Origin of the sequence: Streptomyces sp. NPDC051567 (assembly GCF_044454165.1) — a bacterium.
GTDB lineage: Bacteria > Actinomycetota > Actinomycetes > Streptomycetales > Streptomycetaceae > Streptomyces.
Map to the genome: position 1 here is coordinate 1 of NZ_JBITDK010000028.1, position 56,991 is coordinate 56,991.

The 56,991-nt window shown below is 71.7% G+C and carries 48 protein-coding genes, 1 tRNA gene and 1 riboswitch (1 of these 50 only partly in view); of the genes, 20 read left to right on the forward strand and 29 right to left on the reverse strand.

The features are described 5' to 3' along the window. Positions 1-123: 123 nt before the first annotated feature. Together ACIA5F_RS24985 and ACIA5F_RS24990 are read right to left on the reverse strand one after the other, a co-directional pair. Entirely contained in the window at positions 124-339 is a 216-nt protein-coding gene (locus ACIA5F_RS24985) for a DUF397 domain-containing protein (RefSeq protein WP_399356586.1), read from the reverse strand. After that, entirely contained in the window at positions 336-1,199 is an 864-nt protein-coding gene (locus tag ACIA5F_RS24990; RefSeq protein WP_399356588.1) for a DUF5753 domain-containing protein, read from the reverse strand. Before ACIA5F_RS24990 ends, ACIA5F_RS24985 begins: the two co-directional genes overlap by 4 nt. A 249-nt stretch (positions 1,200-1,448) precedes the next feature. Here ACIA5F_RS24990 and ACIA5F_RS24995 point away from each other — a divergent pair, with 249 nt between their 5' ends. Beyond that, positions 1,449-1,889 (forward strand): ATP-binding protein, encoded by a 441-nt coding sequence (locus ACIA5F_RS24995; protein ID WP_399356709.1) that lies wholly within the window; start codon positions 1,449-1,451, stop codon positions 1,887-1,889. 115 nt (positions 1,890-2,004) lie between these two features. Here the strand turns inward: ACIA5F_RS24995 and ACIA5F_RS25000 are convergent, their stop codons facing one another. From ACIA5F_RS25000 to ACIA5F_RS25010, 3 genes are read right to left on the reverse strand one after another with little or no spacing between them, the layout of a single operon-like run. Continuing rightward, a complete protein-coding gene (locus tag ACIA5F_RS25000; protein WP_399356590.1) occupies positions 2,005-2,847 on the reverse strand; it encodes a helix-turn-helix domain-containing protein in 843 nt (280 codons plus the stop codon). A gap of 7 nt (positions 2,848-2,854) precedes the next feature. Continuing rightward, positions 2,855-3,379: a DUF6879 family protein gene (locus tag ACIA5F_RS25005; RefSeq protein ID WP_399356592.1), complete on the reverse strand. Its 525-nt coding sequence runs from the start codon at positions 3,377-3,379 to the stop codon at positions 2,855-2,857. Further along, entirely contained in the window at positions 3,351-3,758 is a 408-nt protein-coding gene (locus ACIA5F_RS25010; protein WP_399356594.1) for a hypothetical protein, read from the reverse strand. The genes ACIA5F_RS25005 and ACIA5F_RS25010 overlap by 29 nt, the downstream gene beginning before the upstream one ends. Positions 3,759-4,023: 265 nt before the next feature. Between ACIA5F_RS25010 and ACIA5F_RS25015 the strand changes: the two genes are divergently transcribed. Together ACIA5F_RS25015 and ACIA5F_RS25020 are read left to right on the forward strand one after the other, a co-directional pair. Further along, positions 4,024-4,455 (forward strand): hypothetical protein, encoded by a 432-nt coding sequence (locus tag ACIA5F_RS25015; RefSeq protein WP_399356596.1) that lies wholly within the window; start codon positions 4,024-4,026, stop codon positions 4,453-4,455. A 169-nt stretch (positions 4,456-4,624) separates the two neighbouring features. Beyond that, positions 4,625-5,284 carry a class I SAM-dependent methyltransferase gene (locus ACIA5F_RS25020; protein ID WP_399356597.1) on the forward strand — a complete coding sequence of 220 codons (660 nt, stop codon included), beginning with the start codon at positions 4,625-4,627 and terminating at the stop codon, positions 5,282-5,284. Between the two features lie 86 nt (positions 5,285-5,370). On the opposite strand, the gene ACIA5F_RS25025 is transcribed toward ACIA5F_RS25020, so the two are convergent. The 7 genes from ACIA5F_RS25025 to ACIA5F_RS25055 all read right to left on the reverse strand — a co-directional run bounded on the left by ACIA5F_RS25025 (position 5,371) and on the right by ACIA5F_RS25055 (position 12,977). Continuing rightward, a complete protein-coding gene (locus ACIA5F_RS25025; RefSeq protein WP_399356599.1) occupies positions 5,371-6,315 on the reverse strand; it encodes an exopolyphosphatase in 945 nt (314 codons plus the stop codon). Then, entirely contained in the window at positions 6,312-6,890 is a 579-nt protein-coding gene (locus ACIA5F_RS25030) for a DUF501 domain-containing protein (protein ID WP_399356601.1), read from the reverse strand. The genes ACIA5F_RS25025 and ACIA5F_RS25030 overlap by 4 nt, the downstream gene beginning before the upstream one ends. Positions 6,891-7,007: 117 nt before the next feature. After that, positions 7,008-7,502, reverse strand: a complete 495-nt coding sequence (locus tag ACIA5F_RS25035; protein ID WP_399356603.1) for a septum formation initiator family protein — start codon at positions 7,500-7,502, stop codon at positions 7,008-7,010. Positions 7,503-7,677: 175 nt separating this feature from the next. Continuing rightward, positions 7,678-8,964, reverse strand: coding sequence for a phosphopyruvate hydratase (eno, locus tag ACIA5F_RS25040; protein ID WP_399356605.1), 1,287 nt, complete (start codon positions 8,962-8,964; stop codon positions 7,678-7,680). Between the two features lie 390 nt (positions 8,965-9,354). Beyond that, positions 9,355-10,077, reverse strand: a complete 723-nt coding sequence (locus ACIA5F_RS25045; protein ID WP_399356607.1) for a transglycosylase family protein — start codon at positions 10,075-10,077, stop codon at positions 9,355-9,357. 3 nt (positions 10,078-10,080) lie between these two features. Further along, positions 10,081-10,250: riboswitch (cyclic di-AMP (ydaO/yuaA leader) on the reverse strand. 276 nt (positions 10,251-10,526) lie between these two features. Continuing rightward, entirely contained in the window at positions 10,527-11,558 is a 1,032-nt protein-coding gene (locus tag ACIA5F_RS25050) for a transglycosylase family protein (protein WP_399356609.1), read from the reverse strand. A gap of 135 nt (positions 11,559-11,693) precedes the next feature. Beyond that, positions 11,694-12,977, reverse strand: a complete 1,284-nt coding sequence (locus ACIA5F_RS25055; protein WP_399356711.1) for a cytochrome P450 — start codon at positions 12,975-12,977, stop codon at positions 11,694-11,696. A 196-nt stretch (positions 12,978-13,173) separates the two neighbouring features. Between ACIA5F_RS25055 and ACIA5F_RS25060 the strand changes: the two genes are divergently transcribed. Next, the gene (locus ACIA5F_RS25060; RefSeq protein ID WP_399356611.1) at positions 13,174-14,373 is read left to right on the forward strand and encodes a globin domain-containing protein; all 1,200 of its coding nucleotides are present in this window, start codon (positions 13,174-13,176) and stop codon (positions 14,371-14,373) included. Positions 14,374-14,398: 25 nt separating this feature from the next. Here ACIA5F_RS25060 and ACIA5F_RS25065 read toward each other — a convergent pair whose 3' ends face one another. From ACIA5F_RS25065 to mfd, 3 genes are all read right to left on the reverse strand, one after another. Further along, positions 14,399-15,433, reverse strand: a complete 1,035-nt coding sequence (locus tag ACIA5F_RS25065; RefSeq protein WP_399356613.1) for a nucleoside triphosphate pyrophosphohydrolase — start codon at positions 15,431-15,433, stop codon at positions 14,399-14,401. Positions 15,434-15,461: 28 nt separating this feature from the next. Continuing rightward, complete coding sequence (locus ACIA5F_RS25070) at positions 15,462-16,085, reverse strand: SurA N-terminal domain-containing protein (RefSeq protein ID WP_399356615.1); 624 nt, start codon at positions 16,083-16,085, stop codon at positions 15,462-15,464. A gap of 280 nt (positions 16,086-16,365) precedes the next feature. Beyond that, the gene (mfd, locus tag ACIA5F_RS25075) at positions 16,366-19,899 is read right to left on the reverse strand and encodes a transcription-repair coupling factor (RefSeq protein ID WP_399356617.1); all 3,534 of its coding nucleotides are present in this window, start codon (positions 19,897-19,899) and stop codon (positions 16,366-16,368) included. Between the two features lie 257 nt (positions 19,900-20,156). Between mfd and ACIA5F_RS25080 the strand changes: the two genes are divergently transcribed. The 3 genes from ACIA5F_RS25080 to ACIA5F_RS25090 are packed head-to-tail and all read left to right on the forward strand — an operon-like array spanning position 20,157 to position 22,230. Next, positions 20,157-20,402 carry a type II toxin-antitoxin system Phd/YefM family antitoxin gene (locus tag ACIA5F_RS25080; protein ID WP_399356713.1) on the forward strand — a complete coding sequence of 82 codons (246 nt, stop codon included), beginning with the start codon at positions 20,157-20,159 and terminating at the stop codon, positions 20,400-20,402. Further along, a complete protein-coding gene (locus tag ACIA5F_RS25085; RefSeq protein WP_399356619.1) occupies positions 20,399-20,767 on the forward strand; it encodes a type II toxin-antitoxin system VapC family toxin in 369 nt (122 codons plus the stop codon). The genes ACIA5F_RS25080 and ACIA5F_RS25085 overlap by 4 nt, the downstream gene beginning before the upstream one ends. Before the next feature lie 56 nt (positions 20,768-20,823). Then, positions 20,824-22,230, forward strand: a complete 1,407-nt coding sequence (locus ACIA5F_RS25090) for a DUF2079 domain-containing protein (protein ID WP_399356621.1) — start codon at positions 20,824-20,826, stop codon at positions 22,228-22,230. 105 nt (positions 22,231-22,335) lie between these two features. Here the strand turns inward: ACIA5F_RS25090 and ACIA5F_RS25095 are convergent, their stop codons facing one another. Together ACIA5F_RS25095 and ACIA5F_RS25100 are read right to left on the reverse strand one after the other, a co-directional pair. Next, a complete protein-coding gene (locus ACIA5F_RS25095) occupies positions 22,336-24,909 on the reverse strand; it encodes an ABC transporter permease (protein ID WP_399356623.1) in 2,574 nt (857 codons plus the stop codon). Next, entirely contained in the window at positions 24,906-25,694 is a 789-nt protein-coding gene (locus tag ACIA5F_RS25100; RefSeq protein WP_399356625.1) for an ABC transporter ATP-binding protein, read from the reverse strand. The genes ACIA5F_RS25095 and ACIA5F_RS25100 overlap by 4 nt, the downstream gene beginning before the upstream one ends. A gap of 508 nt (positions 25,695-26,202) precedes the next feature. On the opposite strand from ACIA5F_RS25100, the gene ACIA5F_RS25105 reads away from it, so the two are divergent. Then, positions 26,203-27,132: a hypothetical protein gene (locus tag ACIA5F_RS25105; protein WP_399356627.1), complete on the forward strand. Its 930-nt coding sequence runs from the start codon at positions 26,203-26,205 to the stop codon at positions 27,130-27,132. Between the two features lie 600 nt (positions 27,133-27,732). Here ACIA5F_RS25105 and ACIA5F_RS25110 read toward each other — a convergent pair. From ACIA5F_RS25110 to ACIA5F_RS25120, 3 genes are all read right to left on the reverse strand, one after another. Next, positions 27,733-28,614 (reverse strand): cellulose-binding protein, encoded by an 882-nt coding sequence (locus tag ACIA5F_RS25110; RefSeq protein WP_399356629.1) that lies wholly within the window; start codon positions 28,612-28,614, stop codon positions 27,733-27,735. A 161-nt stretch (positions 28,615-28,775) separates the two neighbouring features. Then, complete coding sequence (locus ACIA5F_RS25115) at positions 28,776-30,989, reverse strand: SUKH-4 family immunity protein (RefSeq protein WP_399356631.1); 2,214 nt, start codon at positions 30,987-30,989, stop codon at positions 28,776-28,778. Positions 30,990-30,996: 7 nt separating this feature from the next. Next, entirely contained in the window at positions 30,997-31,992 is a 996-nt protein-coding gene (locus ACIA5F_RS25120) for an SMI1/KNR4 family protein (RefSeq protein ID WP_399356714.1), read from the reverse strand. Positions 31,993-32,348: 356 nt separating this feature from the next. On the opposite strand from ACIA5F_RS25120, the gene ACIA5F_RS25125 reads away from it, so the two are divergent. Both ACIA5F_RS25125 and ACIA5F_RS25130 read left to right on the forward strand, forming a co-directional pair. Continuing rightward, entirely contained in the window at positions 32,349-32,930 is a 582-nt protein-coding gene (locus ACIA5F_RS25125; protein ID WP_399356716.1) for a YwqJ-related putative deaminase, read from the forward strand. A gap of 6 nt (positions 32,931-32,936) precedes the next feature. Further along, entirely contained in the window at positions 32,937-33,446 is a 510-nt protein-coding gene (locus ACIA5F_RS25130) for an SUKH-3 domain-containing protein (protein WP_399356633.1), read from the forward strand. A gap of 30 nt (positions 33,447-33,476) precedes the next feature. Here the strand turns inward: ACIA5F_RS25130 and ACIA5F_RS25135 are convergent, their stop codons facing one another. Next, entirely contained in the window at positions 33,477-34,763 is a 1,287-nt protein-coding gene (locus ACIA5F_RS25135; protein ID WP_399356718.1) for a sensor histidine kinase, read from the reverse strand. Positions 34,764-34,894: 131 nt separating this feature from the next. Here ACIA5F_RS25135 and ACIA5F_RS25140 point away from each other — a divergent pair, with 131 nt between their 5' ends. From ACIA5F_RS25140 to pth, 6 genes are all read left to right on the forward strand, one after another. Next, positions 34,895-35,794: a hypothetical protein gene (locus ACIA5F_RS25140; RefSeq protein ID WP_399356635.1), complete on the forward strand. Its 900-nt coding sequence runs from the start codon at positions 34,895-34,897 to the stop codon at positions 35,792-35,794. A 6-nt stretch (positions 35,795-35,800) separates the two neighbouring features. Further along, a tRNA-Gln gene (locus ACIA5F_RS25145) sits at positions 35,801-35,871 on the forward strand. A gap of 110 nt (positions 35,872-35,981) precedes the next feature. Continuing rightward, positions 35,982-37,430, forward strand: a complete 1,449-nt coding sequence (gene glmU, locus ACIA5F_RS25150; protein ID WP_399356637.1) for a bifunctional UDP-N-acetylglucosamine diphosphorylase/glucosamine-1-phosphate N-acetyltransferase GlmU — start codon at positions 35,982-35,984, stop codon at positions 37,428-37,430. Between the two features lie 134 nt (positions 37,431-37,564). After that, on the forward strand, positions 37,565-38,542 hold the full coding sequence (locus ACIA5F_RS25155; protein ID WP_399356639.1) for a ribose-phosphate diphosphokinase: 978 nt from the start codon (positions 37,565-37,567) through the stop codon (positions 38,540-38,542). 250 nt (positions 38,543-38,792) lie between these two features. Continuing rightward, positions 38,793-39,368 carry a 50S ribosomal protein L25/general stress protein Ctc gene (locus ACIA5F_RS25160; protein WP_399356641.1) on the forward strand — a complete coding sequence of 192 codons (576 nt, stop codon included), beginning with the start codon at positions 38,793-38,795 and terminating at the stop codon, positions 39,366-39,368. A gap of 91 nt (positions 39,369-39,459) precedes the next feature. After that, positions 39,460-40,050, forward strand: coding sequence for an aminoacyl-tRNA hydrolase (pth, locus tag ACIA5F_RS25165; protein WP_399356643.1), 591 nt, complete (start codon positions 39,460-39,462; stop codon positions 40,048-40,050). Between the two features lie 106 nt (positions 40,051-40,156). On the opposite strand, the gene ppc is transcribed toward pth, so the two are convergent. Beyond that, a complete protein-coding gene (ppc, locus tag ACIA5F_RS25170; protein WP_399356720.1) occupies positions 40,157-42,865 on the reverse strand; it encodes a phosphoenolpyruvate carboxylase in 2,709 nt (902 codons plus the stop codon). Positions 42,866-43,342: 477 nt separating this feature from the next. Between ppc and ACIA5F_RS25175 the strand changes: the two genes are divergently transcribed. From ACIA5F_RS25175 to ACIA5F_RS25185, 3 genes are all read left to right on the forward strand, one after another. Further along, complete coding sequence (locus ACIA5F_RS25175) at positions 43,343-44,431, forward strand: acyl-CoA desaturase (RefSeq protein ID WP_399356645.1); 1,089 nt, start codon at positions 43,343-43,345, stop codon at positions 44,429-44,431. Beyond that, positions 44,431-45,102, forward strand: coding sequence for a TetR family transcriptional regulator (locus ACIA5F_RS25180; protein ID WP_399356722.1), 672 nt, complete (start codon positions 44,431-44,433; stop codon positions 45,100-45,102). The genes ACIA5F_RS25175 and ACIA5F_RS25180 overlap by 1 nt, the downstream gene beginning before the upstream one ends. Before the next feature lie 344 nt (positions 45,103-45,446). Continuing rightward, positions 45,447-47,240 carry an FG-GAP repeat domain-containing protein gene (locus tag ACIA5F_RS25185; protein ID WP_399356647.1) on the forward strand — a complete coding sequence of 598 codons (1,794 nt, stop codon included), beginning with the start codon at positions 45,447-45,449 and terminating at the stop codon, positions 47,238-47,240. Positions 47,241-47,336: 96 nt separating this feature from the next. On the opposite strand, the gene ACIA5F_RS25190 is transcribed toward ACIA5F_RS25185, so the two are convergent. Continuing rightward, positions 47,337-48,230: a trans-aconitate 2-methyltransferase gene (locus ACIA5F_RS25190; RefSeq protein WP_399356649.1), complete on the reverse strand. Its 894-nt coding sequence runs from the start codon at positions 48,228-48,230 to the stop codon at positions 47,337-47,339. Positions 48,231-48,391: 161 nt separating this feature from the next. On the opposite strand from ACIA5F_RS25190, the gene ACIA5F_RS25195 reads away from it, so the two are divergent. Next, positions 48,392-48,889, forward strand: a complete 498-nt coding sequence (locus tag ACIA5F_RS25195) for a MarR family winged helix-turn-helix transcriptional regulator (RefSeq protein ID WP_399356724.1) — start codon at positions 48,392-48,394, stop codon at positions 48,887-48,889. Here the strand turns inward: ACIA5F_RS25195 and ACIA5F_RS25200 are convergent. The 6 genes from ACIA5F_RS25200 to ACIA5F_RS25225 all read right to left on the reverse strand — a co-directional run. Then, the gene (locus ACIA5F_RS25200) at positions 48,848-49,624 is read right to left on the reverse strand and encodes a LuxR C-terminal-related transcriptional regulator (RefSeq protein WP_399356651.1); all 777 of its coding nucleotides are present in this window, start codon (positions 49,622-49,624) and stop codon (positions 48,848-48,850) included. The genes ACIA5F_RS25195 and ACIA5F_RS25200 overlap by 42 nt on opposite strands. Before the next feature lie 507 nt (positions 49,625-50,131). Next, a complete protein-coding gene (gene galE, locus ACIA5F_RS25205; RefSeq protein ID WP_399356653.1) occupies positions 50,132-51,091 on the reverse strand; it encodes a UDP-glucose 4-epimerase GalE in 960 nt (319 codons plus the stop codon). A gap of 207 nt (positions 51,092-51,298) precedes the next feature. Further along, complete coding sequence (locus ACIA5F_RS25210) at positions 51,299-51,985, reverse strand: response regulator transcription factor (RefSeq protein ID WP_399356726.1); 687 nt, start codon at positions 51,983-51,985, stop codon at positions 51,299-51,301. Positions 51,986-52,134: 149 nt separating this feature from the next. Continuing rightward, a complete protein-coding gene (locus tag ACIA5F_RS25215) occupies positions 52,135-53,781 on the reverse strand; it encodes a PQQ-binding-like beta-propeller repeat protein (RefSeq protein ID WP_399356655.1) in 1,647 nt (548 codons plus the stop codon). Between the two features lie 141 nt (positions 53,782-53,922). After that, positions 53,923-55,572 carry a PQQ-binding-like beta-propeller repeat protein gene (locus ACIA5F_RS25220; protein ID WP_399356657.1) on the reverse strand — a complete coding sequence of 550 codons (1,650 nt, stop codon included), beginning with the start codon at positions 55,570-55,572 and terminating at the stop codon, positions 53,923-53,925. Positions 55,573-55,731: 159 nt separating this feature from the next. Beyond that, positions 55,732-56,991 carry the 3' portion of an ABC-F family ATP-binding cassette domain-containing protein gene (locus tag ACIA5F_RS25225; protein ID WP_399356659.1) on the reverse strand. The gene runs 537 nt beyond the window's last position, so the window shows 1,260 of its 1,797 coding nt (coding positions 538-1,797); its start codon lies beyond the right edge, outside the window — the gene reads right to left on this strand; its stop codon occupies positions 55,732-55,734.

Here is a 56,991-nt window from a genome sequence, read left to right on the forward strand (position 1 = left end):
CGCGCGCCGCCCCCCCCGGGCGCCGCCCCCCCCCCCCCCCCCCCCCCCCCCCCCCCCCCCCGCGCGGGGGGGGGGGGGGGCCGGGCGGGGGGGGCGCCCCCCCCCCCCCCACGCCCAGGTCCGCTACAGCGCCCCGCCCTTGATCCCCGCGACCAGCCCGCCGAACGCCGCGTACGAAACCAACAGCGCAGGCCCAGTCGGCTCCTTACTGTCCCGCACCGCGACGACCCGCGCCCCGGCATCGACGATCCCGCACTCGACACACTGCGCGCCGGTGTCACTTCGCGACGACTTCCACCAGGACACAGGGAGGGTGGAGGCGTCGTCAATGTGCTTCATAGGGCGTTCCTTATCTCGTTGATCATTTTCGCCGACTTCTGGACCGAGGTGGCGGCGGAGGTGAGCCGCTGCGCGGCGTCCCGGTACGTCACGACCTGCTCGTTCCCCTCGATGTACAGGGCGGCCGTCAGCGACTCCGTGTGCACGACATCGAGGTCCGCGTGGTCGTCGAAGCCCAGGATGGAGAAGCTGCCAAGCTGTCCGACGTGGGGAGGAGTGTCGGAGGGCAGCACCTGGATGTTGACGTTCGGACGCTTACCCAGCGCCAGCAACCGGCCGAGCTGCTCGTGCATGATGTTCGGGTCCTCGGTCCGGGTCCGCAGTGCGGCTTCGGCGATGACGGCCCAAAGTGCCAGCGGCTCCTCACGGGTGAGGATCGCCTGTCGGGCAAGGCGGACTTCGACGAGGGCATCGACCTTGGCCTCCACTGCCTCGGACATGGCGGTCGCCCTGATGATCTCCCGCGCGTACTCCGCCGTGTGGAGCAGGCCGGGAATCGCACCAACCTGCCAGGTGGTGATGGAGGTTGCTTCCGCTTCGAGTGAGATCAGATCCTCGTAAACCGGGGTCAGCACCCCTCGGTACGAGTGCCACCAGCCGCGTTGCCCGCCCTCCTTGGTCAGGGTCAGGAGCGCCGTGCGCAGTTCGTCGTCCACGTCCCTGCCGAGCGCGGCGTACAGATCGAGCAGTTCCGCGATGTCTTGTGGCTTGGCAGCGACCTTCGCGGTCTCCAGGCGGGACAGCTTGTGCGTGCCGAACTTCCCGCCGGACTTGTCGGCGACCTCGTCGAGGGTGAGTGACCCGCGCAGGTCGCGAAGCTTCCCGCCGAGCCTGCGTCGGCGCACCGTAGGAGCGCTCACCGGTTCCCCTCCCTGATCCACTGTCCCGGCCGACAGTCTGCCGTGCCCGCACATCGAGTGTCACGTAAAGCCGACACCCACACCGACGATCACTCAAGTACGTGCAATTTTGCATTCACCCGTGCGGGGCATTGCTGCCTGCTGCCACCGAGGAGCAGCATTCAGTGACGACAAGACGCACTGATCGCGCTGGCATGACCATGCTTCGCGCTTCTCAGGCATGCACTGGAAGGGAATCGCATGGCGATCATGCCTCCGGCCAGAAGGAAGCCGTCCGGTAGCCCATCGACCGACCTGCCGTCCCAGCTCACGCTTACCGACGCGCCCGAATCCGCACAGCTTGCTCGCACGTACGTCCGCGACTTCGTCACCCATCACATACCGGACGTCCCCAAGGAACGGATGTACGACATACAGCTCGTCGTCTCGGAACTGGTCACCAACGCGTACCGCTACGGGACCGAGCCCGGGGACTTCGTGCGGGTCGTGCTCGATGCCGGACCCGGGCGGGTTCGTGTCGAGGTGCACGATCCCTCGCGGAGGCGGCCTCGCCTCAAGGCGGGGAGTGAGGAACGGCAGCGGGGGCGGGGGCTGTTGATCGTCGAGGCGCTCGCTCACACGTGGGGCGTCGACGAGCTGCCGATGGGCAAGTCCGTCTGGGCCGAACTCCACTGGGCGGCGGCCGGCTGAACTCACGACCACCGGGCCGCCGGGACGTGACGGCGCCCCGGCCGGTTCGCCTGGACAACCCTCACGTCCGCGTTCACGGTGGCCGAACCGGCGTCCCGCGACGATCAGCGACCGTTCAGCCGTCGAGACTTCCGAGGGCCCGTGTGATCAGCGTGCGCGCCGGGGCTCCGTACACGGCCGAGCGTTTGAGCAGGTCGAACGCTCGCGCGTACAGAGCGATCTCCTGCGGTTGCGTGACCGAGAACTCTGCGGAGTACGTCTCCACCAGGACGAGCTTGTCGTCGAACATCGAGAAGGAGTTGCCGGGCCAGATGTGCAAGGGCGCGGACTTCGGCACGAACCCCAGGCTCAGCCGGTGCAGCGGCATGACAGCGAGCAGGCGGTCGAGCTGGCCTCTCATCACCTCGGGGCCACCGAAGTTGGTGTAGAGCGCTTGCTCGGCAAGCAGCACATTGAAGACCCGGTCGCCCTCGTAGAGGTACCGCTGCCGCTCCATACGTCTGGCCACGGCGGCATCCGTGTCGTCCGGGATGCCGTAGAAGTCGATCACCTGCCGGAACGTCTCAGCCGCATACTCGGCGGTCTGGATGGTTCCCCACACGAGGGTGGGATGCCAGATCCGGAACACACGGGTCCTCGCATAGACCGGCAGGGCTCTGCGCTGCCTGGGCTCGGCGCCGGCGTGGAGCTGGCGCCTCCATTCGAGCCAGAGTTCTTCGATGTGGCGGATCGTGGCGATCAGGTCATCGACCTGATCGTCGGTTCCGGTGTGCCGGCACCAGGCCCTGATGTCGTCCTCACCGGCGTTCTGCTTGCCGTTCTCGATCCGGGAAACCTTGGATTCCTGCCACCCGGTGACGGCGGCGAACGCCCGGCCGCTCGGGAACCCCGCGTCCTTACGGAATCCTCGCAGCCGGGCGCCCAGCGCCTCCCGGGCCTCTTGTGCGCGGTTGCTCACGGACGGGTCAGGGCCTGTACTCGGCGTGAGGTACCGCGAGGCCCCAGAGCCGGTCCCGTACCAGGACGCACTCGGCGACGGTCTGCGGATCTTCGACCACCTGCGAACCGAGTACGCGCCCGGCCGCGTCGAAGTGCCCGACCGCGAGCAGGCGGTCGTCGTAGAGCCACCAGTCGTTCCCGCCCGAAGGGAACGTGAGGCCGGCCGGAAGCCGGTGGCGCGGCAGCCATCGGATGTCTTCACCGGCCGCTACGTTCAAAGAGGTGAGTGAGTGCTCCCATCCGACGTACTGGCTGTGGGGCTCGGTCACGACGCGCACGCGGCGGACCGTTCTCCCCTCACTCCTGACGCGCTTCATGAGCGTCATCCACGGATCGAGCCAGGCGAAGTCATCCGGCTCGCCACGCTGCCAGCGCGCGTACGGTGTGTCCTCGACGGGCGAACCGTAGTCGTCCCGAAGTTCCAGGTGGAACGCGTCCCTCTCGAAGCGCTCGAACAGCCCGTCACGCTCGGCGCTGGTGATCAGCTCCACGATTCCCCTCCAGTAGGGCCTTGATCAAGGCCGTGGGTACCTCGACGCAGGTCTCGTAGTCGGGCATGCGCATCTGGCTCAGTGCCTCGGCATCGCGCATCTCCGGGCCCAGGACGACACAGGTGCCCTGTTCGGTCACCAGCATGATCGGGGCCTCGAACCTCTTGATCCCGCCCGAGGGCAGACCGTCCTTCGTCAAGTGCTCGAACAGCTCGGTCGGAACCTCGACCACCGTGTGTCCTGACGGTATGTCGAGCCGCATCAACAGGTCCCGCGCGTAGACCTTCCAGCCCTGGATCACATAGGTGTCCTGGTCGCTGGCGTACAGGGTGGGGCTGTCTCCGGGGGTGGAGTTCTTACCAAGGAACCGTAGTTTCATGGCCGCTCTCCCGTCCGCTGCCTTGCGTGGGTTTGCATAACGAGCCGATCGTCGACGAGCTGTTCCCCCCAGTCAACCGCCCTGCCGCAAACTCGCGCAATGTTGTGGAGGGTTGGCGGGTCGGCGCCTTACGGTCCTCCCAGGGGCCGCTGGGCAACGCACGCGGTCCCCCGCACGCCCCTCCCCGCTCGCCGTCGGCTCCGACAGAACCGCATCCGACGAGCGGGGAGGGTTCCGCAAGATCCGTTCGAGCGGGAGGTGCCCCATGGGTACAGCAGCAGTCCGTGATCCGAGGAAACTGCTGGGCGAGGAGGTGTGGGAGAGGGAGATCAAGCTCCTCACCCGTGACCACCTCATGGATTCCGTGATGGCCGGCCGTCTGCTCGGCCAGGCCGTCGCCTACCTGATCACCGCCATGGAGACTCTCGGCGAAGGTCTTCGGCTCGGGTGTGGCGAGTTGGTCGACGTGGCCGTACACGCGCTCATCCTGGACACGGCGAACTACGCCGCGTTCTGCGACACCTACAACAGCGGCACGTTCCTCCACCACATCCCCGAGATCGACCGCAAGGCCGACGGCACCGTGATGCGGACGGCCGAGGTCGTCGCGCAGCACGGGTTCGAGGTCGACTGGCCTCTGTGGGAGCGGGACTCCGCGAAGTGCTCCCCCTGCGCACAGGGCACGAACTGCCACTAGCACCACCGCTTGAAGAGCCGACGGCACCCTTCCGGGGGGCCGTCGGACCCCGTGGGGGGGGGAAGCGTGGGGGACTCGCGACGATCATGCCGGTGCGTGAGTAGCGTGAAGGCCGTCGGAGCCAGACGGTACGGATCGCTCAGTCACGAGCCGGCGAGGGATCTGCTGCATGAGCGTCGAAAACTACTGGGACCGCTACGCGTCCGGAGCGGTCACCAAGATCGGGTCGGTCGAGGACTCGGTCGACAAGGGATTCGGTTGGACACAGTACGACCGTCACGGGCCGGGCGAGGAACTGCTCTGCCAGCCCGACACCGCGTTGGAGCTGGGGTGCGGGAGCGGTGACGAGGTGGCCTACCTCGCGCGCAAAGGCATCGAAGCCACCGGCCTCGATCTCTCTCCACGGCAGATCCAGTACGCCCAGGAACGATGGAGCGGGGTGGAGGGGGCCCGCTTCCTGCTCCGCGAGGCCGTGGACTACCTCACGGAGACCGACAAGACGTTCGATGCGATCTATTCCGTGTGGGGCGCCTTCTGGTTCACGGACCCGCGTCGGCTTCTCCCTGCCATCCGGCAGCGGCTCAGTGCGCGAGGGGTCCTGGTCTTCTCACAAGCACCGGCTGTCGAGGGCTGTTACGGCCCCCAGGGGATGTACGGCAACGGCTTCAACGGCAAGATCCTCCCCGTGCGGCGGTGGGCATATTCCGAGGAGATGTGGCGGGGCATCCTCATGAACTACGGATTCCTGGGCGTCGAGGCCCGCGTCGTCGAAGCGCCCGACCCCGAACACCTCGGCACACTGATCGTCCAGGCCAGGACCGGACCGTGACGCCCTCACCGCGCCCACAGTGACATGACGGTGCCCCTGGCGGGTTCGCCGGGGGCACCGTCACAGGAGCAGTCCGTCAGGTCGTCTCAGGCGGCGGCCGACCAGGCGATGCCGTCGAGGATGTCGTGTTCCGAGACGACGACCTCCTCGGCGCCGGTGCGTTCCATGACGGCCAGCAGGACCAGCGCGCCCGCGCCGATCACGTCCACGCGGCCGGGGTGCATCACCGGGATCGCCGCGCGTTCGGCGTGGGTCGCCGCCAGCATGCGTTCGGTGATCTCGCGGACCTGCGCGTAGGAGATCCGGGAGTGGTGGATGGCCTCGGAGTCGTACGCGGCCAGCCCCAGCGCGATCGCGGCGACCGTGGTCACCGAGCCCGCCAGGCCCACCAGGGTGCGGGCCTCGGCCAGCGGGACCGTCTCGGCGGCGAGGTCGAGCGCCGCCTCGATGTCCGCCCGGACGGCGTCGGTCTGCGCCCGCGTCGGCGGGTCGGTGACCTTGCCGTCCACCGTCAGGTGGCGTTCGGTCATCCGGACGCAGCCCACGTCCACGGAGCGGGCGGCGCGGACCCGGTCGTCGCCGACGACGAGTTCGGTCGAGCCGCCGCCGATGTCCACGACCAGGTAGGGCCGGGTCAGGTCGGTGCGGCCGGTGAGTTCCTTGGTGGCGCCGGTGAAGGAGAACTCCGCCTCCTGGTCACCGGAGATCACCTCGGGCTCGACGCCCAGGATGTCCAGCACGCCCCGGACGAACTCGTCGCGGTTCTCCGCGTCCCGGGAGGCCGAGGTCGCCACGAAACGCACCCGCTCGGCGCCCAGCTCCTCGATGACCGCCGCGTACGCGCGGCAGGCCGCGAAGGTCCGCTCCAGCGCCTCGGGGGCGAGGCGGCCGGTGCGGTCCACGCCCTGGCCCAGGCGGACGATGGTCATCCGCCGGTCCAGCTCGACGAGCTGGCCCGTACCCGGGTCGCAGTCGGCGACCAGCAGGCGGATGGAGTTCGTCCCGCAGTCGATCGCCGCGACCCGCCTCACGCCCGCCCCTCCGCCGGCTCCTCGTTCGAACCCTCCGTCGGCTCCTCCTGCGCGCGCTGCGCGCACGGGGTGACGCAGGCGCCCTTGGCCCACCACTCGGGGAGCATCGCCAGCGCCTCGTCGCCGAAGGGGTTGACCCCGGGTCCGGCGGCGAGCGAGTGGCCCACCAGCACGTGCAGGCACTTCACCCGGTCCGGCATCCCGCCGGCGCTCGGGAAGCCCTGGAGCACCTCGATGGCGTCGCGGCGGCCGATGTAGTCCTCGTGCGCGGCGCGGTAGGCGGCGGCCAGCTCGGGGTCCTCGGCGAGCCGGGCCTGCATCTCCTTCATCACGCCGTTGGCCTCCAGCGTGCCGATGGCACCGGCGGCACGCGGGCAGGTCAGGTAGTACAGCGTCGGGAAGGGGGTGCCGTCGGGGAGCCGGGGGGCGGTCTCCACCACGTCCGGCTGGCCGCAGGGGCAGCGGTGCGCGATGGCGCGCAGCCCGCGCGGCGGGCGGCCGAGCTGCTGCTCGAACGCTTCGATGTCCGCGTCGGTCGGCTCGGTCCGGTCGGTCTGGGGCGGGGGAGTCTGCATGCCTGGAGGAAGTCTCTTCGTTCGCGGTGCTATGACGGATGGACGGATGGGTGGACGGACGGGGCGGGACGGGCGGGACGGGCGGGACGGGCGGGACGGGCGGACAGGTCTACGGGGTCAGCCGCCGGGGCGGTCGGCCTTGTCGACGCCGTCCCACACGTTCGAGTACCACGGGCGGTCGCTGCCGGTGCGTCCGCCGCGGGGGCGCTCGGTGGCCCCGGCCCCGGGGTCGGGATCGGTCATGATGTAGCCGATCTCCCCCGGGCGCAGGAAGTGCAGGTGCCTGCGCGCCTGCTGCTCCGCGTAGGCGTTGTCCTGCCAGCGGGCCTTCTCGTCGCGCAGCCGCTCCAGGCGGCCTTGCGCGGCGGCGGCGGCCTGCTGCTGCTCCGCGATCTCCGAGCGCTGGGAGACGTACTGGCGCATCGGGTACGCGAGGGCCACGACCAGGGTACAGAGGACGAGGACCAGCAGGGCGGCGCGGCCGGTGAGCCGGCTGCGGCGGATCTGGCGGCGCGACTGGGAGCGGTAGACGTGGGCGGCGGTCCGCTCGCCGAGCTGCCTGAGCCTGGTCGCCGTGGAGAAGGTGGAGAACCGGTCCCGGTTCCCGGCCATTGGTCCCGCCTCCCCTGTGTGCGCGTGCACGCGGTCGTGTGCGTGTGTGCCGTGGACGTGCGTGCCGTGTATGTGCGTGCTGTGTACGTGTTGCGCGCACTACGCAATACGTCCCCGCACACGGTACGGGACCGAGTGCGGGGACGTACGGAGGCGTGGACCGTTGAGGCGCGGTTCAGCCCTTGAAGCGGGGGAAGGCCGAGCGGCCCGCGTACACGGCGGCGTCGTCGAGGATCTCCTCGATGCGCAGCAGCTGGTTGTACTTGGCGACGCGGTCCGAGCGGGCCGGGGCGCCGGTCTTGATCTGGCCGCAGTTCACGGCGACCGCGAGGTCGGCGATGGTGACGTCCTCGGTCTCGCCGGAGCGGTGCGACATCATGCACTTGAAGCCGTTGCGCTGGGCCATCTCGACGGCGTCGAGGGTCTCGGTCAGCGAACCGATCTGGTTCACCTTGACGAGCAGGGCGTTGGCCGAGCCCTCCTCGATGCCACGGGCCAGGCGCTCCGGGTTGGTGACGAAGAGGTCGTCGCCGACGATCTGGACCTTGGAGCCCAGCTTGTCGGTGAGGATCTTCCAGCCCGCCCAGTCGTCCTCGTACAGCGGGTCCTCGATGGAGACCATCGGGTACGCGGAGACGAGCTCCTCGTAGTACTCGGTCATCTCGGCGGCCGAGCGGGACTGGCCCTCGAACTCGTACTTGCCGTCCTTGTAGAACTCGGACGCGGCGACGTCGAGCGCGAGCGCGATGTCCTTGCCCGGGGCGTAACCGGCTTCCTTGACGGCCTCAAGGATGAGGTCCAGGGCGGCACGGTTGGAGTCCAGGTTCGGGGCGAAGCCGCCCTCGTCGCCGAGGCCGGTGGACAGGCCCTTGCGCTTCAGGACGGACTTGAGGGTGTGGTAGACCTCGGCACCCCAGCGCAGCGCCTCGGAGAAGGACTCCGCGCCGATCGGGGCGATCATGAACTCCTGGATGTCCACGTTGGAGTCGGCGTGCGACCCACCGTTGAGGATGTTCATCATCGGAACGGGCAGCAGGTGCGCGTTCGGGCCGCCGAGGTAGCGGAAGAGCGGGAGGTCCGAGGCCTCGGACGCGGCGTGCGCGACGGCGAGGGAGACGCCGAGGATGGCGTTGGCGCCGAGCGAGCCCTTGTTGTCGGTGGCGTCCAGGTCGACCATGGCCTGGTCGATCAGGCGCTGCTCGGTGGCGTCGTAGCCGACGAGCTCCGGGCCGATCTGCTCGATGACGGCGAGGACGGCCTTCTCGACACCCTTGCCCATGTAACGGTTGGGGTCACCGTCACGGAGCTCGACGGCCTCGAAGGCACCGGTGGAGGCGCCGGACGGAACGGCAGCACGGCCGGTGCTGCCATCGTCGAGGCCCACCTCGACCTCGACCGTGGGGTTGCCTCGGGAGTCCAGGATTTCCCGGGCTACGACGACGTCGATGGACGGCACGAGCATCTCCTTCTGGGATGTGACGCGGGGTGTGCGGTGGCGTGTCAGGCCGTGGGATGGCCTTGCCGCCTAGAGCCTAACCGGCTCCGGGCACTCGGTCGGCCGACTGCCCGGGTCCTGGGACGAAAAAGGGCCCGAATACCCCTCTTCCAGGACATAGGGCCCTTGATCCGTCGCCGTGGAACCCGTGCCCGACGGCCGTGCTCGCCGGGCCCGCCGCCGGGTGCGGGGACCGCCGCGAACGCCGCCGCCCGGCGCGTGCGGTGACGCGCCGGGCGGCGGAATTCTGCGGGGCGCGAACACGCCCGGGGCTGCTGCCGGGAGCGGGCGCGCCCGCTCCCGCGGCGGTCACCGCGGGAGGGGGGTGCGCGCCCGCGGCGGCTGCCGCGAGGGGGGTCAGCTGAGCTTGAGCTTCTGGCCCGGGAAGATCAGGTCGGCGTCCGCGACGATGTCCTTGTTCAGCTCGTAGAGCTTCTCCCAGCCGCCGGTGAAGCCGTTGGCCTGGGCGATGGTGCCGAGGGTGTCGCCGGAGCGGACCTCGTACGAGCCGACGCCGGTGCGGGGCGACTCGGTCTTCGGCGCGGTCTTCGGGGTGGCCGGGGCCGGGGTCTTCGCGCCGGCGACCGGGGTGCGCTTGGTCTCCTGCTTGGGCGCGGCCTTCGACTCGGTCTTCTTGGACTCGGTCTTCTTCTGCTCGGTCTTCGGCTTGGCCGGAGCCGGGGTCTGCGCGCCGCCACCGGTGTAGGCGGAGTTGGACAGGCCCACGCCACAGGACGGCCAGGCGCCCTTGCCCTGGCCCTTGAGGACCTTCTCGGCGATGGCTATCTGCTGGGCCTTCGACGCCTGGTGGGCCTGCGCGGCGTAGGTCTTGCCACCGAAGGCGGCCCAGGTGGAGGACGAGAACTGCAGGCCGCCGTAGTAGCCGTTGCGGGTGTTGATGGACCAGTTGCCGCCGGACTCGCACTGCGCGACGCGGTCCCACTCGGAGGCGGTGGCGGCGGTGGCGGTGGTGGCGGTCATCAGGGGGGCCGCGACGGCGACACCGGCGACACCGGCGAGCGTGACGATGCGGGTGGCCTTGGAGGCGCGGCGGTGCTTGCCCTTGCCGGAAAGCAGCATGAAGTTTCTCCTCACCGACGCCTTCGAGGTGAGCTGTCGGGTTCGGGCGGATGAGTTGCCCGGCCGCGCGACTGGCGCGCTGCTTAACCCCAAGCCGGTCCCCACCGTCTCTCGACGGCCGTTCCCGGCGCCTACCTTGGTTCCCCCGCTCCTGCCTTCGGCGCTTGACGCGACGACTGTTACCTCCGGCCGCCGGCAGGATTCGGCGATGCGGTCGAAGGAGCCCACGGTGGTGGGCGATTCAGAAGGTAGACAGGTCTCTCCCCGATGTTCAACGAGCGCCATCGGGGAGAAACAGCCCTTACTTGCGCTCTCCGTGAGGACGTTTGCGCAGGTGAGGGCGGGGTTTCCGGAAGCTCCGGGGCGGGACACACCAGTTGACCGGAAGAGACACATGTCTCACTTACGGAAAACCGACATTCACCCGATTCCGGATGTCCGAAGTGCCGTTATTTACCGTTTAGATCCAGATTTTGGCCGGGCTTGATCAGATCGGCGTTCCCTCCGATGACCTGCTCGTTGGCCGCGTAGAGCTCGTTCCAGCCGCCCTTGAGCCCCCTGGCGTCCGCGATGGCCGTCAGGCTGTCGCCCGCCTTCACCTGGTACGTGGGCCCCGACGCGGCGTCAGGGGCGCCGGGCGCCTCGTCGGCCGCCGGGCCGCGGTGCTTGCCGCTGCCCTCGGCCGGGAGCGTGGCATCGGCCGGGGCGCCGGGGACGGCGGGGACGGACGGGGTGCCCGGGACGGACGGGGTGGTGGGTGTGCCCGGGGTGGCGGGGGCGGTGGGGTCCAGGGAGCCGCCCGGCACCGGCGGTGCGGTCGGGTCCGCGGGCAGGCCCGGGGCGGTGGGGTCCGGGGAGGGGGCCGGGACGCCCGGGAGCGTGGGGGAGGTCGTCGGCGCGTCCGGCTCGGGCATGACGGGCAGTCCGCTGTCCGGCGCGAGGGGACCCTCGGGGACCGGGAACTGGGCGCCCGGGGTCGGGGCCCCGAAGTCCGTGGACGGCGTACCGGAACCGGTGGTGGGCACGGCGTGGTCCGGCCGGGTGGGGCTGGGGGCGACGGGGCCGGAGCCGCCGGGCAGCCCCGGGTCCACGTCCGCCGCGGGGCCCTGGGCGCTGAGCCCTGCCCGCGCCCCGCACTCCTGCCAGACCTGCGGCCCCTGCGCGGCCAGCACCCGTTCGGCGACGGCTATCTGCTGGGAGCGGCTGGCGAGGTCGGGGCGCTCGGCGAAGTCGCGCCCGCCGGCGCCGTGCCACTGCTCCGCGGTGAACTGGAGCCCGCCGTACGCGCCGCTGCCGGAGTTGGAGCTCCAGGTGCCGCCGCTCTCGCATTCGGCGACCTTGTCCCAGGTCGCGGTGGGGGCGGCGGACGCCTGGCCCGCGGCGAGGAGCGGCAGGGCGAGCGCGGAGCCGGTGACCCCGGCGGTGACCATCATCGCGGGGACCTGGCGGGGGCGTCTGTGGCGGCCGTTTCCGGAACGCATGAGTGCACCTTTCGCATAACGGCTGGGTAACGGCAGAACCTAGCGGCCTTCGAACGGTTGTCACAAGTTCCGGCGGGACGCGGGTCCGGCGGACCCGGGCGGCCGGACCCGGGGCGGCCGGGCATCGGGCGGGGGTCAGCGGGTGCCGGGCGTGAAGCGCACCGGGAGCGTGCGCAGGCCCCGCATGATGAGCCCGCCGCGCCGGCGCAGGTCGGCCGGGTCCACGGCCAGTTCCAGGTCGGGAAGGCGTCTGAGCAGGGTCGCGAGGGCGACCTGCCCCTCCAGCCGGGCGAGCGGGGCGCCCACGCAGTAGTGGATGCCGTGCCCGTAGCCGAGGTGCTGGTTGTCGGTGCGCGCGAGGTCGAGGGTGTCCGGGTCGGGGAACCGCGCGGGGTCGCGGTCGGCCGCCGCCAGGACCACCAGGACCGGGTCCCCGGCCGGGATGTCCTGCCCGCCGAGGGTCAGCGGCTCGGTCGCGTACCGCCAGGTGGCGAGCTCCACCGGGCCGTCGTAGCGGAGCAGTTCCTCGACGCCGGTCTCCAGCAGGCCGCTCTCCCCGGCCGCCAGGGAGGCCTGGAGGAGCGCACGCTGATCCGGATTCGAGAAGAGGGAGTATGCCCCGTTTCCTACCAGATTTACGGTAGTTTCGAAGCCCGCGAACAGCAGGATGAAAGCCATCGCCGTGGCCTCGGCCTCCGTCAGGTGGTCGCCGTGGTCGCTCGCCCGGATCAGGTCGGAGATGAGGTCATTGCCCGGATCATCCCGTTTGCGGTGGATGAGTTCCCCGAGGTAGTTCCGCATCCGCTTGACGGAACGGGCCACTCCGCCGCGCGGCCCGCCGCCGTGGCGGATCATCATCCCGGCCCAGTCCCGGAAGTCGTCCTGGTCCTCGCGCGGTACGCCGAGCATCTCGCAGATGGCGTAGATGGGCAGCGGGAAGGCGAACTCGTGGATGAGGTCCGCCTCCCCCTTCTCCACGAACGCGTCGATGAGGTGGTCGGTGAGTTCCTGGACGCGCGGGGCGAACTCGGCGACCCGGCGCGGGGTGAACGCCTTCGACACCAGCCGCCGCAGCCGGGTGTGGTCCGGCGGGTCGATGTTGAGCAGGTGCGTCATCAGCTCCGCCTTGCGCTCCCCCGGGATGCCGGTGCGCCCCTTGGCGTGCGCGGTCCCCTCGTGGTGCGCCGGGTTCTTGCTGAGCCGCTGGTCGGCGAGGGCCTGGCGGGCGTCGGCGTACCGGGTGACCAGCCAGGCCTCGACCCCGCTGGGGAGCTCGGTGCGGTGCACCGGGGCGTGCTCGCGCAGCCAGGCGTACGCCGGGTACGGGTCGGTGGCGAACTCCCGGTCGAACAGCGCCGGGCACTGCGGGACGGACGGGCCCTGCCCGTCCGGAGCACCGTCCGGGGCACCGGCCGGGATGTCGGTGTCGGCCGGGGCGGGCGGGTCCTGGGGGGCGGAGGGGCCGGCCGGGGTTGCGGGGGTCTGCTCATGCACCCGACGACCGTATCCCGGCCCGCGCCCGCCGCCCGATATACCCCCTTCGCCGCGGCTGGCCGCAGATCCCCCTTCACTTGACCTGAGCTTCCCCGGCATTCCTACTGTCGGTCCTGTGGACGTGAAGATCTTGAGAAGCAGCTTCGCCGTGGTCGAGCGACGGGCCGAGCACGCCGTCACCTTCTTCTACTCCCACCTCTTCTGGCACCACCCCGAGCTCCGGGAGCTCTTCCCCGTCTCCGTCGGGGAGATGGCCCGCCAGCGGGACCGGATCTTCGCCTCGCTCACCCATGTGATCACCCACCTGGAGAACGACTCCCTCCTCCCCTATCTCCAGGACCTCGGCCGCGACCACCGCAAGTTCCTGGCCCGCCCCGGCCACTACGCGGCCATCGGCCCCAGCCTCCTCGCCGCACTCGCCGCGGCCTCCGGCACCGCCTGGACGGCGGAGGCCGAGAAAGCCTGGTCCCAGGCGTACCAGCTGGTCGCCGACACGATGACGGCCGCCGCGGGCGACGGCGCGGACCCGCCGTGGTGGGACGCCGAGGTGGTCCGTCACCTCCGGTACGGGCAGGACACCGGCGTCCTGACCCTGCGCCCGCACACGCCCTTCCCCTACCTGCCCGGCCAGTACGCGAGCGTGAGCAGCACCCGGGTCCCCCGGACCTGGCGGACGTACTCCCTCGCCAACGCGCCCCGCCCCGACGGCACCCTCGACGTGCACGTCAGCCGCATACCCGGCGGGCGGCTCAGCACCGCCCTGGTCCGCGAGGTCCGCCCCGGCGAACGGCTGCGGCTCGGCGCCGCCGGGGGACGGTTCACCCTGCGCCGCGCCGACCGCCCCGTCACCTTCATCTGCGCCGGTACCGGCTGGGCGCCCGTGAAGGCCCTGCTGGAGGAGCTGGCCGTGCACCCTCCCGATCAGGACCTGCGGCTCTTCGTCGTCGCCCGGGACACCGCGCACCTCTACGACCGGCCGTTCATCGACGCGTACGCCACCGCCCTGGGCAAGATCGCCGTCACCTACCTCACGCCCGCCCCCGGACGCCACCGCGACGAGGCCACCGACCGGCTCGTCACGGCGCTGGGCCACCGGGCCCGCTGGCCCGACCAGGACGTCTACCTCAGCGGACCGGCCCCGTTCGTCGCGGAGAGCGTCCACCGCCTGGAGGCGCTGGGCGCGCTCCCGGGGCGGATCTTCCACGACGCCGTCCCCGCCCACGGGGACGGCGGACGCCCGCTCGGCTTCGCCGAATGGTTCCTGGACCGGCCCGCGCCGCACTGGCACAACCCGGCGGCCCGCACCCCCCTGGACCCCTGAACCGCCCCACCGGGGCGCGCACGCCCTACGCTTCGACGCCCTCGGCCGCGCGGATGGTGTCCCGGTAGGCGCGGGCGGCGGCGCGCAGGGCCGTCTCCGGATCGGTGCCCGCCGCCTCGGCGCGGACCGCCAGGGCCAGCAGCTCGTACCCGACGCCCTCACCGCGGGGCGGTTCCACGGCCACCGCGCCCGTACGGACCCGCCCGGCGAGCTGGGCGGCGAGCGCCAGGGCGGGCTGGGCGAGGGGGACGCCGTCGGTGACGGACTCCCGCCGCTTCTCGGCCGCCTTGGCCTCCCGCCAGAGCGCCTTGACCTCCTGCGGGGTGCTCGCCTCGGCGTCGCCGAAGACGTGCGGGTGGCGGCGGACCAGCTTCTCCACCAGGGTCGCGGCCACGTCGTCGACGGAGAACGCCTCGTCCGGGTCCGCCCGCTCCTCGGCGATCCGGGCGTGGAAGACGACCTGGAGCAGGACGTCGCCCAGTTCCTCGCGCAGGGCCTCGCTCCGGTTTCCGTCCTCGACGTCCTCGACGGCCTCGATGGCCTCGACCAGCTCGTACGCCTCCTCGATCGCGTACGGGGCCAGGTCGCGGTGGGTCTGGCGGGAGGTCCAGGGGCACTCGCGCCGGACCCGGTCCATGACCTGGACCAGGTCGAGGAGGCGGGCGCCGGGCAGGTCGTAGGAGCCGGGCAGCAGCTCCAGGGCGGGCATGGCGACCCGGCCGGAGCCGGCGAGGCGGGCCAGCCCGTCGGTGAGCCGCCGGTCGCCCTCGCCGTCCGGGAGCACCACGACCGTGCGCCCGCCCGCGCACGCCTCGACCAGCGCGTGCGCGTCCGGGCTCTCGTGCGCGACCGTGACACCCGCCTCCCGCAGGTACGGGAGCTGCGGGTGGCCCGGGTCGGCGCACAGCACCCGGTCCGCGGCGTGCAGGAGCTGCCAGGCCGGCCAGGACAGCACACCGGGGGCGACCCGGTGGCTGGTGGTCAGCAGGACGATGCGGCCGGTGGGCCCGGCGGGTGCGGGGGCGGCCGGGGCGGGCGGGGTGGATGCGTGGTCGGTCACCCGGCGAACCTACCTCCGCCCGCCCGGCTCAGACCCCGGCGGGGGGTTCCTGTCCCGGCTGGGTCCGCTGGAGGATCCAGGGGGTCTTCGCTGCGCCGAGGTTGATCTCCTGGGCGTTCCAGGCCCCGTAGCGCGGGTTGACCTCGATCCGCAGTTCCTTCGCGGCGGCCGCGGCGGGGGCGGCGAGCCCGGCGTTGCCGTACCGGGTGGTCAGCTTGGCGATGAGGACCCGGTCCCTCAGGTAGCGGTCGGTCTGGCCGGGGGTGACGGCGGCCTTCTCCAGGAGGAGTTCCCCGAACCGCTCCGGCCCGCCGTTGCCCTCGGCGTACTTCGTGTGCTCCTCCTCGATCTCCTTGGTGGAGACCGTGACCCCGGCGGTGGCGGCCATCCGGTCGAGGATTCTGCTCTGGAGCATCACGCTGAGCTTGGCCCGTTCCAGGCCCGGGGTGCCCGCGATCAGCTCGGCGGGCCGCGCGGAGCCGTTCTGGGCGGCGCGGACGTCGCTCACCTGGGCCTGGAGCGCGGAGGTCGTGATGCGTTCGCCGCCGACGACGGCCGCGGTGCCGGGCCGGGGCTGACCCGAGCAGGCGGACAGCAAAGGGGCCGCCACGAGGAGGGCGGCGGAGACGGAGAGCGCTGTGCGACGGTGCAAAGGAGCCTCCAGGGCCGGGAGATTGTGCTTCGGTGCACAAGGGCCGTGCGGTGACCGATGGTATGCAGTCGAAGTGATCCGGGCCACTGGTTCGGCCAACGATTACCCAGGTGCCGGACACCCGGGCGGCGGGACGCGGGTCCGCCCGGTGGACACCCGCCGCGCGGGCGGACGCGGAGCCTTCCCCCCGCACCCGCCGCCCACCGCACCCGCCGCACCCCGCGCCCCGCCCCGCCCCGCCCGCCGCGCCCGGCGCCCGCGCGGGGGCCCGTACCGTCCGTCAGCCGAGGATCGTCGTGAGGAACTCGCCCGTCCAGGCCAGCAGTTCCCGGCCGACCAGCGGCTTCCCGCCGATCCGGCCCGTCTTCGGGCGCGGGACCAGCACCTGCGAGGTGGCCGGCTTGAGGACCGTCCCCGGGTAGAGCCGCTTCAGGCGCAGCTCCTGCGACTCCCGCAGCTCCACCGGACCGAACCGGATGTTCGGACCCTGCAAGGTGATGTCCCCGACCCCGCACGCCCGGGCGAGCATCCGCAGCCCGGCCACCATCAGCAGGTTCTCCACCGGCTCCGGCAACGTGCCGTACCGGTCGGTCAGCTCCTCGCGCACCGCCGCCACATCGGCCTCCGAGGCCACCGACGCGATCGACCGGTACGCCTGCAACCGCAGCCGCTCGCCCGGCGCGTAGTCGTGCGGGACGTGCGCGTCCACCGGCAGCTCGACCTTGACCTCCAGCGGCGGCTCCTCCCGCTCCCCGCCCTCGACCGCCGCCCGGTAGTCGGCCACCGCCTCGCCCACCATCCGGATGTACAGGTCGAACCCGACGCCCGCGATGTGCCCGGACTGCTCGCCGCCCAGCAGGTTGCCCGCGCCCCGGATCTCCAGGTCCTTCATCGCCACGTACATGCCCGCGCCCATCTCCGTGTGCTGGGCGATCGTCGCGAGCCGCTCGTGCGCCGTCTCCGTCAGCGGCTTCTCCGGCGGGTACAGGAAGTACGCGTACCCGCGCTCGCGGCCACGCCCGACCCGGCCGCGCAGCTGGTGCAGCTGGGAGAGACCGAAGGTGTCGCCGCGCTCCACGATCAGGGTGTTCGCGTTGGAGATGTCGATGCCCGACTCCACGATCGTCGTGGAGACCAGCACGTCGAACTTCTTCTCCCAGAAGTCCACCACCACCTGCTCCAGGGCCTGTTCCGACATCTGCCCGTGCGCCGTCGCGATCCGCGCCTCCGGCACGATCTCCCGCAGCTTCGCGGCGGCCCGGTCGATGGACTCCACCCGGTTGTGGATGTAGAAGCACTGGCCCTCGCGCAGCAGCTCCCGGCGGATCGCCGCCCCGATCTGCTTCTCCTCGTACGGGCCGACGAAGGTGAGCACCGGGTGGCGCTCCTCCGGCGGGGTGGTGATCGTCGACATCTCGCGGATGCCGGTCACCGCCATCTCCAGGGTGCGCGGGATCGGCGTCGCGGACATCGTCAGCACGTCCACGTTGGCCCGCAACTTCTTCAGCTGCTCCTTGTGCTCGACGCCGAACCGCTGCTCCTCGTCGACGATGACCAGGCCCAGGTCCTTGAACTTCGTCTCCTGGGAGAACAGCCGGTGCGTGCCGATGACCACGTCCACCGAGCCCTCGCGCAGCCCCTCCAGGGTGGCCTTGGACTCGCTCTCGCCCTGGAACCGCGAGAGCGCCTTCACCTTCACCGGGAACTGGCTGTACCGCTCGGAGAAGGTCCCGAAGTGCTGCTGCACGAGGAGCGTGGTGGGGACGAGGACGGCGACCTGCTTGCCGTCCTGCACCGCCTTGAACGCCGCCCGCACCGCGATCTCGGTCTTGCCGTAGCCGACGTCGCCGCAGACCAGCCGGTCCATCGGGACCGACTTCTCCATGTCCTCCTTGACCTCCGCGATGGTGGTCAGCTGGTCGGGCGTCTCCGCGTACGGGAAGGCGTCCTCCAGCTCCCGCTGCCAGGGCGTGTCCGGGCCGAAGACATGGCCGGGCGCGGCCATCCGCGCGCTGTACAGCCTGATCAGGTCGGCGGCGATCTCCTTGACCGCCTTCTTCGCCCGCGCCTTCGTCTTGGTCCAGTCGGCGCCGCCGAGCCGGTGCAGGGTCGGGGCCTCGCCGCCCACGTACTTGGTGACCTGCTCCAGCTGGTCGGTGGGGATGTAGAGGCGGTCGCCGGGCTGGCCGCGCTTGGCGGGCGCGTACTCCACCAGGAGGTACTCGCGGGTGGCGCCCTGGACGGTGCGCTGCACCATCTCGACGTAGCGGCCCACGCCGTGCTGCTCGTGGACGATGTGGTCGCCCGCCTCCAGGGTGAGCGGGTCGATCGTCTTGCGGCGCCGGGTCGGCATCCGGCCCAGGTCCTTGGTGGCGGTGCGCTGGCCGGTCAGATCGGTCTCGGTGAGGACGGCCAGCTTCAGCGCCGGGTCGACGAAACCGTTGTCGAGACAGCCGCAGGCGACATGGACGAGCGAGGGCTCCAGCGCGCGCAGATCGGCCTCCAGCCGGGCCGCGATGCCCTCGCCGCCGAGGACCTCGACGGTACGGGCGGCCGGACCGTGGCCCTCGGTGAGGTAGACGGTGTGCCAGCCGTCGGCGATCCACGCCTTGGTGTCGGCCAGCGCGCGGGCGGTGTCGCCCCGGTACGCCTCGGGGGCGCGCATACCGAGCGTGAGGGTGTCACGGCCGGTGGCCGCGTCCTCGTCGGCGGCGAACGGCGAGACCGACCACCACATCATGCCCAGCTCGCGGGCGCGCTCGCGGACCTCCGCGATCCCGCGCAGCGAGGCCGCGCCCACATCGATGGGCGCCTCCCCGCCGCCCGCGGTGGCCGCCCAGGAGGCCATCAGGAACTCCTGCGAGGTCGCGACCAGGTCGGCGGCGCGCGTCCGGACCCGCTCCGGGTCGCAGACCACCGTCATCGCCCCGGCCGGCAGGACGTCGATCAGCAGCTCCATGTCGTCGACCAGGACCGGCGCGAGGGACTCCATGCCCTCGACGGCGATCCCCTCGGCGATCTTGTTCAGCAGCTCGCCCAGCTCGGGGTGGTCCACGGCCAGGGCCGCGGCCCGCTCGCGGACCTCGTCGGTCAGCAGCAGCTCACGACAGGGCGACGCCCACAGCCCGTGTCCGGCGATCTCCAGGGACCGCTGGTCGGCGACCTTGAAGTACCGGATCTCCTCGACCTCGTCGCCCCAGAACTCGACGCGCAGCGGGTGCTCCTCGGTGGGCGGGAACACGTCGAGGATGCCGCCGCGCACGGCGAACTCCCCGCGCTTCTCGACCAGCTCGACGCGCGCGTACGCGGCGGCGGCCAGCGCCCGCGTCACCTCGCCGAGGTCGGCGCTCCGCCCCTGGCGCAGGCTCACCGGCACCAGCTCCCCGAGCCCCTTGACCTGCGGCTGGAGCACGGACCGGATCGGCGCGACGACCACGGAGACGGGCCCCGTCGACGGGTCGTCCTTGCTCGGGTGCGTCAGCCGGCGCAGCACGGCGAGCCGCCGGCCCACGGTGTCGCTGCGCGGGCTCAGCCGCTCGTGCGGCAGCGTCTCCCAGGACGGGTAGTCGGCGACCTCGTCCGGGGGCAGCAGCGACCGCAGCGCCGCGGCCAGGTCCTCGGCCTCGCGCCCGGTGGCGGTGACCGCGAGGACGGTCCGCTCGGTGCGCCGGGCCAGCGCGGCGATCGCGAAGGGCCGCGCGGCGGCCGGGCCGACGAGGTCCACGTGCATGCGGGTGCCGTCCCCGGCCGCGGTGACCGCCTCGGTGAGGGCGGGGTCCCGGGTGACGGCGTCGAGCAGTCCGTACAGGCTCATTGGGAGAGGCTTTCGTCCGAGGGGCGGGCAGGGCACGGGGCAACGCGAAGGACCCGACACGTCACACGGGCCGGGGCTCCCCACCCTACGCCCGCCCCCTCCCGGCCCCCGCCCGGAGAACCACTGCGCGCCGCCGGGCGGACGGGCCTGCGGGAAGGAGGTCCGGGTCCCCCACAAGGGTGACGAAGCTGGCGCCGGACGGGGCGGTCCCGCCACGCTTGGTTCAGCAGTTAGTCCACCTCTGCCCTGGAGTACCCATGGAAGCGGCCCGGCAGTACAACGTCCACGAGGCGAAAACACACCTCTCCAAGATCCTGGAGGCCGTCGCCACCGGCGAGGAAGTGATCATCAGCAAGGCGGGAGAGCCCGTGGCCAAGGTGAGCTCGCTGTCCGGGAAGATTCACCGGACCGACTATGGCTCGCTGAAGGGACAGATCGAGATCGCCGACGACTTCGACGAGCTGCCCGACGGATTCGCCGAGGCGTTCGGAGTCAGCGCATGAAGCTTCTGCTCGACACACGCGTGGTCCTGTGGTGGCTCAACGGCGAGCTGCCGGACAAGACACGCGACCTCCTGGCCTACGAACGCTCGGTGTACATGAGCGCCGTGACGCCCTGGGAGCTGTCGGTGAAACAGGCGACGGGCAAACTCAAGAGCCCGGAGGACCTGGCGGTGCGCGCCCGGGACACCCAGTTCCTGGCACTCCCGATCGTCTCGGAGCACGGCATCCGCGCGGGACAGCTCCCCTCCCACCACAGGGACCCCTTCGACCGGATGCTGGTCGCCCAGGCCCAGAGCGAAGGGCTGACCCTCGTCACCAGTGACGCGTACATCCCGCTCTACGATGTCCCCGTACTGACCGTCTGAGCTCGCCGCGTCGCCTTCCGCCGGGGAGACGCCGACCGGCCGAGGAGCACGAGCCAGTGACGAGTGATGCGATAGCCCGCCCGGTATCCGTGGTGCGGGCCCCGGCGACGCCGGACCGAGCCCGCTGGGCGGGGCCCTGGGCCGTGGCCGCCGGGCTCCTCCCCGTCTACCTGGTGATCTCCCTCGGACGCTACCGCCGCATGGACTGGCCCTCCTGGGACCTCGGCATCTTCGAACAGGCCATCCGCGCCTACGCCCACCTCCAGGTGCCCGTCGCCGACCTCAAGGGGCCCGGCGCCCACATCCTCGGCGACCACTTCAGCCCGGTCATCGCCCTGATCGCCCCCGTCTACCGGGTCTTCCCCGGACCCGTCACCCTCCTCGTCTGCCAGGCCCTCCTCTTCGCCCTCTCCGCCGTCCCCGTCACCCGCGCCGCCACCCGCCTCCTGGGACGGCCCCGGGGACTGGCCATCGGCATCGCCTACGGGCTCTCCTGGGGCGTCCAGCGGGCCGTGGAGTTCGACTTCCACGAGATCGCCTTCGCCGTACCCCTGATCGCCTTCGCCCTGGAGGCCCTCCTCGCCGGACGCTGGCGGGCCGCCCTCCTGTGGGGGCTGCCGCTCCTGCTCGTCAAGGAGGACCTCGGCTTCACCCTCACCGCCCTGGCCCTGGTCGTGGCCCTGCGCGCCCGGCCCACCGACCGCCGGGCCGTCCGGTGGGCCCTCGGCGTCGCCGCCGCCGGCGCCGTCCTCGCCGTCCTCGTCTTCACCGTCGTCATACCGGCCTTCGCCACCGCGGGCTACGGCTACTGGCACAAGATCGAGGACACCGGCCCCCTCGACGGCCTCGGCACCAAACTCACCACCCTCGCCTGGGTCCTGATACCCACCGCCGGACTCCTCGCCCTGCGCTCCCCCCTCCTGCTCGTCGCCGCACCCACCCTCGGCTGGCGCTTCCTCTCCGGCGACGACCACTACTGGTCCACCGACTGGCACTACAGCGCCGTCCTCATGCCCGTCGTCGCCCTCGCCCTCGCCGACGCCATCGACACCACCCAGCGCTCCGCCCGCCCCTGGCTGCGCTCCTACGCCCGCCAGCTGCCCACCGCCGTCCTCGCCGCCTCCCTCGCCCTCGCCGCGACCACCCTGCCCAGCGCCCAGCTCGCGAAGGCCCGTACGTACGAGAGGCCCGTCCGCGCCGAGGCGATCGAGGCCCTGCTCACCCAGATCCCCGACGGCGCGAGCGTGGAGGCCGACACCACCTCGCTGACCCGGCTGACCTCCCGCTGCCGCGTCTTTTGGATCGGCGACACCCGCGGCGTGGTCCCCGACTGGATCGCCGTCGACAACTCCTCCGGCTCGATCGGCGAGGACCCCACCGCCTACGCCCGCCAGCTCCACCCGGGCGAACGCTTCACCGTCGCGGACCGGGCCGCGGGCGTCGTCCTGATGCGCCGCGGCTGACCCACCCGCACCACCCCGCACCGCAAAACGCACACGACCGGCCCCGGCCCGCCCTGACGGGCGGACCGGGGCCGGCGCTCCTCCCCCCTACGACCGCGACCCCCGCTACTCGCTCGCGATCGCGTTCAGCACGTTCATCCGCCCCGCCCGGAAAGCCGGGACCAGCGCGGCGAACAGACCCACCAGGGCCGAGGCCGCGAACACCCCGAGGACCGTCGGCCACGGGATCTCCAGCACCTTCAGCCCCTGGAGCACGAGGAGCTGCTGCGCGGCGACCCCCCAGCCCATGCCCAGCCCCAGACCCAGCAGCGCGCCGAAGAGGGCGATGACCACCGACTCCAGCCGGATCATGCGCCGCAGCTGACGCCGGGAGAGCCCGATGGCCCGCATCAGCCCGATCTCCCGCGTCCGCTCCACCACCGAGAGCGCCAGCGTGTTCACCACACCCAGCACCGCCACCACGACGGCCAGCGCCAGCAGCCCGTACACCATGTTCAGCAACGAGCCGACCTGGTCCTTGAGCGTCTGCTTGTAGTCGCTCTGGTTGTGCACCGTGTACTGCGGGTACGCCGCCAGCACCTCCTTGACCCGCGCGTACGCGGCCTTCTCCTGCCCCTTCTGCGCCCCCGCCAGCAGCATGAACGGGGTCGGCAGCCGGTCCGCCGGCAGGTTCGCCCGCGCGAGGTCGGTACTGATGTACTTCGCGCCCTTGTCCAGGTTGCCCTCGTCCTTGGTGATCGCCACGACCTTCAGCCGCACCGCGGAACCCCCGGTGAACGCCACCGTCAGCTCGTCACCGACCTTCACCCCGAACGCGGCGGCGTACAGCGAACCGACCGACATCGCACCCGGCCCGTACGCCGCCGCGTGCTCCCCCTCGGCCATCGTGCGCCGCACGTCCCGCGCGTACGACGGGTCCGTGGCGGAGAGCCGCTCCTCACTGACCGCACCCCCCGCGGTCGTGACCTTCGCCGCCACCTCACGGTAGGAGGTGACATGGGTCAGCCCCTTGACGGCGCGCACCGCCCGCTCGGCCTGCGGCACCACCGGCTGCCCGGTCTGCGAGGTGACCATGTAGTCCGCGCCGACCGACGTGTCGAGCTCCTCGGTGACCGAGGCCACCATCGAGGAACCGACCACCGACAGACAGGCGACCAGCGCCAGCCCGATCATCAGCGCGGCGGCCGTGGCACCCGTACGGCGCGGGTTGCGCAGCGCGTTGCGCTCCGCGAGACGGCCGACGGAACCGAAGGGCCGCAGCACCGGAGCGGCCAGCAGCCGCACCACACCGGCCGCGAGCAGCGGCCCGGTCACGATGAAACCGATGAGGGTCAGGACCACGCCCAGCGCCAGCCACAGCGACCCCGGACCGGCCTCCTCCGAGGACGCGGCCAGCAGCAGCCCGGCCACGCCCGCCCCCGTGAGGACCAGGCCGAGAACACCCCGGACCACACCCGCCCTGCGGTCACCGGGGAGACCGGACTCGCGCAGCGCGGCCATCGGGGAGACCTTCCCGGCCCGGCGGGCCGGCACGAAGGCCGCGACGACGGTCACGGCGATCCCCAGGACCAGCCCGGCGACCGGGGTCGTCCAGGCCACGGTCAGATCGTCGGTGGACAACTTCATCCCCATCTGACCCATGAGCTTCATCAGCCCCACGGCCAGCCCCACACCCGCCCCGACCCCGAGGACCGAACCCACCACACCGAGCAGGAACGCCTCCACGACCACCGAGTGGAGGACCTGCCGGCTGTCCGCGCCGATGGCACGCATCAGCCCGATCTCCCGGGTCCGCTGGGCCACCAGCATCGAGAACGTGTTGAAGATCAGGAAGATCCCGACGAGGAACGCGATCCCGGCGAAGCCGAGCATCACCCACTTCATGACGTCCAGGAAGGACCCGACCCCCTTGCGGCCCGCGTCCGCCGACTCCTTCGCCGTCCGCAGCGTGTACGTGTCCGCGCCCACGGCGGCGGCGATGTCCCGCTTCAGCTCCTCGTCACCGACCCCCGCCGCGGCCGTCACGTCGATGTGCGTGAAAGCACCGGGCACACCCAGCAGCCGGGCCTGGGCGGTGGCGGTGTCGAAGTGGACGACGGCCGCGCCCGGGTTGGTCACCGTGAAGGCGGCGACCCCGGAGACCGTGGCACGGAAGTCCCCGCCGACGGTGATGGTGCGCAGCTCGTCACCGAGCCCGATCCGGTGCTTGCGGGCCGTGTCCGCGTCCACCATCATCTCGGTCGGACCGCGCGGCGCGTGCCCGGAGACGATCTTCATGGACCTGAGCCCGGTCTCGCTCCAGTTGCCCGCGAGGGTCGGCGCACCCGTGGCCGAACCCACGTTCTCGTTCTTGGCGTTGACGACCGTGACGGACGGCGAGATCACCCCGCCCTCGGCCTTCGCGACCCCCCGCACCTTCGCGACCTGACCGACCACCGAACCGGCCAGCACCTGCGGACGGCCCGGATCACCGCCCTCCCCGCCCCCGGCCTCCTTCGGCGTGACCGTGACATCGGAACGGGTGACCGCGAACAGCTTGTCGAACGTCGCGTTCATCGTGTCCGTGAACACCAGCGTCCCGCAGACGAACGCCACCGACAGCATCACCGCCACCGCCGACAGCGCCATCCGCCCCTTGTGCGCCACGAAGTTGCGGCGCGAGGTCTTCATCACGGTCATGACGTCCGCCCGCGCGCGTCGAAGTCCTTCATCCGGTCCAGCACCTGCTCCGCGGACGGCCCGTACAGCTCGTCCACGATCCGCCCGTCCGCCAGGAAGATCACCCGGTCCGCGTACGAGGCGGCCACCGGGTCGTGCGTGACCATGACGATCGTCTGCCCCAGCTCGTCCACCGAACGCCGCAGGAAGCCCAGCACCTCCGCACCGGCCCGCGAGTCCAGGTTCCCCGTCGGCTCGTCACCGAAGATGATCTGCGGACGCGCCGCCAGCGCCCGCGCCACCGCCACCCGCTGCTGCTGCCCGCCGGACAACTCCGTCGGACGGTGCCGCAGCCGCCCCGACAACCCCACCGTCTCCACCACCCGCTCCAGCCACTCCCGGTCGGGCTTGCGGCCCGCGATGTCCATGGGCAGCGTGATGTTCTCCAGCGCGTTCAGCGTCGGCAGCAGATTGAACGCCTGGAAGATGAAACCGATCCGGTCACGCCGCAACCGCGTCAGCTTCCTGTCCTTCAACCCGGTGATCTCGGTGTCGTCCAGGTGGATGTGACCACTGGTCACCGTGTCCAGACCGGCCAGGCAGTGCATCAGCGTCGACTTGCCCGAACCCGACGGACCCATGATCGCGGTGAACTGCCCGCGCCGGATGTCCACGTCCACCTCGTCGAGGGCGACGACCCGCGTCTCCCCCGACCCGTACGCCTTGACGACCTTCCGCGCCCGGGCCGCGACGGCTCCATGCCCTCCAGTACCCCCGTGCCTGGTGTCGGTCAGAGCCGTTGTCACGGTGCTTCTCCTCGCTCGTCCGCGGACGCCCGCCCACGGGCGCCGCCTGCGTGTTTCCCGGCGAGCGGGTCCGCCCGCTTCGCCGTCATGAGTCTGTGGCGGCGGGGGGTACGGCGCGCTGGTGTCCGTCGCCGTATCCGTCCGGGGGCTAACCCCACCCCACCCCCGGACTCCCCGCCCCCGAGAACCAGTCAAGGCCCCACCGCGGCCTTCCTCCTCCTCCGCCGGAACGAAAGCCGCGTGCCCCGTTGTGAGGAGGAACCCTTAAGGGGCCTCCGCCCTCCGGCGGAGCCCGTGCTGGGGGAAACCACTCCGGTCAGGAGGGGGCGGGGGTGGGGCGGGCCGGGGGGTGGGGGAGCAGGGGGCGCGGCCCCGGGGCGCGGGCGGGGCGCCCTGGGTACGGCACCGGGTGCGCGGGGCGGGGTACGGCCCCGGGTGCGGCGCGGCTTGTCATGAACCGGGCCAGGCGGTAAGTCTCTTGCCCCGAACCGTTCCCGGGGGGACACCGATGGCTTCCGCACTCTTCGCCCTGGCCCTGCTGGCCGCCCTGGCCGCACCGGCCCTCTGGCACCTGGCCCGCCGGCCCGCCTTCCTCACCGGCCGCGACGGCCGCCTCTCCACCTCCACCACCCTCGCCCTGGCCTGGACGCTCATCCTGCTGTGGCTGCTGCTCACGGTCCTCGGCTACGGACTCACCTCGGGCGGCGGCACCGCCTACTTCCACGGCGAGCACGGCCCGCTCTCCACCCTGACCAGCGTCTACCTGCCCCTGCTCGGCGGCCCCTACGTGGCCCTGATCGCGGCCAAGGCCGTCGTCGGCATCCGCGTCGGCAACGGCAGCATGGCCAAACCCGCCCCCCGGCACACCGGCACCGGCCGCCGCCCCCTGCGCGAACTGGTCACCAACGACAGCGGACGCACCGACCTCGTCGACCTCCAGTACGTCGCCCTCAACGCCGTCACCATGCTCTACGTCGTCCTCTTCTTCCTCAGCGACGTCGGCGCCGGACTCCCCCGCCTCCCCGCCGAGATCTGGGCCCTGACCGGCGCCCCGGCCGGCGCCTACCTCGCCAACAAACTCGCCTCCCGCGCCAACCCCGTCATCACCGACGTCACCGTCCGCGGCGCCCTCCTCACCGTCGAGGGCGGCGGCTTCGAACCCGACCCCACCGGCACCCCGGCCCGCCTCACCGTCGACGGCACCGTCCTGGAGACCACCCTCGACCCGCTCACCGGAGCCCTGACCACCCCGCTGCCGCAGCCACCGACCGGCCCCTTCACCGTGACCGTCACCGCCCGCGGCCTGCGCAGCGACCCCTACCACCACACCCCGCCGCCCGTACCCGCGCCCGTACCGGTAGCCGATTCCATACCCACGCCCGCACCTTCACCTGACCCCGCACCGAAACCCCCGCCCGGCCCCGGCCCCACGGGCTGAGCGGACGCCCGAGCGGGCGAGCAGGCCGGACAGGCGGCCGGAAGGCCGGGCGAGGTCGGTCGGACGGCCGGGCAGGCCGCAGGCCTCTTGGCGGTGACGGGCTCGTCAACGACGGTGGCGGGCCGCCGCCTTGGCCACTGCGGGGCGGATACCCGTGCCCGGCAACGCGCCGCCGCGCCGCCGAGGCGATGCTGCGGCGCGCCCCGGCCCCAGCCCCGGCCTCACGGGCTGATCCCCCGGCCGAACAGGCGGCAGGCCGGACGGCCGAGCAGACGGCAGGCGGAGCGAGGCCGGGCAGCCGAAAGGCCGGGAACGGCCGACCGGGCAGACCGCCCGGCCGGACCCCGCCCGGCCCCGCACACCTCCCGCACCCCGGCCTCACGGGCTGATCCCCCGGCCGGGAGGCCAGCAGGCCGGGCAGCTCGGCCGGGAGGCCGAGCGAGGCCGGTCAGCCGGCCGAACAGGCGGCAGGCGGCAGGCCGGGAACGGCCGACCGGGCAGACCGCCCGTCCGGACCCCGCCCGGCCCCGCCCGGCCCCGCACACCTCCCGCACCCCAGCCCCGGCACCTCCGCACCCCGGCGCCACCGGCGCCCCCGGCTCAGCCCTCCGCCGGAGCCCGGCCCGTCAGCGCCGCCAGACTCGCCCGCACATGATTCATGTGCGACCGCATCTCGTCCTGCGCCTCCCCGTGCTCCCGCAACAGCCGTTCCGTGTCCCGACCCGTCCGCTCCTCCTGCACCCGCGCCTTGGAGATCAACTCGGCGGCCCGCGCCTCCGCGTCCTCCTGACCGTGCCGCGCCGCCTCCTCCGACTCCGCGAAACCACGCCGCGCGTCCGCCAGCCGCGCGTCCGCGTACCGCTCCAGCTCCCCGTACCGCGAGTCCAGCTCCGCACCCCGCGCCAGCAGCTCCCGCTCCGTCGCGTCCCAGCGCTCCACCTGCTCCTGCTCACGCTCCGCCAGCAACGCGTCCGACCGGCGACGCATCTCCACCAGCGCCGCCTGCGCCTCCGCCCGCCACGTCTTCGCGTCGTCCCGGGCCTCCGCCCGCGCGTCGTCCGCCGCACGCTGCGCACGCAACAGCCCCTGCCGGGCCCACACCTCCGTCTGCTCCCGCACCGCCTCCGCGTCATGGCGCGCCATCTCCGCGGCCCGGTCCGCGTGCGCCTCCGCCGAAGCCTGCTCCGCCGAAGCGTCCGTCCGCGCGTCCCTGCGCACGGCATCCGCCTCCTCCTGCACCAGCAGCAGAATCCGGCGGGCCCGCTCACCCAGCTCGTCGTACGTCTGCGGAGCCAGCGAAGCCACCGCCTCACGCAGCTGCTCCGCCTCCTCCACCAGCCGCTTCTCCAACGCGGTCAGCCGCGCCACCCGGTCCCACGCCTCGTCCCGGCTGCCCGAGAGCCGGGCGAGATACCGGTCCACCTCTTCCATGCGGTATCCACGACCACGCATGGTCGCGAAGCCCTGACCCTGAGGTGACATGGGTGCACTCATCCGGAAAGCGCCTCTCTCACGGGAATTCCTGCCAAAGGATGCGTCAATTCACTCTCGGAAGCCGCGACAGCCGGGCCGAGCCCCTCTTCTCGAAGACCACGGTCCGGCCGGTCACCCGACCGACCGGACCGCCTCCGCCCGGACCACCCTCACAGCAGCCCGTCCCACATCTGCTCCAGCAGCACCGACCACCAGCTCTCCGGCGAAGCCAGCGCCGCACTGTCGAGCCCCACCAGATTCGCCTGGAAATCGACCGTCCAACGCCCCGCCTGCTCCGGCGTCAAATACTGCCGCAACCGCCACATGTGCCCCAGCATCGCCAGCGACCGGACGAACTGCGGCAGACTCGAATTCACGAACTGCGGCGCCACCGGCGCCCCGCCCGGACCACCCTCCACCGGCACCGCCACGATGTGCGCGGTCCCGTACTGCACACACAGCGCCTTGCCGAAATCGCTGCCCACCACCAAGTACGCACCCGCGTCCGACGCCGGCCGCACCTGCCGCCGCGCCGCCAGCTCCGCCAGCGTCGGCACCGGCTGACCCGGCACCGCCTGCGCCCAGAAGAACGGCCCGAAATCGGCCGGCAGCCCCGCCCACACCAAGGTCTGCGCCACGATCTCCGGCACCCCCTGACGCGCCACCGCCCGCTGGTCGAACCGGAACACCCCCTGCGGACCGAACGCCCCCACCAGCTCCCGCCCGATCGCCTCCAGCGGGATCGCCGGCTGGAGCGCGACCTGCGGCAACGGCGCCCGCACCGGCGCCGGCCGCGCCGGACCGTCCGCCACCTGGTGCAGCTCGCCCTGGTGCGCCAGCAGATGCCGCACACCCTGCTGACGACCCGCGTGATCCGTACCGTACGGAGCCACGCTCGTGATCCGGACCTGCGGCCAGGTCTCCCGGATCATCCGCGCGCAGTACCCGCCGGGCAGCTCGCACGACTCCAGCTCCGTGTGCAGCTCCAGCACCTGCTGCGGAGGCACGTTCAACGCCCGCAGCTCGTAGAGGATCTGCCACTCCGGATGCGGGGTCCCCGGCGCCGAACGCCGGATGATCTGCTGCTCGGACCCGTCGGGCCCCCGGTACCGGAGCACCGCCTGGTACCCGGGCCCGACCGTGGGCACCCCGGGCCGCGCGGGAGCCGCCTGCGGCGCCTGCGGTACGGGACCAGGTGCCACGGGCGGTACGGAAGGAGGCGGCACGGCCGGGCCGGGCGGCGCGGGCGGCGGCACGGCGGGACCCGCGAGCACCGTCACCGCGTGCCGCACCCCACCACCGGGCACCCCCGGCGGACCGGGAGGCGCGGGCGGGCCGGGCGGCACCTGCGGCAGACCCACGGCAGGCCCGGCCGGCACCGTCGCGGCCTGGTCCGGCCCACCCCCGGAACCCCCCGGAACCCCCGGCGGACCGGGAGCCACGGACGGAACCGGCGGGCCAGGCGGCACGGAAGCCACCGGCGGGGCCGCAGCCACGGGCGGCCCGGGCGGAACGGGCGGCCGGACCGGCTGGGACCTGCTCGTCGGCGCGCCGACGATGTCCCCGCCCGCACGCCCCGCACCCGCACCCGCGTCCCGCACCGCCGCCGCCCTGGCGGCACGCGCCGCGCGGGCCGCCGACAGCGCGACCGAGGACAGCCCGTCCTCGGCCTCCGCCCCGGACGACGGCGGCGTGAACACGGTCTCGGGCATCGGCACCGACACCCCGTCCGCCCCGGAACCCACATCCGTACCGGCCCACGGGGTCTCCCCGACCGGAACCCGCGCCGCAGGAGCGGGAGCGGGAGCCGTGACAGGAACGGCAACAGACGGAACGACGGGCGGAACGGCCGGAGCACCGTCCTGCGGAGCAGGCTCCGCCACGGGAACCACCGGGGCTATGGGAACCACCGGCACCTCAGCCACCGCAGGAGCCGCAGGAGCCGCAGGAGCCGCAGGAGCCGCAGGAGCCGCAGGAGCCGCAGGAGCCGCAGGAGCCGCAGGAGCATCCGTACCCGAACGGTCCGCGGCCTCCCGCAACCACTCCGGCGGACTCAGCATGAACGACGTCTGATCCGAATCGATCCGCGGCGCCGGCACCGAAGCCTCCGCCCCCGGACCCGACGAAGCCCCGTACTCCTCCTCGTACCGGCGGATCACCTCACCCACCGGCAACCCCGGCCACAACGTCACCTCACCACTGTCCCGCGCGATCACCAGCCGCTGCCGGCCACCACCCGAGACCGGACCCCCCGCACGGTCCTCCGCCCACACCACGAACCCGAGCCCGAACTCCCGCACCCGCACCTCCCGGTGCAGGTACGCGGAGACCTCCCCGTTGATCCACTCCTCGGCACGCTCCTGCGCCTGCGCGAACGTCACCACCGCGCCCTCACCCCTCACCCGAACCGGAACCCGACACCGGAACCGCACGCGCGAATCCGCCGTCCACCATCAGACCGGCCACCGTCTCCAACTCCGGCGGATTCCCCGCCAGCCGCTCCAGAAAGGCGTCGAAATCGGCACCGCACCCCAGCAAGAGCCGCTCCACACGCTCCCGCACCGACCAGCCGTCCCGGTCCCGCGCGTCGTCGTACGGGGAGAACCACACCGAACCGGTCCCCTCGCCCTTCACCTTCAGCGCGACCAGACCACCCTGCGCGAACGCCACGCACAGGTAGTCCTTCGTCAGATGGTCCCGCAGGCACTTGTTCACGTACACGAGGTCGTTGACCGCCGCCTCCTCACGCACCGTGAAGAACGGCTGGTCCACCAGCAAACCCAGCTCCACGTCCAGCCCCACACCCACCGGCGCACACCCGCCCGCAGCCTTCAGGAACGACCGGTACGCCTCCGGAAGCCGGAAACCGAGATCCTCCTCGACCCCCTGCACCTGCTCCTCCGACACCGACACCACCGACTTCGGCAGCCCCAGATGCACCGGACGCACCTCCTGCAACGGCCGCGTCCCACGCTTCTCATGGTCCACCGGCGCCGTCGTCAGCCCCGCGTGATGCCGCAACAGCGCCTTCACCTCGACCGGGACCAGCTCCATCCGCCGCGAACCCGCCACGTGGTGCCAGGTCCAGCCGTGCGGAGTCGCCACCGGACCCACCGTGTCCCACAGCTCATGACCCGACGCCCGCATCACCGCGTTCGCCGACACACAGTCCGTCAACCGCAACTCGTCCACGCCGAACCCCTCCGGCGGATCGGCGATCTCCACCGCCGCGCGCGCGTACGGGGAGAAGTCCGGATGGCCCTCCCCGTCCACCTGCACGCCCCGAGGATGCCGGGCGGCCCGGACCGGGTCCGGGAAATGCACGACCTGCCCCGCATAAGCGGCGTTGGGTGGCGCGGCCTGCTGCCCGAGCCGACCTGTCGTCATGGCGGTAGCCCCCTGCTGGATCTGGCTGTCCACCCCAGCCTAAGCGGTGCGGCAAGAGCCGCACCCGCCCGTGAACCGCACACCCGCACGAGGGCCGGGAAGATCCGAATTGATACGAATATTCGACCCAGCTTCCCCACCCCAGGGGACATTTGACAGGCTGTCCCCGCAGCACGGGGGCGTGCGCGACAGCGGCCACCACCGCGGCACGGGAGGGAAGCGCGACCATGCAGAACACGGCACCACGCACAGATCCGGCCAACACCGCCCCGGGAAACCCGGGAACGACCGGAACCAGAATCACCACCAGCACCACCAGAAACACGGCGACCACCAGCACCACCGGCACCGCCACCATCACCGGCGCCGCCCCCAACGGCACCACAAACACGAACGCGCGCACGGGCACAGGCGCGGACACGAACACGCGCACGAACACGCGCACGGGCACCACCGGAACCGGCGACCCCCGCCTCCACTGGAGCAGCACCGACGGCCGCCCCACCACCCCCGTCCTCCGCTTCCGCCGCGACGGCATCCTCCCCACCATCGCCGCCGCCCTCTCCGTCCGCGGCGAAACCCTCACCGGAACCGCCGGCAAAGCCGACCGGCCCCCCACCCTCCACCCCCTCGTACAAGACTTCCTCGACACCCTCACCAGCGGCCAACGCGAACGCTTCACCGGCCGCTGCCCCGAAGCCATCCTCCTCACCCGCCACCTCACCACCACCGAGAACAACCGCAGCAAACGCGCCTCCCGCAAACCCCTCACCCCCAGCGAAGCCCGCCGCTCCCTCAAACACGCCAAAATCACCGCCCGCCACATCCGCGAGGAAGGCGACCCCCTCCACGACGGCTACGCACCCCCCTGCCGCTCCTGCGAACCCCTCCTCGCCCACTTCGGCGTACGCCCCGTCGACCTCAGCGCATCCGAGTAAGCAACCATGACCACCACCTCAGCGTCCTACGGCCGCTCCTCGGCCACCCGCTTCCCCACCCCCGTGGACACCGCCCTGCGCACCGCCGGCTGGGAACCCGGCCGCTGGGACATCAAACAGGCCGAGTACTGGGCCGACGCCCTCCGCGACCACACCACCCCCGCCGGACACCGCCACACCGTCTTCCCCGCCGCCGTCGAAGCCTGGGCCGAATTCGGCGGACTCACCGTCGCCGCCCCCGGAACCGGCCGCCAGACAGCCCCCACCCGAGTCCGCGTCGACCCCCTCACCGGCCTCCACCTCGCCCGCACCTTCGCCGACCTCGGCCGCGCCCTCTCCACCCAGCTCTGCCCCCTCGGCACCGAACCCGACGGCAGCTCCCACCTCGCCATCGACCGCGAAGGCCGCGCCTACGCCATCGACCACACCGGCGACTGGTACCTCGGCGCCACCCTCGACGAAGCCCTCACCCTCCTCCTCACCGGCCTCCAGCCCACCCGCCTCACCACCGGCTGACCGACCACCCCACCACCCGCCCACCACCGGCTACCCCGCCGGCAGGATCGCCGACACCCGGAACCCCCCGGCCTCCGTCGGCCCCGACACGAACACACCCCCCAGCCCCGACACCCGCTCCTTCATCCCCACCAACCCGTTCCCCCCGCTCGGCAGCCCCGCACCGGCCACCTCACCCCCACACGGCCCGTTCTCCACCTGCATCGCCACCTCACCCACCCGATGCGCCAACCGCACCACCACCCGCGCCCCCGGCGCGTGCTTGTGGCAATTGGTCAACGCCTCCTGCACCACCCGGTACACCGTCCGCTCCACCACCGCCGCATACCCCGGCGACTCCCCCTGCACCACCACCTCCACCACCATCCCCGCCGCCCGCGACTGCCCCACCAACGCCTCCAGCCCCGCCAACGACGGCCCCTCCTCCTCACCACCGGCCACCGACGCCATCACACGCCCAGCAGACCCCGCAGACCCCACCAGAACCCCCGACCTCGGAACCCCCACCTTCGGAGACTCCGCCCGCAACACACCGAGCATCTCCCGCAACTCCGTCAACGCCTGCCGCCCCATGTCCCCCACCAACGCCGCATTCCGCGCCGCCCGCGCCGGGTCCTTCAACGCCACCGCCTCCAACGCCGCCGCATGCACCACCATCAAACTCACCCGGTGCGCCACCACGTCGTGCATCTCCCGAGCGATCCGCGTCCGCTCCTCCTTACGCGCCCACTCCGCACGCTCCTCCGCCCGGTCCGCCAACAGCGACAACTCCCGCTCCAGCGAATCCGCCCTCTCGTGCAAGCTCTCCATCAACCGCCGCCGCGCCCCCACGTACAACCCGAACAACACCGGCGGCACCGTCAGCGCCACCGCCATGAACACCGACAACACCACCACCAGCGCCGTGTCCGCCTCCACGTCCCCACGCGTCCGCAGGTACGTCACCACGAACGTCCCCGCCAACGACATCGAAGCCAGCGTCGCGATGATCCGCCGGGGCACCCCCGAAGAGGCCAGCGAGTACAGCCCCACCACCCCCAGCAGGAACCCCATCGCCGCGGGCGCCACCGCGATCCCCACCAGCACCACCGCCGCCGGCCACCGCCGCCGCAGCACGATCGCTGACCCCACGACGACCCCGAACAACACCCCGAGCACCACCGGCACCCCGGCCTCGTGCGCGAAGGCAACCCCCTCCCACGCGCACTCGACGACGGACACCACCGCCAGCGCCACGTCCACCACGACGTCCCGGCGCCGCGCCCACCACAACGGCGGCGCGCCGCGGCCTTCCACTTCTTCCCCCGTACAGGTCATGCCGTCCAGCGTACGCAGCGCCCGCAGCACAGAGTCGCCCGTAAATCCCGCAAACCGGCGGTAACCGCACGTACGACTGAATCATCCGCACATCAAGACCTGAATCCCACATTCCGGATGACATTGGTGCCATGACCGACATCCGACGTCGCCCCGGCGACGGGACCGGCGGCCTCCGCACCGGAGCCGCGACCTACGAATCCCTGCGCGAGCAGGCCCTCGCCCTGCGCCGCGAGGGCCTCAGCCTCCGCCAGATCCGCGACCGCCTCGGCGTCCACAGCAACGAGCTCCTCAGCGGCCTGGTCAAGGGCGAACCCCCGCCCGCCTGGACCAAGCGCCCGAACGCGAAGGACGACCTCCGCGACAAGGCCCGCGAGCTCCGCCTCCAGGGCATGACCTACGACCGAATACAGGCCGAGCTGGGCTGCTCGAAGAGCTCGATATCCCTCTGGGTCCGGGACCTGCCGAAGCCGGAGTCTCGCGTGCGCCCCGTCGGGAACGACATGGTGCGGGCGCAGCAGGGCCGACGGGAGGCGTACGAGCTCCGGAAGATCGAGTACGAGGCAACCCGCAGCACAGCCGCCGCCGGGATCGGGTCACTCACCGACAGGGAGTTGTTCGTCCTCGGTGTCGGTCTCTACTGGGCCGAGGGCGCGAAGGCCAAACCGAATCCGCAGATCTACTTCACGAACAGCGACGCGGGCATGATCAAAGTGTTCCTCGCCTGGCTGCGGCTCCTGGACGTGTCGGACGATCTCCTCCGGCTCACCCTGCAGATCCACGAGACCGCCGATGCCTCAGCGGCAGAGCAGTACTGGGCCGACGTCACCGGGCTGGACCCGTCGCACTTCAACAAGACGACGCTCAAGCGCCACAACCCCCGGACCAACCGCAAGAACACCGGCGACAACTACCACGGCTGCCTGTCCGTACGCGTGCTACAAGGCGCCGAACTGTACCGTCGCGTCGAGGGGTGGTGGTGCGGCATAGTAGGGGCTGCGCTCGAAGCCGATCACCGTAATCGGACATAGCGGCCATCCCGGGTCGTATAAGGGCAATACGTCAGATTTTGGTTCTGATCATGGGGGTTCGAGTCCTCCCCCGGGAGCTTCGTAAGTTCGGGTCCTGACTGTCCCAGTCGGGACCCGCCTTCGTCTGCGGAGAAGGCCCCCCGGCTATCCTTCACGGGTCCACCACCCGAAGCCGAAGGGCACACCCGTGAGCGCCAATCGCCCGGCAGCCGTCGTCGTACTCGCAGCGGGTGAAGGCACCCGCATGAAGTCGGCCACACCCAAGGTTCTGCACGAGATCTGCGGGCGTTCGCTCGTCGGTCACGTCGTCGCCGCCTCCCGTGAGCTGGACCCCGCCCACCTCGTCGTGGTCGTCGGGCACGCCCGTGAGCAGGTCGCCGCGCACCTGGCCGAGGTCGACGCCGGTGTGCGTACGGCCGTCCAGCACGAGCAGAACGGGACCGGGCACGCGGTCCGGATGGCCCTCGAAGAGCTGGGCGGGCGTGTCGACGGCACGGTGATCGTGGTCTGCGGGGACACTCCGCTGCTGACCGGTGAGACCCTGCGCGCGCTCGCGGGTACGCACGAGGCCGACGGGAACGCCGTCACCGTGCTGACCGCCGAGGTTCCGGACTCCACCGGGTACGGGCGGATCGTGCGGGACCCGCGGAGCGGGGCCGTGACCGCGATCGTGGAGCACAAGGACGCCTCGGAGGCGCAGCGGGCGATCCGGGAGATCAATTCCGGGGTGTTCGCGTTCGACGGGGCGTTGCTGGCCGAGGCGCTGGGGAAGGTGCGGACGGACAACAGTCAGGGTGAGGAGTACCTGACGGACGTGCTCGGGATTCTGCGGGGTGCGGGGCACCGGGTGGGTGCTGCGGTGGGGTCGGATCATCGTCAGGTGCTGGGGATCAACAACCGGGTGCAGTTGGCCCAGGCGCGTGCGTTGTTGAACGCGCGGTTGCTGGAGCGGGCGATGCTGGCGGGTGTGACGGTGGTCGATCCGTTGAGTACGTGGGTGGACGTGTCGGTGACGTTCGGGCAGGACGCGGTGGTGCATCCGGGTACGCAGTTGCTGGGTGTCACTCATGTGGCGGAGGGTGCCGAGGTGGGTCCGAATGCGCGGCTGACGGATACGCGGGTCGGTGCGGGTGCGCGGGTGGACAATTCGGTGGCGGACTCGGCTGTGGTGGGTGAGGGCGCGAGTGTGGGTCCGTACGCGTATCTGCGGCCTGGTACGGATCTTGGTGCGCGGGCCAAGGCGGGTACGTATGTGGAGATGAAGAACGCGTCGATCGGTGAGGGTACGAAGGTGCCGCATCTTTCGTATGTGGGGGATGCGACGATCGGTGAGTACACGAACATCGGTGCGGCGAGCGTCTTCGTGAACTACGACGGTGAGCACAAGCATCACACGGTGGTGGGTTCGCACTGCAAGACGGGGTCGGACAACATGTTTGTGGCGCCGGTCACGATCGGGGACGGTGCGTACACGGCGGCGGGTTCGGTGATCACGAAGGATGTGCCGCCGGGTGCGTTGGCCGTGGCCCGTGGTCAGCAGCGGAATATCGAGGGTTGGGTGGCTCGTAAGCGTCCGGGGAGTGCTGCGGCGTCGGCGGCTCGGTCGGCGGTCCAGGTGGACTCCGAGGGGCGTTGAGGTGAACTGACCGGAAACAGGTGCGTCTGGGACGGCGTACCGTGATAGGTGCACGCAATTCGGCTGGCTCATCGTGTGCGGGACGGACGCACAGGGGGGCGAGCAGCTTTCAACACGTCTGAGGAGACAGTGCTGTGACCGGGATCAAGACGACCGGCGAGAAGAAGCTGATGCTCTTCTCCGGCCGCGCCCACCCCGAGCTGGCCGAGGAGGTCGCACATCAGCTGGGTGTCGGCCTGGTGCCGACGAAGGCTTTCGACTTTGCGAACGGTGAGATCTATGTCCGTTTCCAGGAGTCGGCTCGTGGTGCGGACTGCTTCTTGATTCAGAGCCATACGGCTCCGATCAATAAGTGGATCATGGAGCAGTTGATCATGATCGACGCTCTGAAGCGGGCTTCGGCCCGTTCGATCACGGTGATCATCCCGTCGTACGGGTATGCCCGTCAGGACAAGAAGCACAAGGGCCGTGAGCCGATCTCGGCGCGGCTGGTGGCGGACCTGCTGAAGACGTCGGGTGCGGACCGCATCCTGACCGTCGATCTGCACACGGACCAGATCCAGGGCTTCTTCGACGGTCCGGTGGACCACCTGTCGGCGCTGCCGGTGCTGGCGGACTACGTCGGTGCGAAGGTGGACCGCTCGAAGCTGACGGTGGTCTCGCCGGACGCCGGCCGGGTGCGGGTGGCGGACCGGTGGTGCGACCGGCTGGACGCGCCGCTGGCGATCGTGCACAAGCGGCGTGACAAGGACGTCGCGAACCAGGTGACCGTCCACGAGGTCGTGGGTGAGGTCAAGGGCCGGGTCTGTGTCCTGGTGGACGACATGATCGACACCGGTGGGACGATCTGTGCGGCGGCCGACGCGCTGTTCGCGCACGGTGCGGAGGACGTCATCGTGACGGCGACGCACGGCATCCTGTCGGGTCCGGCGGCCGACCGTCTGAAGAACTCGAAGGTCAGTGAGTTCGTGTTCACGAACACGCTGCCCGATCCGTCGGATCTGGAGCTGGACAAGATCACGGTGCTGTCGATCGCGCCGATGATCGCGCGTGCGGTGCGTGAGGTGTTCGAGGACGGTTCGGTGACGAGCCTCTTCGAGGAGCAGCAGTAGGGGCTTCGGCCGGGGTGGTGGGGGTGTTGGGGCCGTGGTCCGTGCGGGCTTCGGTGGCAGACCCTCGGTAGGCCCTTCGGTAGATCCTTTTGGGTGCGGCCTTCCCGCCGGGTACACTTCTTGAGTTGCTCGGCGAGGGAGGCCGTACCCGTTTTCGGGTGGGGTTGCTCCGTTATCGACGCGCTCTTCGTAGCAGGCCGTTTCGGCCGGGTGACTTCTGTCCGTCTCTGTCACCCCACGAGGAGTGAGTATGTCCGAGGTCAAGCTTTCCGCTGTTTCCCGTGACGCGTTCGGCAAGGGTGCTTCGCGCCAGGCCCGTCGTGCCGCGCTCGTCCCCGCCGTGATCTACGGTCACGGCAACGAGCCGAAGCACGTCAACGTCGAGGGTCACGGTCTGCTGCTGGCGCTGCGTACCCCGAACGTCCTGATCTCCCTGGACATCGCGGGCGACGGCACCGAGCTGGTCATCCCGAAGTCTGTTCAGCGTCACCCGCTGAAGCGTTCGATCTCGCACGTGGACTTCCTGATCGTCAAGAAGGGCGAGAAGGTCACCGTCGACGTCGCGATCGTCACCGAGGGTGAGCTGGCGGTGGGTGGCAACATGCTGGAGACCCTCCAGAACACCATCTCCGTCGAGGCTGAGGCCACGCACATCCCGACCGAGGTCACCGTGTCCATCGCGGGTCTTGAGGCCGGTGCGACCATTCACGCCAAGGACCTGGTCCTGCCGGCCGGTACCACGCTGGCCGTCGACGGTGACATCGCCGTTCTGCAGGTCGTCGCCCCGCAGGGCGAGGAGCCGGCTGCCGCGGGTTCCGAGGCCTGAGTTTCGCCTTTTCCTGTCAGCGCTTGCTGATCGACCGCCGTCCGGCTCCACTGGAGCGGGACGGCGGTCGTTTTCGTTTAAGGAGCTTTTGATGTCGGACGATGCGGCGCCCTGGCTGGTCGTGGGTCTCGGGAATCCCGGGGCGGAGTACGCGGGCAACCGTCACAACATCGGTTTCATGGTCGCGGATCTGCTGGCGGAGCGGATGCGGGGGAAGTTCAAGGCGCACAAGGCGCGGGCGCAGGTGGTGGAGGGGCGGATCGGTGCGCCGGGGGCGGGGAGTCGTCGGGTGGTGGTGGCGAAGCCGTTGTCGTTCATGAACTTGTCGGGTGGTCCGGTGACGGCGTTGCGGGACTTCTACAAGGTGCCGTTGGAGCGGGTCGTGGCGGTGCATGACGAGTTGGACATCGACTATCCGACGTTGCGGTTGAAGTGGGGTGGTGGGGACAACGGGCACAACGGTCTGAAGTCGATGACGAAGGCGATGGGGCCTGATTATCACCGGGTGCGGTGCGGTATCGGGCGTCCGCCGGGGCGGATGCAGGTGGCGGATTTCGTGCTGAGGGATTTTTCCTCGGTGGAGCGCAAGGAGCTGGACTGGTTCGTGGACCGGGCGGCGGATGCGGTGGAGTGTCTGGTCCAGGAGGGTCTGGAGCGGGCGCAGTCCTCGTACAACTCCTGAGGGTGTGGGGTGTGGGTACGGGGAAAGCCCCCGTCCGCCGGTGTGGTTTCCGGTGGGCGGGGGCTTTCGTGTGCCGTGGGGCTGTGGGTGGTGGCTGGTGGGTGGGTCAGCCGGTGTTGCGCAGGCCTGCGGCGACGCCGTTGACGGTGAGGAGGAGGGCGCGGGCGAGGAGGGGGTCGGGGGTTTCGCCCTGGGCGGCGGCTGCGCGCTGGCGGGCGAGGAGGGAGACCTGGAGGTAGGAGATGGGGTCGAGGTAGGCGTCGCGGACGGCGAAGGTCTGCTGGAGGACGGGGTGGGAGTCGAGGAGTCGTTGTCCGCCGGTGATGCGCAGGACTTCGTGGACGGTGAGTTCGTGTTCGGCCTGGATGCGGTCGAAGACGTGCTTGAGGTGGTCGGGGACGAGGGTGTCGACGTAGTGGCGGGCGATGCGCAGGTCGGTCTTGGCGAGGGTCATCTCGACGTTGGAGAGGAAGTTGCGGAAGAAGTGCCAGCGGTCGCCCATTTCGGTGAGGACGGTGTCGTGGCCGGCTTCGCGCAGGGCCTTGAGGCCGGAGCCGACTCCGTACCAGCCGGGGACGATCTGGCGGGACTGGGTCCAGCCGAAGACCCAGGGGATGGCGCGGAGGCCGTCGAGTCCGGCGCCGGAGTCGGGGCGGCGGGAGGGGCGGGAGCCGAGGTGGAGGTCGGCGAGCTGGTCGACGGGGGTGGCGGCGAAGAAGTAGGAGGGGAGGTCGGGGTCTTCGACGAGGGTGCGGTAGGCGGCGTGGGCGGCGTCGGAGACGGTGTCCATGGCGGCGTCCCAGCGGGCGAGGTCGTCGTCGGACTGGCGGGGGGCGGTGTGGAGGGCTGAGGCCTGGAGGGTGGCGGCGACGGTGAGTTCGAGGTTTTCGCGGGCGAGGGAGGGGACGAGGTACTTGTCGGAGATGACCTCGCCCTGTTCGGTGACCTTGATCTCGCCTTCGAGGGTGCCCCAGGGCTGGGCGAGGATGGCGTCGTGGGAGGGGCCGCCGCCGCGGCCTACGGTGCCGCCGCGGCCGTGGAAGAGGCGCAGGCGGACTCCGTAGCGGTGGGCGACGTCGCGCAGGCGGCGTTGGGCGCGGTGGATTTCCCACTGGCTGGTGGTGATGCCGCCGAACTTGGAGGAGTCGGAGTAGCCGAGCATGACTTCCTGGACGTCGCCTCTGAGGGAGACGAGGCGTCGGTAGGAGGGGTCGGCGAGCATGTTGTCGAGGATGACGTCGGCGGCGCGGAGTTCGTCGGTGGTTTCGAGGAGCGGGACGATGCCGATCTTGGCCCAGCCGCCGTGGAGGTCGAGGAGGCCGGCTTCGCGGGCGAGGACGGCGGCGGCGAAGACGTCGTCGGCGCCTTGGCACATCGAGATGATGTAGGACTCGATGACTTCGGGGCCGAACTTCTCGAAGGCGTCCTTGATGGCTCCGAAGACGCCGAGGGTCTTGTGGCCTGCGGCGTCGAGGGGTGCGGGGGTGGGGGCGAGGGGGCGGCGGGAGCGGAGTTCCTTGGCGAGGAGCTTTTGCCGGTAGTCGCGGGGCATGTCGCTGTAGCGCCAGGATTCTTCGCCGAGGCGGTCGAAGAGCTGGCCGAGTGCGTGGTGGTGGGCGTCGGCGTGTTCGCGGACGTCCATGGTGGCGAGCTGGAGGCCGAAGGCGGCGAGGGTGCGGATGGTGCGGTCCATGCGGCCGTCGGCGAAGAGGGCTCCGCGGTGTTCGCGCAGGGAGGTCTGGATGAGGGTGAGGTCGGTGAGGAGTTCGGCGGTGCCGAGGTAGTCGCGGCCGTCTTCGTGGGGGGTGGCCTTGGCGAGGCGTTCGCGGGTGTTGACGAGCTTCTGGCGGATGCAGGTGGCCTTGAGGCGGTAGGGCTCTTCGGCGTTGAGGCGCTTGTAGCGGGGGCTGATCTCGGGGAGGTGTTCGAGGTCGGCCTGGAGGGAGGCGAGGAGTTCTTCGGTGGCTCCGGTGTAGCGGATGGAGTTGGAGAGGAGTCCTCGGAGGAAGTCGATGAGTTCGAGGGCGTCGGTGATGCCGTGTTCGTGCTGGAGGATCAGGACGTCGCGGGTGACGTCGGGGGTGACGTTGGGGTTGCCGTCGCGGTCGCCGCCGATCCAGGTGCCGAAGGTGAGGGGGCGGGTGCCGGGGGGGAGGTCGATGCCGACGCGCTGGAGTTCGGCGGCGAGGTCTTCGAGGACGTCTCCGACGGCGCCGGCGTGGAGTTCGTCGAGGTAGTAGATGGCGTTGCGGGCTTCGTCGGTGGGTTCGGGGCGTACGACGCGGAGTTCGTCGGTCTGCCAGACGAGGTCGATGTTCTCGGCGAGGCGCAGGTCGTGGCGGCGGCGGTCGCCGGCTCCGGTGGCGGGTTCTTCGAGGAGGGCGGCGATGCGGCGGAGCTTGTTGAGGACGCTGCGGCGGGCGGCTTCGGTGGGGTGTGCGGTGAAGACGGGCCGGACGTTGAGGTTCTTGACGGTTTCGCGCAGGTGTTCGGGGTCGGCGTCCTTGAGCATGTCGGCGGTGCGGGCGAGGAGGCCGCCTTCGGCCGCGCGGTGGGCGCGGAGTTCCTTGCCGCGGTGCACCTGTTCGGTGACGTTGGCGAGGTGGAAGTAGGTGGAGAAGGCGCGGACGAGCTTGGCGGCGGTTTCGAGGTCGGTGTCGCCGAGGAGGGTGGCGGCGGCTTCGCCGTCGGTGCGGGTGAGGGCCCGGACGCGTTCGACGAGGTCGAGGAGGTCCTGGCCTTCCTGGCGTACGAGGGTTTCGCCGAGGAGGTCGCCGAGGCGGCGGATGTCGGCGCGCAGTTCGGCGTTGGCCATGTCCGCGGGGGTGGCGGTGGCGTGGGGGACGGTGGCCTGGGCCTTGGGGGCCTGGTCAGCACTGCTCACAGGTGCGGCTCCTTGCAGTGTTCGAGCGCTACTGGGCGGTGGGCTCGTGGGGTGCGTGTGGCGGGTGGTGCCTCCCGCGGACTGGGTCCGGGGGCACGTCCGCCGGTGCGCAGCTCGGTTGCCCGTGCGGACCGCGCTGTCCGACGGGACCAGGATAGGTGTCCGTTCCGGGTGGCCGGGTGACTGTGTCAGTCCCTGGTCGGTGGGGGTCGGTGGCCGGGGCGGGGGCGGGGTGGGGGCTGGTGGCGGGGGGTGCGGGTGGTCCGGCGGGGTGTCGTGGCCGTGGGCGCCTCGTGGGGGGCTCGGGGTTTGCCATACTTACGGGGCCGTAGGTTACGGGTCCGTAGGTTGTGCGGGTCCGTGCTCCTCCGGTTCCGGTTGTCGTCGTCTCACTCTTCAGGGGCCCTCATGAAACGCAGTCCCGATCTGGTGGAGGGTGCTGCGGCGTCCTCCGGTCCGCCCACGCCGTCCGGTGCGCCCGACGGGGCCGGTGCGCCCGACGGGGCCGGTGCGCCCACGCCGTCCGGTGCGCCCGACGGGGCCGGTGCGCCTGGTGCGCCCGTGCCGTCCGCGCCGTCCGCGACGCGTGGGGGTGAGAGCAAGCGGTCGGTGGAGCAGGTCGCGCTGCTGGCGTTCATCCTCGTCCCGTTCGTGGCACTGCTGGCGGCGGTGCCGCTGGTGTGGGGCTGGGGGGTGAGCTGGCTGGATCTGGGTCTGATGGTGTTCATGTATTTCCTGGCGTGCCATGGCATCACCATCGGTTTCCACCGGTATTTCACGCACGGTTCCTTCAAGGCGAAGCGGCCGTTGCGGATCGCGCTGGCGGTGATGGGTTCGATGGCGGTGGAGGGGCCGCTGGTGCGGTGGGTGGCCGATCACCGCAAGCATCACCGGTACTCGGACCAGGAGGGTGATCCGCATTCGCCGTGGCGGTTCGGGGAATCGGTTCCGGCGTTGTTGAAGGGGTTGTGGTGGGCGCACATCGGGTGGCTCTTCGACGAGGAGCAGACGGATCAGCTGAAGTACGCGCCCGATCTGGTGAAAGATCCGGTGATCCGGCGGATCTCGCGTGATTTCGTGTTCTGGACGCTGTTCTCGCTGGCGTTGCCGCCGCTGGTCGGGGGTCTGGTGACGATGTCGTGGTGGGGTGCTTTCACGGCGTTCTTCTGGGGTTCTCTGGTGCGGGTGGCGTTGTTGCACCATGTGACGTGGTCGATCAATTCGATCTGTCATGCGGTGGGGAGGCGTCCGTTCGCGTCGCGGGACCGCAGTGGGAACGTGTGGTGGCTGGCGGTGCTGTCGTGCGGGGAGTCCTGGCACAACCTGCACCACGCGGACCCGACGTCGGCGCGGCACGGGGTGCTGCGGGGACAGGTGGATTCGAGTGCGCGGCTGATCCGCTGGTTCGAGCGGCTGGGCTGGGCGTCGGACGTGCGGTGGCCGTCACAGGCGCGGCTGGATGCCCGGCGCAAGGTCAATGCGACGAACGCGGCATGATGGGGGATGTGGCGATCGACGGCGGTAATTCCAGCAGCGACAAGCCCCGGCGTGGCCGCCGGGTGCGGATGACGGGCGCGGAGCGGCGCCAGCAGCTGCTGGACATCGGCCGGACCTTGTTCGCGGAGAAGGGTTTCGAGGGCACCTCGGTGGAGGAGATCGCGGCGAAGGCCGGGGTGTCGAAGCCGGTGGTGTACGAGCACTTCGGGGGCAAGGAGGGGCTCTACGCGGTGGTCGTGGACCGGGAGATGCGGCAGTTGCTGGACGGGGTGACGGGTGCGCTGACGGCCGGGCATCCGCGGGAGCTGCTGGAGCAGGCGGCGTTCGCGTTGCTGGATTACATCGAGTCGTACACGGACGGTTTCCGGATTCTGGTGCGGGATTCGCCGGTGGCGCAGTCGACGGGGACGTTCGCGTCGCTGATCAGTGACATCGCGACGCAGGTCGAGGACATTCTGGGGCTGGAGTTCAAGGCGCGGGGTTTTGATCCGAAGCTGGCGCCGTTGTACGCGCAGGCGCTGGTGGGGATGGTGGCGCTGACGGGGCAGTGGTGGCTGGATGTGCGCCGGCCGCGGAAGGCGGAGGTGGCGGCGCACCTGGTGAACCTGGCGTGGCACGGGCTGGACGGCCTGGAGGCGAAGCCCCTGCTGATGGGTCACCGCAAGAGCTGACGGGGCGGCGTCCGGCCGGCCCGTGGTCCGGCGCTCGCCCCGGCCCGCGCGTAGTGTCCCGACCCCGACCCGGTCCCCGGGCGGTGTCCGGACCGTCCGCGGGCGCTGTCCGTGGGGGTCTGTGGGGGTGGTGTCCGGGGTCTGTCCGGGCTCTGTCCTGATTCCGTCACAGAACCGAAAGGTTGTACGAGAAATCAGTTCTGCCCGGGGAAACGCAGGGGTAGTCTGAAGATCACTTCCCGGGGGGGAACGTACGATCGATGCGCGGTGCCGTACTGGCGCGCGCTCTCATGATTGTCGTGGCTACCACCCGGTTCTACCTGCGATCCAGGGGGAACCCTCTCTTGCGTACTCAGCACCTCGGCCGCATCGCGGCCTGCACCGCCCTCGCCCTTTCCGTGGGCACCCTTCTCTCCGCCGGGCAGGCGGCCGCCGCCGGCAAGGCGTCGGACCGTCCCTCGGCCGCCGCTGCCAAGGGGTCGGCCGCCCCGAAGGCCGGCATCCCGCACGCCGACACCCCGGCTCCCGGTGTCCTGACGGCTCCGAAGGGCGCCAAGGACAAGGGTGCGCGCGCCGCCGCGCCCCAGGGCCTGGCCGCCACGACGACCGTCAAGGTCGCCCAGCCGCGTCTGGACCTCGACGGCGACGGCTTCAGCGAGCTGGCCTTCCGTACGACCCGCGGTTACACCGGTGTCTTCGCGACCGGTGTCCCGGCCGGCGACCCGGCGACCGACCTCCGTATCGAGGGCGACACGTCCGAGACGGTCAAGGACATCATCGCCCTCGGCAACGTGGGCGGCGGCTGGAACCCCGAGATCCTCACGCTGACCTTCGACGGCAAGCTCCAGCTCCGGGAGACCTCCGGCGGCTACGCGGGGGCGCCGACCTGGACCGGCACCGGCTGGCAGGTCTACAACCGGGTCGTCTCGGCGGGCGACCTGAACAAGGACGGCCGTCCCGACCTCATCGCCCGCACCCCGGACGGTGACCTGTACTCCTACCGGAGCACCGGCAACCTCGCCGCGCCGTTCGCGGACCGGGTCAAGGTCAGCGGGGGCTGGAACCAGTACGACCAGATCGTCGGCCTGAGCGACGTCGACGGCGACGGCGACGCGGACGTGCTGGGCCGCACCTTCTCGGGCGACCTGTTCCTCCACAAGGGCACCGGCAACGCCGCGAGCCCGTTCGAGTGGCGGACCCAGATCGCCACCGGCTGGACCGGTTACACGCAGATGATCGCCGCCGACGACATCGACGGCGACGGCCGGGCCGACATGATGGGCGTCACCCCCACCGGTGACCTCTTCTGCCACTTCTCCGAGGGCAACGGTCTGTTCTCCGAGCGGTACGACTGCGGCACCAACTGGGTCGACGCCGAGCTGTTCATCGGCTCCGGCATCACCCCGGTCTACGGCAAGCACAACCTGGGCATCGTCGACAACGCGGGCCAGTACCAGTCGTACGACAACATGACCAACGGCAACTTCTTCGAGCCGCGCAAGGTCCTCGACTTCGTGTGGCCGGACGACGGTTCGAAGCTGGTCGTGGCCTCGGGCATGGACAAGGTCAACTGGGGGCACAAGCTCCAGGCCAACCAGTGGGGCCTGACCAACCACACCACCGGCCGCTCCATCGCGGGTGACTGGTGGGGCGTGACCGACCTCGTCCTCGGCGGCGGCGACGTCTCCGGTGACGGCAAGGGCGACCTGCTGACCCGTGACATCTGGGGCAGCCTCTACGTCCACCAGGGCAACGGCACCGGCAGCGCCTTCGCGGCGCCGGTCAACATCGGCGGCGGCTGGAACCAGTACAAGCACGTCGCGAGCGGTGACTTCAACGCCGACGGCCACGCGGACGCGGTCGGCGTCACCGGCACCAACGACCTGTACTTCCACCCGGGCACCGGCAAGGCGAACGCGCCCTTCGCCGAGCGCTGGTTCGTCACCAACGTGTTCAAGGACTTCAAGGGCGTCACCTCCCCCGGTGACCTCACCGGTGACGGCAAGGCCGACCTGGTCTTCGCCGAGGCCAACGGCAGCCTGTGGCGCGCCGAGGGCGGCAACAGCCAGTTCGGCAGCGACGTCCTGAAGCCGCTCGTGTTCTTCCGCGGTGGCGTGGACTTCCGCAACATCGGCTAGTCGTACCGGCACCACACCGCACGGCACGACCGACGCGACGGCGCCCCGTCACCGGATCTCCGGTGGCGGGGCGCCGTCGCGTCGTCGTGGAGGAGGTCAGGCCGTTCTGCGGGCGATGGCGAAGATGCGGCGGAAGGGGAAGACGGTGCCGTGCGGGCCGGCGGGGTAGGCGGTGCGCAGGCGGTCGCGGTATTCGGCGAGGAAGGCGTCGACGGCGTCCTGGTCGTCGCCCAGTGCGGTCAGGACGGGGCGCAGGGCGGTGCCCTTGACCCAGTCGAGGACCGGGTCGGGGCCCTGGAGGAGCTGGTAGTAGGTGGTTTCCCAGACGTCGACGGCGCAGCCGAGTTCGGTGAGGCGGTCGAAGTACTCGGCGGGCCGCAGGAGGTGGACGTAGCGGGTTCCGTGGCCGGCGAGGCGGGTGCGCCAGCGGGGGGTTTCGCAGAGGTCGGCGAGCAGGGCGTGGCTGGGGGCGCTGTGGTTGCCGGGGACCTGGAAGGCGAAGGTGCCGCCGGGGCGCAGGCCGTTGGTCCAGGCGGCGAAGGAGCCGGGGTGGCCGGGGACCCACTGGAGGGCGGCGTTGGAGACGATCAGGTCGTAGGGCTCCTCGGGGAGCCAGTCGGTGAGGTCGCCGGGGCGGAAGTCGAGGCTGCCGCCGCCGCTGGTGGGGCCGGCGTAGCCCTCGGTGGCGCGGTCGAGCATCTCGGGGGAGAGGTCGTAGCCGGTGATGCGGGCCTGGGGCCAGCGGTCGGCGAGGAGGGCGGTGACGTTGCCGGGGCCGCAGCCGAGGTCGGCGACGCGGGGGCCGGGGGTTGCTCCGGACGGGGTCGGGGGGTGGGCGGGCAGTTCGGGTATGCGGGCCAGGAGGTCCAGGAAGGGGCGGGCGCGGTGACCGGCGTGGCGCAGGTACTGCTGGGGGTCCCAGGTGGGGGTGGCGGGTGCGGTGGAGGTGGGGTGGGCGGGGGTGCGGGCCGCCGTGGTGTCGGGGTGCATGCGTGAGCCTCCTTGCGGGTGGGGCGGTCGGAAGCGGAGACCGTTCCGGCCCCCTCCATGCCCCGTGCTGACCCAGAATATATCTCGACCACAAGATTCTCGATATGGAGATGCTCGACATGAAGAGACTCCACATCGACAGACCCCTTACACTGATCGACATGGAGGACGAGGTCGACCGACTGGTCGCGGCATGGCGGCGGGAGCGCCCTGACCTCGACGTGGAACCGCTCGAAGTGCTGAGCCGCGTCAGCAGGCTCGCGCGCCATCTCGACCGCGCCCGCAGGCTGGCCTTCGCCGAGCACCAGCTGGAGCCGTGGGAGTTCGACGTCCTGACCTCGCTGCGGCGGGCCGGAGCGCCCTACCAGCTCTCCCCCGGTCAGCTCCTGACCCAGACCCTGGTCACCTCGGGCACCATGACCAACCGCATCGACCGGCTCGCCAAGAAGGGCCTGGTCGAGAGGTTGCCGGACCCCAGTGACCGGCGCGGGGTGCTGGTCCGGCTGACCCCGGAGGGCCGGGACCGCGCCGACCAGGCCCTGGCCGGGCTGCTGGCCCAGGAACGGGCCATCCTGGCCCAGCTCTCGCAGGACCAGCGCGGCGACCTGGCGGCGCTGCTACGCCGGCTGACCGCTCCGTTCGACAACATCCCCGGCTAGGTCCGCCGGACGGACCCCGGCCCGGCGGGCCAGGGCCACGGCCGCGAGCGTGGAGTGGACCCCGAGCTTGCCCAGCACGTTCTGCATGTGGGTGCGGACGGTGTGCGGCGACAGGAACAGCCGCGCCGCCACGTCCTTGCGGCCCAGTCCCGCCACCATGCAGCGCAGCACCTCGTGCTCGCGCGGGGTGAGGGACTCCACGAGCCGTTCGCTGTCCGTACGGTGCTTGCGCGCCGCGGTCAGCTCCCGGAGCACCCCGGTGAGCAGCGCGGGCGGCAGGTGGGTCTCCTCGCGCAGGACCCCGCGGACGACGGCCAGCAGCCGCGAGAGCGAGCAGTCCTTGGCCACCCAGCCCGAGGCGCCCGCCTGGAGCGCGAGGGCGGCCCGGCGCGGGTCGTCGCGTTCGGCCAGGACGACGGTGCGGACCCCCGGGTGGGAGACCCGTACCCCGGCGACCAGCGCGATCCCGTCCGGGCCGGGGGGCGGTCCGGACGGCGGCGTGCCGACCGGGGCCCGGGGGGCGGGCAGGGACCCGGCGGCGGCGAGGTCGGCGTCGACCAGCAGGACGTCGAAGCGGCGGCCCTCGGCCGCCGCCCGTTCGAGGCAGCGCAGCGCGGCGGGACCGCTGCCGGCCGCGGACACGTCCACGTCCGGCTCGGCCGCGAGTGCGGCGGCCAGGGATTCGGCGAAGATGCGGTGGTCGTCGACCACCAGAACCCGGATACGAAGAACCATGAAACCCCCAAGGGTCGGGGAACGGACGACTGCGGGCACGGCGCCCGGACCGGGTGGTCCGCAGCTGCCCCGGCCGCCGCCGTGACCTCTCTGCACTGCCCCGGAACCGGACGTCGTACCCGACATGTCTCGACCCCTGAATCAACACCGGCCCCCACCGGTGTCACGCATCAGCGTAGGGCCGGGGGGCGGGGGCGTTGGCCGAATAGCGGAAGTTTTGCCTGGGGTTTCCCCGCGCGGCCGTTCCGGACACTCCGCGCGGTGGCCTGAATTCGACCATCTGGACGGTTCGCGGGGGGCGGCTCCGGGCCTGCGGGTGCCGTGGGCAGGTGCGCGCGGGATATTTCGCCCGGCGTGTGCGCGCCGGGCGCCCGCGCGCGGCGCCCGTACCCCGCGCGCCCCTGACGCGCGTACGCCCCCGCACCTCTGAGGGGGTGCGGGGGCGCGTACGCGCGTCAGGAACGGTGGCCGCCGCAGGAACGGTGAGGCACCCGTGGCGGTGCGGCGTCAGTGGCGGTGGCGCTGGGCGAACTCCCAGGCGTCCGCGACGATGCCCGTCAGCTCCGCGCGGCGCGGGGTCCAGCCGAGGCGCTCGTGGGCCGTGCGGGCGGAGGCCACCAGCACCGCCGGGTCACCGGCCCGGCGCGCGGCGGCGACCTCGGGGATCTCCTTGCCGGTGACCTCGCGGACGGTCTCGATGACCTCGCGGACGGAGAACCCGTTGCCGTTGCCCAGGTTGCAGATCAGGTGCTCGCCCCCGGTGGCGTGGTCCAGCGCGGCCAGGTGGGCCTCGGCGAGGTCGGCCACGTGGATGTAGTCGCGCACGCAGGTGCCGTCCGGGGTCGGGTAGTCGTCGCCGAAGACCGAGATGGACTCGCGCTCACCCAGGGCCACCTGGAGCACCAGCGGGATCAGGTGGGTCTCGGGGGCGTGCCGCTCCCCGAACTCCTTGTACGAGCCGGCCACGTTGAAGTAGCGCAGCGAGACGGCGGCCAGGCCGTGCGCGACGCACTCCCCCGCGATCATGTGGTCCACGGCCAGCTTCGAGGCTCCGTAGGGGTTGGTCGGCGCGGTCACCGAGGCCTCGGTGAGCAGGCCCTCGGTGGGCTCCCCGTAGGTGGCGGCGGTGGAGGAGAAGACCAGCTTGCGCACGCCGGCCGTACGCATCGCGCCGAGCAGGGCGAGGGAGCCGCCGACGTTGTTGTCCCAGTACTTGCCGGGGTTCACCACGGACTCGCCGACCTGCGAGAAGGCCGCGAAGTGCAGGACCGCGTCGTAGGAGGGGTCCAGGTACTCGGCGGCGTCCTGGATGCGGGCCTCGATGAAGGCGGCGCCCTTCGGCAGGCCCGCGCGGAAGCCGGTGGAGAGGTTGTCGACGATCGTGACCTCGTGGCCGGCCTCCAGGAGGTGGGCCGCGACCACGCTGCCCACATATCCGGCGCCGCCGGTGACCAGGTACTTGCTCACGTCGTCTACTGCCTCTCGCAAGGGGGACGCACACGGGACGCGTGTGCTGGTCACTGGCTTACCCGATTCCGCGCCCACGGGGAAATCGGCGCCGCCGCGCGGTCCGTACGGGAACCCCCGCGCCGGGCCGGACCGGGTCAGGTGCGCGAGGTCAGGTCCGCGCGGTCACGTCCGCGCGGTCAGGTGTGCGCGGTCAGGTGTGCGCGGTCAGGTGTGCGCGGTGGCAGGCGGGGGCAGGGCACGGTCCAGCAGGCCGGTCCGGGCGGCCAGCGCGGCGGCCTCCAGGCGGGAGCCGACGCCCAGCTTCATCAGCACGCGCTGGACGTGGGTGCGGGCGGTGCTCGGGGCGATCGCCATGCCCGCGGCGATGAGCCGGGTGTCCTCCCCCTCCGCGACCCTGACCAGTACCTCCACCTCGCGCGGGGTGAGCATCCGCAGCAGCCTGCTGCCCTCGTCGTCGGGCTGGACGGCGGGGTTGAGGAGTTCGGCGAAAGCGCTCTGGAGCAGTTGCGGGGAGATCGCGGTCTCCCCCGCCCTCGCCTTGGCGAGGGCCCGTTCCACGCCTTCGATCCGCTCGTCCTGGCGCACGTACCCCGAGGCTCCGGCGGCGAAGGCGGCGGCGATCCCGCGCGGGCTGGGCACCGGGCCCAGGACGACCACGGCGATCTGCGGGCGTTCGCGCTTGATGCGGACGACCGGTTCGAAGACCCCTGGCTCGGCGGGGGAGGAGGTGCCCAGCAGGCAGACCTCCGGCGCGCGGCTGATGACCAGCTCCGCGGCGCCCGCGGCGGGGGCCGCCGCGGCGAGCACCCGGTGCCCCCGGAGTTTCAGGGCCGAGGCGAGCGCCTCGGCCAGCAGCCGGTGCTCGTCGACCACCATGACCCGTACGCCCATCGCGCCACCCACCCCCGACCCTTCTGCCCCGGCAAGCTACACGCTTGTTCGACGGCGTGCGGGCGATACGGCGCAGAAGCCTCCGGACGGGCGGACCTGCCGGGGGTGCGGGGGCGGGGTGCGGGGGCGGTCAGCGGTGGTGGCGGCGGTCAGCGGTGGGTGGTGAAGGAGACGAAGAGGTACTCCGGGTCGCCGGTGTCCGAGTACGGCTTGCGGGCCCCGGTGCGGGCGATGAAGAGCCTGCCGTCGTGGTAGCGGTACTCGGAGCGTTCCGGGGCGAAGGCGGCCTCGGCGCGGCGGCTCTCCTGCCGTGCCGGGTTCTCCATGAGGAGGGTCTCCTTCATCGTCGTGCCGTCGATCCTGACGACCTGGCCGCCCTTGTCGTAGGGGGCGACCTTGTAGGCGATGATGTCCGGCCCGTCCATGCGCAGCGGGTAGAGGGTGTACCCCTCGCCCGCGTCGGCGCGGTCGGTGGTCTGTTTGCCGGTGTTCAGGTCGAAGGAGAGGAGTTCGTTGGTGCGGCCGACGGGGTTCTTGCCCTGGTGCTCGTACGAGGGCAGGTAGACCTTGCCGTTGCCGACGACCATGTTGACGCACTGCTCGACCTCGGTGGCCGGGCACTTGGGCGCGTAGTTGCCCGAGGCGAGCGGGATGCGGGCCTTGAGGGCGCCGGTGTCGTCGACGACGAAGAGGTCGCTGACGTTGGTGGCGTTCTTCGCGGTGCCGCCGACGTTGGCGGCGACGACCAGCGGCTCGGTGGAGATGATCCCGGCGCGTTCGATGCCCTGGGAGAGCTTGTACGAGGAGACGGGCGCGCCGGTGACCGGGTCGAGGACCTGGGCGTAGAGGGTGGGGCGGGAGCTCTGGCCGCAGGTGCGCAGGACGGCGAGGGTCTCGCCGCCCGCGTAGCCGGTGTCGCGGCAGCCTTCGGCGTCGACCTTGGGCTGCCAGCGGGGGGTGCCGTCGGCGAGGTCCCAGGCGGCGCCGCCGGAGAGGCCGCCCGCGGCGACGGTCCGGCCGCTGAGGGTGACCTCGGTGAAGGTGATGTCGGTGTCTCCGCCGGTGGCGGACCGGGCGGTGGCGGACCACACGAGTTTTCCGGTGGTGAGGTCGATGACGGCGACCTTGGTGCAGCGGGGGTACTTCCGGCCCGCCGTGGGGAGCGCGTCGTGGAGGAGGACGGCCGTCCTGTTGTCGCTGATGTGGGCGGTGGCGCCGCAGATCTGGGCGGGGAGGGGCAGCTCCCACTTCCTGGCCCCGTCGGCGAGGCCGTATCCGACGATCCTGGCGACGTCGGACTTGACGTAGGCGGAGGCGGTGAGCCAGGAGCCCCTGACGGAGACGAGTTCCTCGGGCTGCGGGAGCGGGACGTCGGCCAGTTTCCGGGACCGGGGGTCGGCCGGGGCCTTCTCGTCGCCGCCGGGGCCCTGGGGCCTGTCGCCGTCGGGGGTGGTGGGGGCGCCGTCGGCGGTGGGGCGGGCGGCGGCGGTGTCCTGGTCCGAGACGTACCAGAGGCCGGTGCCGATGATGAGGACGACGGCCAGCAGGGCGGCGCCGACGATCGCCAGCTGGGTACGGGCGCTGCCGCCGGGCGGGGGTGCGGCCGGGGGGCCGTGGAGGGGTGTGGTGGGCGGGCCGTAGGGCGGCGGGGCTCCGAAGCCGCCGGGGGGCGGGTCCTGGAGGGGGCCGAAACCGGGCGGGGCGGGCGGGTCGGCCGACGGCGGGGACCCGTAGGGGGACGGGGTGGTGCCGAAACCGCCGGGCGGGGGCTGGTGCGGGGGCGGCGGGGTGCTCATCGGGTACGCGGTGCCTCTCGGTGGGCGCCCGGCGGGCGCTCGGTGGACTCGTTCTGCCGGCCGGTTCACCCGGCGGGGTGTCCGCGGGCCCGTGTCTGCGGGCCCGCCGGCCGGTCTGTTTGCCGGTCCTACTTGCCGGTCCTACTTGCCGAAGGCCATCAGGAGCCGCTCGTCCTCGCCCCGGGCGCGCAGCCGGGTGGTGGAGAGGAAGAGGCGGCCGTCGGCGTAGTCGGCCTCGGGGCGGGTCAGGGCGGCCTCGGCGAGGGCCGCGGGCCCGGACGGGAGGCGCAGGAGGGTGGTGGGCGGGCCGCCCGCGGCGGGGAAGGCGAGGAGTTCGCCGCCCTGGCCGTCGGCGGCTTCGCGGTGGGCGAGGAGGCGGCCGTCGGCGGTCTTGAGCGGGGTGAGGGTGCGCCCGTCGCCGGCCGGGGCGCGCCAGCGGGTGCGGCCGGTGGTGAGGTCGAGGGCGACGATCTCGTTGGCGGTGCCGGGGCGGGTCACGGTGGGCAGGTAGAGCGTGGTGGCGTCGGTGGCGGCGGCGGTGCAGTCCTGGAGGGAGGGGTCGAGGGTGTCGGTGCAGCCGACGGTGAAGTCGCCGTCGGCGGTGAGGGTGGCGCGCTGTGTCCCGTCGGGGCCCAGGACGACGACGGCGCGTTTCCTGTCGGCCTTGTCGGTGAGGTCGAGGACGAGCGGGTCGAGGGAGTGGACCTGGGTGACGGTGAAGCCCTTGGGGAGCCGGTGGCTCCAGGTGGTGCGGCCGGTGAGGGGGTCGGTGTCCTGGATCTCGACGGTGCGGTCGGGGTCCTGGCAGGTGGCGACGGCGATCATGCGGCCCTGGCCTGCGGCGTAGGTGTCGGGTCGGCAGCCTTCGGGGCGCAGGGAGGTGAAGAGTTTCTCGCCGGTGGAGACCTTGAAGGCGCTGGCGGCGCCGAGGCGGTTGACGGCCACGGTGTCGGCGGTGAGGGTGAGGCCGGCGGTGGTGAAGAGGTCGAAGACGCCTTCCCTGGGGACTTCTTCGGACCAGCCCGCGCGGCCCGCCTTGAGGTCGATCATGCGCAGCTGGTTGCAGCCCGCCGTCTCGGAGCCGCTTTCGCGGTGGAGGACGACGGTCTTGCCGTCGGGGGTGGTGCGGTCGGTGACGGCACAGATCGCGGTGGGGAGGGAGAGCGTCCATTTCTGGGTGCCGTCGGCGGTGGCGTAGCCGGTGAGGGTGGTGTGGACGGCTTTGACGAGGGTGTCGCCGACGATCCACTGGCCTCGGGCGCCGACGCCGGCGCCGGGTCCGTCGATCCTGCTGGTCCGGGACCACAGGGCCCTGTCCTCGCCCGGTGTGCGGCCGGAGTCGAGGTTCTCGGCGGGGGCCGCGCCGCCGTTGCCGTCGTCGGGGCCGTCGTCGGGGCCGGAGGGTGTGGGGGTGGCGGGCGGGGTGCTCCGGGCCTGCGGGGGCCGGGCGGCGGCGTCGGCGTCGGCCAGGAGGGCGTGGGCGCCGGTGGCGGCGGCCAGGAGCGCGGCGGCGGTCGCGGCGGCGATCAGGGCGGGCCGTCGCCCGCCCGGCCGCCCGCCCGGGGCGGTTACCGCGGGGGCGGGCGGGAGCGGCGGGACCAGGGGCAGGGGCGGGAAGCCGTGGCCGGGCTGCCGCAGGTCGCGGACCGGGTCGGGGGCCGGGTCGGGGAAGGGCAGGGCGTAGGGGTTCGGGCCCTGCGGGGGGCCGGGGGCGGCGGGCGGCGGGGCGGGCAGGTGTCCGTAACCGGGGGGCGCGGGCGGCTGGTTCGGCGGCGGGGGCTGCTCGGTCATCAGCGCGTGCCTTCGGTAGCGGGGGCCTGAGGATGCTCTTTTCTATCACTGGCCGTCGCGGCACCGGCCGGGAGACGGGTACGGGCCGGTCCGTCCCTGTTCCCAGGGGCGGACCGGCCCGTGCCGTGGCCGGTTCCCGTACGGTCCGGGGCGGGGCGGTTACGCCTCCTCGGCCAGTTCCAGCCAGCGCATCTCCAGCTCGTCGCGCTCGGTGAGGAGGGCGCGCAGTTCGGCGTCGAGCTTGGCGACCTTGTCGTAGTCGGTGGAGTTGTCGGCGATCTGCGCGTGCAGGCTGCTCTCGCGGTCGGAGACCTTGTTGAGCTGGCGCTCGATCTTCTGGAGTTCCTTCTTCGCGGCGCGGGAGTCGCCCGAGGCCGTGGTCTTCGCGGCGGCGGGGGCCGGGGCGGGGGCGGCGGCCTCGGTCATCCTGCGGCGGCGTTCCAGGTACTCGTCCAGGCCGCGCGGGAGCATGCGCAGGCTGGCGTCGCCCAGGAGGGCCATCACGGTGTCGGTGGTGCGCTCGATGAAGAACCGGTCGTGGGAGATGACGATCATCGAGCCGGGCCAGCCGTCGAGGAGGTCCTCCAGCTGGGTGAGGGTCTCGATGTCGAGGTCGTTGGTGGGCTCGTCGAGGAAGAGGACGTTGGGTTCGTCCATGAGCAGGCGCAGGATCTGCAGGCGGCGGCGCTCGCCGCCGGAGAGGTCGCCGACCGGCGTCCACTGCTTCTCCTTGGTGAAGCCGAACTGCTCGCAGAGCTGGCCCGCGGTCAACTCGCGGCCCTGGCCGAGGTCGACGCGGTCGCGGACGCGCTGCACGGCTTCCAGGACCCGCAGGGAGGGGTCGAGTTCGCCGACCTCCTGGGAGAGGTAGGCGAGCTTGACGGTCCGGCCGACGGTGACGGTGCCCGCGGCGGGCTGGGTCTCGCCCTGGGTGCGGGCGGCGTCGGCGAGGGCGCGGAGCAGGGAGGTCTTGCCCGCGCCGTTGACACCGACGAGGCCGATGCGGTCGCCGGGGCCGAGGTGCCAGGTGAGGTGTTTGAGGAGGGTCTTGGGGCCGGCCTGGACGGTGACGTCCTCCAGGTCGAAGACGGTCTTGCCGAGGCGGGCGTTGGCGAAGCGCATCAGTGCGGAGCGGTCGCGCGGCGGGGGCACGTCGGCGATGAGTTCGTTGGCGGCTTCGATGCGGTAGCGCGGCTTGGAGGTGCGGGCGGGGGCGCCGCGCCGCAGCCAGGCCAGTTCCTTGCGCATCAGGTTCTGCCGCTTGGACTCCTCGGTGGCGGCGATGCGGTCGCGTTCGGCGCGGGCGAAGACGTAGTCGCTGTAGCCGCCCTCGTACTCGTGGACGTCGCCGCGCTGGACGTCCCACATGCGGGTGCAGACCTGGTCGAGGAACCAGCGGTCGTGGGTGACGCAGACGAG

What these genes read in the sequence shown, in the direction of transcription:
- ACIA5F_RS24985 (WP_399356586.1), bottom strand. Translation starts at nt 339, where the DNA reads ATGAAGCACATTGACGACGCCTCCACCCTCCCTGTGTCCTGGTGGAAG.
- ACIA5F_RS24995 (WP_399356709.1), top strand. Translation starts at nt 1,449, where the DNA reads ATGCCTCCGGCCAGAAGGAAGCCGTCCGGTAGCCCATCGACCGACCTG.
- ACIA5F_RS25010 (WP_399356594.1), bottom strand. Translation starts at nt 3,758, where the DNA reads ATGAAACTACGGTTCCTTGGTAAGAACTCCACCCCCGGAGACAGCCCC.
- ACIA5F_RS25015 (WP_399356596.1), top strand. Translation starts at nt 4,024, where the DNA reads ATGGGTACAGCAGCAGTCCGTGATCCGAGGAAACTGCTGGGCGAGGAG.
- ACIA5F_RS25020 (WP_399356597.1), top strand. Translation starts at nt 4,625, where the DNA reads ATGAGCGTCGAAAACTACTGGGACCGCTACGCGTCCGGAGCGGTCACC.
- ACIA5F_RS25030 (WP_399356601.1), bottom strand. Translation starts at nt 6,890, where the DNA reads ATGCAGACTCCCCCGCCCCAGACCGACCGGACCGAGCCGACCGACGCG.
- ACIA5F_RS25035 (WP_399356603.1), bottom strand. Translation starts at nt 7,502, where the DNA reads ATGGCCGGGAACCGGGACCGGTTCTCCACCTTCTCCACGGCGACCAGG.
- eno (WP_399356605.1), bottom strand. Translation starts at nt 8,964, where the DNA reads ATGCTCGTGCCGTCCATCGACGTCGTCGTAGCCCGGGAAATCCTGGAC.
- ACIA5F_RS25045 (WP_399356607.1), bottom strand. Translation starts at nt 10,077, where the DNA reads ATGCTGCTTTCCGGCAAGGGCAAGCACCGCCGCGCCTCCAAGGCCACC.
- ACIA5F_RS25050 (WP_399356609.1), bottom strand. Translation starts at nt 11,558, where the DNA reads ATGCGTTCCGGAAACGGCCGCCACAGACGCCCCCGCCAGGTCCCCGCG.
- mfd (WP_399356617.1), bottom strand. Translation starts at nt 19,899, where the DNA reads ATGAGCCTGTACGGACTGCTCGACGCCGTCACCCGGGACCCCGCCCTC.
- ACIA5F_RS25080 (WP_399356713.1), top strand. Translation starts at nt 20,157, where the DNA reads ATGGAAGCGGCCCGGCAGTACAACGTCCACGAGGCGAAAACACACCTC.
- ACIA5F_RS25085 (WP_399356619.1), top strand. Translation starts at nt 20,399, where the DNA reads ATGAAGCTTCTGCTCGACACACGCGTGGTCCTGTGGTGGCTCAACGGC.
- ACIA5F_RS25095 (WP_399356623.1), bottom strand. Translation starts at nt 24,909, where the DNA reads ATGACCGTGATGAAGACCTCGCGCCGCAACTTCGTGGCGCACAAGGGG.
- ACIA5F_RS25105 (WP_399356627.1), top strand. Translation starts at nt 26,203, where the DNA reads ATGGCTTCCGCACTCTTCGCCCTGGCCCTGCTGGCCGCCCTGGCCGCA.
- ACIA5F_RS25110 (WP_399356629.1), bottom strand. Translation starts at nt 28,614, where the DNA reads ATGTCACCTCAGGGTCAGGGCTTCGCGACCATGCGTGGTCGTGGATAC.
- ACIA5F_RS25120 (WP_399356714.1), bottom strand. Translation starts at nt 31,992, where the DNA reads ATGACGACAGGTCGGCTCGGGCAGCAGGCCGCGCCACCCAACGCCGCT.
- ACIA5F_RS25130 (WP_399356633.1), top strand. Translation starts at nt 32,937, where the DNA reads ATGACCACCACCTCAGCGTCCTACGGCCGCTCCTCGGCCACCCGCTTC.
- ACIA5F_RS25135 (WP_399356718.1), bottom strand. Translation starts at nt 34,763, where the DNA reads ATGACCTGTACGGGGGAAGAAGTGGAAGGCCGCGGCGCGCCGCCGTTG.
- ACIA5F_RS25140 (WP_399356635.1), top strand. Translation starts at nt 34,895, where the DNA reads ATGACCGACATCCGACGTCGCCCCGGCGACGGGACCGGCGGCCTCCGC.
- ACIA5F_RS25160 (WP_399356641.1), top strand. Translation starts at nt 38,793, where the DNA reads ATGTCCGAGGTCAAGCTTTCCGCTGTTTCCCGTGACGCGTTCGGCAAG.
- pth (WP_399356643.1), top strand. Translation starts at nt 39,460, where the DNA reads ATGTCGGACGATGCGGCGCCCTGGCTGGTCGTGGGTCTCGGGAATCCC.
- ppc (WP_399356720.1), bottom strand. Translation starts at nt 42,865, where the DNA reads ATGGCCAACGCCGAACTGCGCGCCGACATCCGCCGCCTCGGCGACCTC.
- ACIA5F_RS25175 (WP_399356645.1), top strand. Translation starts at nt 43,343, where the DNA reads ATGAAACGCAGTCCCGATCTGGTGGAGGGTGCTGCGGCGTCCTCCGGT.
- ACIA5F_RS25180 (WP_399356722.1), top strand. Translation starts at nt 44,431, where the DNA reads ATGGGGGATGTGGCGATCGACGGCGGTAATTCCAGCAGCGACAAGCCC.
- ACIA5F_RS25190 (WP_399356649.1), bottom strand. Translation starts at nt 48,230, where the DNA reads ATGCACCCCGACACCACGGCGGCCCGCACCCCCGCCCACCCCACCTCC.
- ACIA5F_RS25195 (WP_399356724.1), top strand. Translation starts at nt 48,392, where the DNA reads ATGGAGGACGAGGTCGACCGACTGGTCGCGGCATGGCGGCGGGAGCGC.
- ACIA5F_RS25200 (WP_399356651.1), bottom strand. Translation starts at nt 49,624, where the DNA reads ATGGTTCTTCGTATCCGGGTTCTGGTGGTCGACGACCACCGCATCTTC.
- ACIA5F_RS25210 (WP_399356726.1), bottom strand. Translation starts at nt 51,985, where the DNA reads ATGGGCGTACGGGTCATGGTGGTCGACGAGCACCGGCTGCTGGCCGAG.
- ACIA5F_RS25215 (WP_399356655.1), bottom strand. Translation starts at nt 53,781, where the DNA reads ATGAGCACCCCGCCGCCCCCGCACCAGCCCCCGCCCGGCGGTTTCGGC.
- ACIA5F_RS25220 (WP_399356657.1), bottom strand. Translation starts at nt 55,572, where the DNA reads ATGACCGAGCAGCCCCCGCCGCCGAACCAGCCGCCCGCGCCCCCCGGT.